This window comes from Kribbella capetownensis (assembly GCF_004331485.1).
In the GTDB taxonomy this organism is placed as follows: domain Bacteria; phylum Actinomycetota; class Actinomycetes; order Propionibacteriales; family Kribbellaceae; genus Kribbella; species Kribbella capetownensis.
Window position 1 is genome coordinate 1,857,688 of the sequence record NZ_SJKD01000001.1, and the last position, 54,232, is coordinate 1,911,919.

61 protein-coding genes, 1 tRNA gene and 2 pseudogenes (2 of these 64 running past the window's edge) are annotated in these 54,232 nt (G+C 68.8%); 34 read left to right on the plus strand and 30 right to left on the minus strand.

What is annotated here, in order from left to right; genetic code table 11:
• A protein-coding gene (locus E0H75_RS09100; RefSeq protein WP_131512724.1) for an ornithine cyclodeaminase family protein crosses the window boundary here: on the minus strand, nucleotides 1-183 show its 5' end (the start). It extends 717 nt beyond the left edge of the window; 183 of the gene's 900 nt are visible here — the first part of the coding sequence; the start codon lies at nucleotides 181-183; its stop codon lies beyond the left edge, outside the window.
• A gap of 55 nt (nucleotides 184-238) precedes the next feature.
• On the opposite strand from E0H75_RS09100, the gene E0H75_RS09105 reads away from it, so the two are divergent.
• From E0H75_RS09105 to E0H75_RS09115, 3 genes are all read left to right on the plus strand, one after another.
• Nucleotides 239-1,255 carry a dipeptidase gene (locus E0H75_RS09105; RefSeq protein WP_238162897.1) on the plus strand — a complete coding sequence of 339 codons (1,017 nt, stop codon included), beginning with the start codon at nucleotides 239-241 and terminating at the stop codon, nucleotides 1,253-1,255.
• 1 nt (nucleotide 1,256) lies between these two features.
• Nucleotides 1,257-2,606, plus strand: a complete 1,350-nt coding sequence (locus tag E0H75_RS09110; RefSeq protein WP_131512725.1) for a serine hydrolase domain-containing protein — start codon at nucleotides 1,257-1,259, stop codon at nucleotides 2,604-2,606.
• Nucleotides 2,607-2,898: 292 nt separating this feature from the next.
• Nucleotides 2,899-3,117, plus strand: coding sequence for a hypothetical protein (locus E0H75_RS09115; protein ID WP_131512726.1), 219 nt, complete (start codon nucleotides 2,899-2,901; stop codon nucleotides 3,115-3,117).
• A gap of 117 nt (nucleotides 3,118-3,234) precedes the next feature.
• Here the strand turns inward: E0H75_RS09115 and E0H75_RS44570 are convergent, their stop codons facing one another.
• From E0H75_RS44570 to E0H75_RS09135, 6 genes are all read right to left on the minus strand, one after another.
• Nucleotides 3,235-6,153, minus strand: coding sequence for a helix-turn-helix transcriptional regulator (locus E0H75_RS44570; protein WP_131512727.1), 2,919 nt, complete (start codon nucleotides 6,151-6,153; stop codon nucleotides 3,235-3,237).
• 113 nt (nucleotides 6,154-6,266) lie between these two features.
• Nucleotides 6,267-6,428: a hypothetical protein gene (locus tag E0H75_RS42965; RefSeq protein WP_165553526.1), complete on the minus strand. Its 162-nt coding sequence runs from the start codon at nucleotides 6,426-6,428 to the stop codon at nucleotides 6,267-6,269.
• Nucleotides 6,429-6,441: 13 nt separating this feature from the next.
• Entirely contained in the window at nucleotides 6,442-6,570 is a 129-nt protein-coding gene (locus E0H75_RS44575; protein WP_272948889.1) for a hypothetical protein, read from the minus strand.
• A 497-nt stretch (nucleotides 6,571-7,067) separates the two neighbouring features.
• The gene (locus E0H75_RS09125) at nucleotides 7,068-7,775 is read right to left on the minus strand and encodes a GntR family transcriptional regulator (protein WP_131512728.1); all 708 of its coding nucleotides are present in this window, start codon (nucleotides 7,773-7,775) and stop codon (nucleotides 7,068-7,070) included.
• 7 nt (nucleotides 7,776-7,782) lie between these two features.
• A complete protein-coding gene (locus E0H75_RS09130; protein ID WP_131512729.1) occupies nucleotides 7,783-8,313 on the minus strand; it encodes a cysteine hydrolase family protein in 531 nt (176 codons plus the stop codon).
• Nucleotides 8,313-9,773 (minus strand): purine-cytosine permease family protein, encoded by a 1,461-nt coding sequence (locus E0H75_RS09135; protein WP_131512730.1) that lies wholly within the window; start codon nucleotides 9,771-9,773, stop codon nucleotides 8,313-8,315. Before E0H75_RS09135 ends, E0H75_RS09130 begins: the two co-directional genes overlap by 1 nt.
• A gap of 75 nt (nucleotides 9,774-9,848) precedes the next feature.
• Between E0H75_RS09135 and E0H75_RS09140 the strand changes: the two genes are divergently transcribed.
• From E0H75_RS09140 to E0H75_RS09155, 4 genes are all read left to right on the plus strand, one after another.
• A complete protein-coding gene (locus E0H75_RS09140; protein WP_165553528.1) occupies nucleotides 9,849-10,703 on the plus strand; it encodes an alpha/beta fold hydrolase in 855 nt (284 codons plus the stop codon).
• Between the two features lie 4 nt (nucleotides 10,704-10,707).
• A complete protein-coding gene (locus E0H75_RS09145; RefSeq protein ID WP_238162898.1) occupies nucleotides 10,708-11,268 on the plus strand; it encodes an NADH-quinone oxidoreductase subunit B in 561 nt (186 codons plus the stop codon).
• Complete coding sequence (locus E0H75_RS09150) at nucleotides 11,265-12,014, plus strand: NADH-quinone oxidoreductase subunit C (RefSeq protein WP_131512732.1); 750 nt, start codon at nucleotides 11,265-11,267, stop codon at nucleotides 12,012-12,014. Before E0H75_RS09145 ends, E0H75_RS09150 begins: the two co-directional genes overlap by 4 nt.
• A 65-nt stretch (nucleotides 12,015-12,079) precedes the next feature.
• Complete coding sequence (locus E0H75_RS09155; RefSeq protein WP_238162899.1) at nucleotides 12,080-12,943, plus strand: GNAT family N-acetyltransferase; 864 nt, start codon at nucleotides 12,080-12,082, stop codon at nucleotides 12,941-12,943.
• Here the strand turns inward: E0H75_RS09155 and E0H75_RS09160 are convergent.
• Together E0H75_RS09160 and E0H75_RS09170 are read right to left on the minus strand one after the other, a co-directional pair.
• A complete protein-coding gene (locus E0H75_RS09160) occupies nucleotides 12,934-13,359 on the minus strand; it encodes a PIN domain nuclease (protein WP_131512733.1) in 426 nt (141 codons plus the stop codon). The two genes, E0H75_RS09155 and E0H75_RS09160, sit on opposite strands and share 10 nt — an antisense overlap.
• Before the next feature lie 249 nt (nucleotides 13,360-13,608).
• A complete protein-coding gene (locus E0H75_RS09170) occupies nucleotides 13,609-14,820 on the minus strand; it encodes an NAD(P)H-binding protein (protein WP_131512734.1) in 1,212 nt (403 codons plus the stop codon).
• A 61-nt stretch (nucleotides 14,821-14,881) separates the two neighbouring features.
• On the opposite strand from E0H75_RS09170, the gene E0H75_RS09175 reads away from it, so the two are divergent.
• A complete protein-coding gene (locus E0H75_RS09175; protein ID WP_131512735.1) occupies nucleotides 14,882-15,832 on the plus strand; it encodes a complex I subunit 1/NuoH family protein in 951 nt (316 codons plus the stop codon).
• On the opposite strand, the gene E0H75_RS09180 is transcribed toward E0H75_RS09175, so the two are convergent.
• The 7 genes from E0H75_RS09180 to E0H75_RS09210 all read right to left on the minus strand — a co-directional run bounded on the left by E0H75_RS09180 (nucleotide 15,825) and on the right by E0H75_RS09210 (nucleotide 22,340).
• Nucleotides 15,825-16,640, minus strand: coding sequence for an LLM class flavin-dependent oxidoreductase (locus tag E0H75_RS09180; RefSeq protein WP_131512736.1), 816 nt, complete (start codon nucleotides 16,638-16,640; stop codon nucleotides 15,825-15,827). The two genes, E0H75_RS09175 and E0H75_RS09180, sit on opposite strands and share 8 nt — an antisense overlap.
• A gap of 156 nt (nucleotides 16,641-16,796) precedes the next feature.
• A complete protein-coding gene (locus E0H75_RS09185) occupies nucleotides 16,797-17,936 on the minus strand; it encodes an NAD(P)/FAD-dependent oxidoreductase (RefSeq protein ID WP_131512737.1) in 1,140 nt (379 codons plus the stop codon).
• 66 nt (nucleotides 17,937-18,002) lie between these two features.
• Nucleotides 18,003-18,875: an RNA polymerase sigma factor SigJ gene (gene sigJ, locus E0H75_RS09190; protein WP_131512738.1), complete on the minus strand. Its 873-nt coding sequence runs from the start codon at nucleotides 18,873-18,875 to the stop codon at nucleotides 18,003-18,005.
• A 36-nt stretch (nucleotides 18,876-18,911) separates the two neighbouring features.
• Nucleotides 18,912-20,114 carry an ABC transporter permease gene (locus E0H75_RS09195; RefSeq protein ID WP_131512739.1) on the minus strand — a complete coding sequence of 401 codons (1,203 nt, stop codon included), beginning with the start codon at nucleotides 20,112-20,114 and terminating at the stop codon, nucleotides 18,912-18,914.
• Nucleotides 20,111-20,776 carry an ABC transporter ATP-binding protein gene (locus tag E0H75_RS09200; protein WP_131512740.1) on the minus strand — a complete coding sequence of 222 codons (666 nt, stop codon included), beginning with the start codon at nucleotides 20,774-20,776 and terminating at the stop codon, nucleotides 20,111-20,113. The genes E0H75_RS09195 and E0H75_RS09200 overlap by 4 nt, the downstream gene beginning before the upstream one ends.
• Entirely contained in the window at nucleotides 20,773-21,825 is a 1,053-nt protein-coding gene (locus E0H75_RS09205) for a peptidoglycan-binding protein (protein ID WP_131512741.1), read from the minus strand. Before E0H75_RS09205 ends, E0H75_RS09200 begins: the two co-directional genes overlap by 4 nt.
• On the minus strand, nucleotides 21,825-22,340 hold the full coding sequence (locus E0H75_RS09210) for a hypothetical protein (protein WP_131512742.1): 516 nt from the start codon (nucleotides 22,338-22,340) through the stop codon (nucleotides 21,825-21,827). The genes E0H75_RS09205 and E0H75_RS09210 overlap by 1 nt, the downstream gene beginning before the upstream one ends.
• Before the next feature lie 115 nt (nucleotides 22,341-22,455).
• Here E0H75_RS09210 and E0H75_RS09215 point away from each other — a divergent pair, with 115 nt between their 5' ends.
• The 6 genes and pseudogenes from E0H75_RS09215 (at nucleotide 22,456) to E0H75_RS09235 (ending at nucleotide 26,981) form a co-directional block, all read left to right on the plus strand.
• The gene (locus E0H75_RS09215) at nucleotides 22,456-23,112 is read left to right on the plus strand and encodes a response regulator transcription factor (protein ID WP_131512743.1); all 657 of its coding nucleotides are present in this window, start codon (nucleotides 22,456-22,458) and stop codon (nucleotides 23,110-23,112) included.
• A gap of 62 nt (nucleotides 23,113-23,174) precedes the next feature.
• Nucleotides 23,175-24,365, plus strand: a complete 1,191-nt coding sequence (locus E0H75_RS09220; RefSeq protein WP_238162900.1) for a sensor histidine kinase — start codon at nucleotides 23,175-23,177, stop codon at nucleotides 24,363-24,365.
• A gap of 57 nt (nucleotides 24,366-24,422) precedes the next feature.
• Nucleotides 24,423-24,470 (plus strand): annotated as a pseudogene (locus E0H75_RS44580) (hypothetical protein); the annotation flags it as partial.
• Nucleotides 24,471-24,571: 101 nt separating this feature from the next.
• A complete protein-coding gene (locus E0H75_RS09225; RefSeq protein ID WP_272948890.1) occupies nucleotides 24,572-25,342 on the plus strand; it encodes an aldo/keto reductase in 771 nt (256 codons plus the stop codon).
• Between the two features lie 75 nt (nucleotides 25,343-25,417).
• Nucleotides 25,418-25,762 (plus strand): YciI family protein, encoded by a 345-nt coding sequence (locus E0H75_RS09230; RefSeq protein WP_131512744.1) that lies wholly within the window; start codon nucleotides 25,418-25,420, stop codon nucleotides 25,760-25,762.
• A gap of 46 nt (nucleotides 25,763-25,808) precedes the next feature.
• Nucleotides 25,809-26,981, plus strand: coding sequence for an RNA polymerase sigma factor (locus tag E0H75_RS09235; RefSeq protein ID WP_475009171.1), 1,173 nt, complete (start codon nucleotides 25,809-25,811; stop codon nucleotides 26,979-26,981).
• On the opposite strand, the gene E0H75_RS09240 is transcribed toward E0H75_RS09235, so the two are convergent.
• On the minus strand, nucleotides 26,978-27,238 hold the full coding sequence (locus tag E0H75_RS09240; protein ID WP_131512746.1) for a hypothetical protein: 261 nt from the start codon (nucleotides 27,236-27,238) through the stop codon (nucleotides 26,978-26,980). The two genes, E0H75_RS09235 and E0H75_RS09240, sit on opposite strands and share 4 nt — an antisense overlap.
• Nucleotides 27,239-27,349: 111 nt before the next feature.
• Between E0H75_RS09240 and E0H75_RS09245 the strand changes: the two genes are divergently transcribed.
• The 9 genes and pseudogenes from E0H75_RS09245 to E0H75_RS09285 all read left to right on the plus strand — a co-directional run bounded on the left by E0H75_RS09245 (nucleotide 27,350) and on the right by E0H75_RS09285 (nucleotide 34,994).
• Entirely contained in the window at nucleotides 27,350-28,108 is a 759-nt protein-coding gene (locus tag E0H75_RS09245) for a methylenetetrahydrofolate reductase (RefSeq protein ID WP_131512747.1), read from the plus strand.
• Between the two features lie 28 nt (nucleotides 28,109-28,136).
• On the plus strand, nucleotides 28,137-28,424 hold the full coding sequence (locus tag E0H75_RS09250; protein WP_131512748.1) for a hypothetical protein: 288 nt from the start codon (nucleotides 28,137-28,139) through the stop codon (nucleotides 28,422-28,424).
• A 5-nt stretch (nucleotides 28,425-28,429) separates the two neighbouring features.
• The gene (locus E0H75_RS09255) at nucleotides 28,430-28,810 is read left to right on the plus strand and encodes a PIN domain-containing protein (RefSeq protein ID WP_131512749.1); all 381 of its coding nucleotides are present in this window, start codon (nucleotides 28,430-28,432) and stop codon (nucleotides 28,808-28,810) included.
• A 199-nt stretch (nucleotides 28,811-29,009) separates the two neighbouring features.
• A pseudogene (locus E0H75_RS43980) lies at nucleotides 29,010-29,237 on the plus strand (4Fe-4S binding protein); the annotation flags it as partial.
• Between the two features lie 167 nt (nucleotides 29,238-29,404).
• The gene (locus E0H75_RS09265; protein ID WP_131512751.1) at nucleotides 29,405-29,905 is read left to right on the plus strand and encodes an NADH-quinone oxidoreductase subunit J family protein; all 501 of its coding nucleotides are present in this window, start codon (nucleotides 29,405-29,407) and stop codon (nucleotides 29,903-29,905) included.
• Between the two features lies 1 nt (nucleotide 29,906).
• Nucleotides 29,907-30,260, plus strand: a complete 354-nt coding sequence (gene nuoK / locus E0H75_RS09270) for an NADH-quinone oxidoreductase subunit NuoK (RefSeq protein ID WP_131512752.1) — start codon at nucleotides 29,907-29,909, stop codon at nucleotides 30,258-30,260.
• On the plus strand, nucleotides 30,257-32,020 hold the full coding sequence (locus E0H75_RS09275; RefSeq protein WP_131512753.1) for an NADH-quinone oxidoreductase subunit 5 family protein: 1,764 nt from the start codon (nucleotides 30,257-30,259) through the stop codon (nucleotides 32,018-32,020). The genes nuoK and E0H75_RS09275 overlap by 4 nt, the downstream gene beginning before the upstream one ends.
• Nucleotides 32,017-33,546, plus strand: coding sequence for a complex I subunit 4 family protein (locus E0H75_RS09280; protein ID WP_131512754.1), 1,530 nt, complete (start codon nucleotides 32,017-32,019; stop codon nucleotides 33,544-33,546). Before E0H75_RS09275 ends, E0H75_RS09280 begins: the two co-directional genes overlap by 4 nt.
• A complete protein-coding gene (locus E0H75_RS09285) occupies nucleotides 33,543-34,994 on the plus strand; it encodes an NADH-quinone oxidoreductase subunit N (RefSeq protein ID WP_131512755.1) in 1,452 nt (483 codons plus the stop codon). Before E0H75_RS09280 ends, E0H75_RS09285 begins: the two co-directional genes overlap by 4 nt.
• Before the next feature lie 25 nt (nucleotides 34,995-35,019).
• Here E0H75_RS09285 and E0H75_RS09290 read toward each other — a convergent pair whose 3' ends face one another.
• Complete coding sequence (locus tag E0H75_RS09290; RefSeq protein ID WP_165553530.1) at nucleotides 35,020-35,871, minus strand: arylamine N-acetyltransferase family protein; 852 nt, start codon at nucleotides 35,869-35,871, stop codon at nucleotides 35,020-35,022.
• A gap of 18 nt (nucleotides 35,872-35,889) precedes the next feature.
• Here E0H75_RS09290 and E0H75_RS09295 point away from each other — a divergent pair, with 18 nt between their 5' ends.
• Together E0H75_RS09295 and E0H75_RS09300 are read left to right on the plus strand one after the other, a co-directional pair.
• Nucleotides 35,890-36,447 (plus strand): GNAT family N-acetyltransferase, encoded by a 558-nt coding sequence (locus E0H75_RS09295; RefSeq protein ID WP_165553532.1) that lies wholly within the window; start codon nucleotides 35,890-35,892, stop codon nucleotides 36,445-36,447.
• Nucleotides 36,444-37,460 carry a lactonase family protein gene (locus E0H75_RS09300; protein WP_131512758.1) on the plus strand — a complete coding sequence of 339 codons (1,017 nt, stop codon included), beginning with the start codon at nucleotides 36,444-36,446 and terminating at the stop codon, nucleotides 37,458-37,460. Before E0H75_RS09295 ends, E0H75_RS09300 begins: the two co-directional genes overlap by 4 nt.
• Nucleotides 37,461-37,475: 15 nt before the next feature.
• Here the strand turns inward: E0H75_RS09300 and E0H75_RS09305 are convergent, their stop codons facing one another.
• Complete coding sequence (locus E0H75_RS09305; protein ID WP_131512759.1) at nucleotides 37,476-38,078, minus strand: SecDF P1 head subdomain-containing protein; 603 nt, start codon at nucleotides 38,076-38,078, stop codon at nucleotides 37,476-37,478.
• An 11-nt stretch (nucleotides 38,079-38,089) separates the two neighbouring features.
• Complete coding sequence (locus E0H75_RS09310; protein WP_131512760.1) at nucleotides 38,090-39,250, minus strand: MFS transporter; 1,161 nt, start codon at nucleotides 39,248-39,250, stop codon at nucleotides 38,090-38,092.
• Between the two features lie 117 nt (nucleotides 39,251-39,367).
• Here E0H75_RS09310 and E0H75_RS09315 point away from each other — a divergent pair, with 117 nt between their 5' ends.
• Nucleotides 39,368-40,882 carry an HD domain-containing phosphohydrolase gene (locus tag E0H75_RS09315; RefSeq protein WP_131512761.1) on the plus strand — a complete coding sequence of 505 codons (1,515 nt, stop codon included), beginning with the start codon at nucleotides 39,368-39,370 and terminating at the stop codon, nucleotides 40,880-40,882.
• Here the strand turns inward: E0H75_RS09315 and E0H75_RS09320 are convergent.
• Nucleotides 40,872-41,180, minus strand: a complete 309-nt coding sequence (locus tag E0H75_RS09320; protein WP_131512762.1) for a hypothetical protein — start codon at nucleotides 41,178-41,180, stop codon at nucleotides 40,872-40,874. The genes E0H75_RS09315 and E0H75_RS09320 overlap by 11 nt on opposite strands.
• Nucleotides 41,177-42,040: a phytanoyl-CoA dioxygenase family protein gene (locus tag E0H75_RS09325; RefSeq protein WP_202872873.1), complete on the minus strand. Its 864-nt coding sequence runs from the start codon at nucleotides 42,038-42,040 to the stop codon at nucleotides 41,177-41,179. Before E0H75_RS09325 ends, E0H75_RS09320 begins: the two co-directional genes overlap by 4 nt.
• A gap of 101 nt (nucleotides 42,041-42,141) precedes the next feature.
• On the opposite strand from E0H75_RS09325, the gene E0H75_RS09330 reads away from it, so the two are divergent.
• On the plus strand, nucleotides 42,142-42,915 hold the full coding sequence (locus tag E0H75_RS09330) for a helix-turn-helix domain-containing protein (RefSeq protein WP_131512763.1): 774 nt from the start codon (nucleotides 42,142-42,144) through the stop codon (nucleotides 42,913-42,915).
• On the opposite strand, the gene E0H75_RS43985 is transcribed toward E0H75_RS09330, so the two are convergent.
• Nucleotides 42,912-43,664: a helix-turn-helix transcriptional regulator gene (locus E0H75_RS43985; protein ID WP_238162901.1), complete on the minus strand. Its 753-nt coding sequence runs from the start codon at nucleotides 43,662-43,664 to the stop codon at nucleotides 42,912-42,914. The two genes, E0H75_RS09330 and E0H75_RS43985, sit on opposite strands and share 4 nt — an antisense overlap.
• A 148-nt stretch (nucleotides 43,665-43,812) precedes the next feature.
• On the opposite strand from E0H75_RS43985, the gene E0H75_RS09340 reads away from it, so the two are divergent.
• Together E0H75_RS09340 and E0H75_RS09345 are read left to right on the plus strand one after the other, a co-directional pair.
• Nucleotides 43,813-45,048, plus strand: a complete 1,236-nt coding sequence (locus E0H75_RS09340; RefSeq protein ID WP_165553533.1) for a vanadium-dependent haloperoxidase — start codon at nucleotides 43,813-43,815, stop codon at nucleotides 45,046-45,048.
• A gap of 57 nt (nucleotides 45,049-45,105) precedes the next feature.
• The gene (locus tag E0H75_RS09345; RefSeq protein WP_131512765.1) at nucleotides 45,106-45,840 is read left to right on the plus strand and encodes a hypothetical protein; all 735 of its coding nucleotides are present in this window, start codon (nucleotides 45,106-45,108) and stop codon (nucleotides 45,838-45,840) included.
• Here E0H75_RS09345 and E0H75_RS09350 read toward each other — a convergent pair.
• Both E0H75_RS09350 and E0H75_RS09355 read right to left on the minus strand, forming a co-directional pair.
• Nucleotides 45,837-46,772, minus strand: a complete 936-nt coding sequence (locus E0H75_RS09350; protein WP_165553535.1) for a phosphotransferase enzyme family protein — start codon at nucleotides 46,770-46,772, stop codon at nucleotides 45,837-45,839. The genes E0H75_RS09345 and E0H75_RS09350 overlap by 4 nt on opposite strands.
• Nucleotides 46,773-46,859: 87 nt before the next feature.
• Nucleotides 46,860-47,351 carry a YajQ family cyclic di-GMP-binding protein gene (locus E0H75_RS09355; protein WP_131361200.1) on the minus strand — a complete coding sequence of 164 codons (492 nt, stop codon included), beginning with the start codon at nucleotides 47,349-47,351 and terminating at the stop codon, nucleotides 46,860-46,862.
• 82 nt (nucleotides 47,352-47,433) lie between these two features.
• Between E0H75_RS09355 and E0H75_RS09360 the strand changes: the two genes are divergently transcribed.
• The 4 genes from E0H75_RS09360 to E0H75_RS09375 all read left to right on the plus strand — a co-directional run bounded on the left by E0H75_RS09360 (nucleotide 47,434) and on the right by E0H75_RS09375 (nucleotide 50,109).
• Nucleotides 47,434-47,519: transfer RNA gene (locus tag E0H75_RS09360), tRNA-Tyr, on the plus strand.
• 105 nt (nucleotides 47,520-47,624) lie between these two features.
• Entirely contained in the window at nucleotides 47,625-48,368 is a 744-nt protein-coding gene (locus E0H75_RS09365; protein WP_131512767.1) for a phosphotransferase family protein, read from the plus strand.
• Between the two features lie 96 nt (nucleotides 48,369-48,464).
• Nucleotides 48,465-49,568 (plus strand): hypothetical protein, encoded by a 1,104-nt coding sequence (locus tag E0H75_RS09370; RefSeq protein WP_131512768.1) that lies wholly within the window; start codon nucleotides 48,465-48,467, stop codon nucleotides 49,566-49,568.
• A 19-nt stretch (nucleotides 49,569-49,587) separates the two neighbouring features.
• A complete protein-coding gene (locus E0H75_RS09375; RefSeq protein ID WP_131512769.1) occupies nucleotides 49,588-50,109 on the plus strand; it encodes a YciI family protein in 522 nt (173 codons plus the stop codon).
• 2 nt (nucleotides 50,110-50,111) lie between these two features.
• On the opposite strand, the gene E0H75_RS09380 is transcribed toward E0H75_RS09375, so the two are convergent.
• Nucleotides 50,112-50,786: an alpha/beta fold hydrolase gene (locus E0H75_RS09380; protein ID WP_131512770.1), complete on the minus strand. Its 675-nt coding sequence runs from the start codon at nucleotides 50,784-50,786 to the stop codon at nucleotides 50,112-50,114.
• Complete coding sequence (locus E0H75_RS09385; protein WP_131512771.1) at nucleotides 50,787-51,206, minus strand: MarR family winged helix-turn-helix transcriptional regulator; 420 nt, start codon at nucleotides 51,204-51,206, stop codon at nucleotides 50,787-50,789.
• Between the two features lie 92 nt (nucleotides 51,207-51,298).
• Here E0H75_RS09385 and E0H75_RS09390 point away from each other — a divergent pair, with 92 nt between their 5' ends.
• Nucleotides 51,299-52,186, plus strand: a complete 888-nt coding sequence (locus E0H75_RS09390; protein WP_131512772.1) for an LLM class flavin-dependent oxidoreductase — start codon at nucleotides 51,299-51,301, stop codon at nucleotides 52,184-52,186.
• A gap of 3 nt (nucleotides 52,187-52,189) precedes the next feature.
• Here the strand turns inward: E0H75_RS09390 and E0H75_RS09395 are convergent, their stop codons facing one another.
• The 3 genes in view from E0H75_RS09395 to E0H75_RS09405 are tightly spaced (at most 25 nt apart) and all read right to left on the minus strand, a layout consistent with a single transcriptional unit that may run on beyond the window.
• Nucleotides 52,190-53,074 (minus strand): aldo/keto reductase, encoded by an 885-nt coding sequence (locus tag E0H75_RS09395; protein WP_131512773.1) that lies wholly within the window; start codon nucleotides 53,072-53,074, stop codon nucleotides 52,190-52,192.
• Entirely contained in the window at nucleotides 53,071-53,766 is a 696-nt protein-coding gene (locus E0H75_RS09400) for an RraA family protein (protein ID WP_238162902.1), read from the minus strand. The genes E0H75_RS09395 and E0H75_RS09400 overlap by 4 nt, the downstream gene beginning before the upstream one ends.
• A gap of 25 nt (nucleotides 53,767-53,791) precedes the next feature.
• Nucleotides 53,792-54,232, minus strand: the 3' portion of a protein-coding gene (locus E0H75_RS09405; protein ID WP_131512775.1) for a P-loop nucleotide/nucleoside kinase family protein. Its footprint extends 108 nt past the window's final position; 441 of the gene's 549 nt are visible here — the last part of the coding sequence; its start codon lies beyond the right edge, outside the window; it ends in the stop codon at nucleotides 53,792-53,794.

Below are 54,232 nucleotides of genomic sequence, written 5' to 3' on the forward strand. Positions count from 1 at the left end.
CACCGCGCTCCCGGTCGGTGTGTGGTACGCCGACATCACCAGCACCGACCCGTCGCCGAAGATCTGCCGCGGCGGCAGCACGAAGTTCCCCGCCGCCAGTTCCCGGAACGCGTCCCGTACCGCGTCGATCGCCGTACTCATCGGAACCGCACGCCGGACGTCCTGAGCCGAAAGCACCTTCACCAGCCCGAGCATATTCTGGTCCCGCCAACCATCACATACGCGCAAGGGGGATCGAGTGAACCTGCACCGGGACGCACTGGTGGCGGATGCGCACAACGACCTGTTGATGCTGGTGGCGCGACGGCCGAAGGCGACGTGGGCGCAGTACTTCCGGGCGCGGTGGATCCCGCAGTTGCGCGAGGGCGGGATCGATGTCCAGGTCCTGCCGGTGTTCATCGACGACGAGTTCCGGCCGGAAGGCGCGTTGCGCGAGACGCTGCGGATGATCGAAGCCGCACACCGGATCGCCGAGGCCAACGCCGATGAGGTCGCGCTCTGTACGGCGCCCGGCGACATCGCGGCCGCCACCGCGGCGGGCAAGATCGCGCTGGTGCTGGCGCTCGAAGGCTGCCCACAGATCGACAACGACCTCGAACTCCTACAGACGCTACAGCGGCTCGGCGTCCGGATGGTTTCGTTCACCCACTTCGGCCGCAGCGCGCTCGGCGACGGATCGGGCGAAGACGCGGCCGGCAGCCGACTGACCCACGCCGGCGTCGAGGCGGTCGGTCTGCTCGAGGACCTCGGCGTACTGATCGACGTCTCGCACGTCGGCCGCGGCGGCGTCGAGCACATCCTCGACCTGGCGACCAAACCGCTGGTCGCGTCGCACTCCAGCGCGTTCGCCTTGCGCGACCACCACCGCAACCTGACCGACGAGCAGTTGCGCGCGATCGCGGCCATCGGCGGCGTCATCTGCGTGAACTTCTTCGCCGGATTCCTCACCACCGCGGAGAAGCCGACCGTCGAGCACCTGGCCGACCACCTCGAGTACGTCGTGAACGTCGCCGGGGCCGACCACGTCGGACTGGGCAGCGACTTCGTCGCCGAGGTGTTCGCGGAGAAGATCCCCGCCTGCGACCGGCCGATCGTGATCCAGGGGCTGGACGCCGAAGTGTTCGTCCCCGGCCTGGAGGGACCGGCCGGGATGCCGCTGGTCACCGACGCGCTCCAGCGCCGTGGGTTGTCAGAGGCAACTATTCGCAAGGTGCTCGGCCAGAACCTGGTCCGTGTTCTCTCATCGGAGGCGTGAGATGCAAAGCTGGTTGGACAACAACCTCGGTCGGCTGATCGAGAAGCACGGTGTGCCGGGCGCGTCGGTCGCGGTCTGGTCCGACGGCGAGCTGAGTACGGCGGCCGCCGGCATCCTGAGCATGAACACCGGAGTCGAGGCGACCACCGACTCGGTCTTCCAGGTCGGCTCCATCACCAAGCTGTGGACCACCACGCTGATCGCCCAGCTGGTTGTCGAGGGCAAGGTCGACCTCGATCGGCCGGTCCGCGACCACCTGCCCGAGTTCAAGCTCGGCGACGAGGCCGCGGCCGCGTCGATCACGCCGCGGCACCTGCTCACCCACACCAGCGGCTTCTCGGGTGACGCCTTCACCCCGACGTCGCGTGGCGACGACGGTGTCGAGCTGTTCATCCGCGATGTGCTGCCCGGCCTGGCCCAGGAGGTTCCGCCCGGCGCCGGGTTCTCCTACAACAACTCGGGCTTCGTCGTCCTCGGCCGGATCGCCGAGGTGCTGCGCGGCAAGCCGTATCACGAGCTGGTCCGCGAACACATCGGCGTACCGCTGGAGCTGAAGCACCTGGCAACGATCCCGGACGAGGCGCTGCTGTACCGGGCCGCGGTCGGGCACATCTCGCCGACTCCGGACGCACCGCTGGAGGCGGCCTCGCTGTGGAGCCTCGTGCATGCGATGGCGCCGGCCGGCTCGCTGCTGGCGATGAGTGCGAGCGACCTGATCACGTTCGGCCGGGCGTACCTGGACGCGACGCTGCTCGACCGAGCCATGATCGACCGCCTGTGGGAGCCGCAGGTCGAAGTACCGCGGACCGGCGGATCGGCCGAGCACCTGGGACTCGGCTGGATGATCTTCAACGAGAGCGGCCGGCCGTTCTACGGTCACGACGGCGGGACCATCGGCCAGTCCGCGTTCTTCCGACTGGTCCCCGACAAGGGCGTCGCCGTCGCCCTGCTGACCAACGGTGGCGACACCCAACCCTTGTACGACGAACTCGTCGGCCACATCCTGCGGGAAACCGCCGGGATCGAGTTGCCGGACCCACCGGTCCCGCCGGCGCAGCCGGCCCAGATCTCGGCTGACCTGGTCACCGGCCGATACCAGGGGGTGCTGACCGCGTCGACCGTCAGCGTCGAGGACGGCGAGTTCTGGGTGCTGGAGGAGGCGCTCGGTGACGAGGGGAGGGTGTTGCTGCCCGAGCCGCAGCGCACCCGGCTGGTCCCGCTCGACGACTCCCGGCTGATCGCCGCCGAGCCCGAGCGCGGTGTCCACACCGTGCTGGCGTTCCGGGATCCGGTGGACGGCCGGGCGGCGTACTTGTTCCAGGGAGGGCGGCTGACCCCGCGCAGCCGATGAGAACACTCGTTTCAAGCGGACTGCCCGGTGCATGAAGTCCGGTAGCACTGGGAAGGAGTGTCAGTGACGTGCGGCGTGGCTGGGGCCGTGGCACGCCGCGCTGTCACCGAGAGTCACCTGCCTCACCCTCACCGGGTCGTTGCCTGGTCACCCTTTGTGATTGCGGACGGCAACTATTGTGAGGGTGTACCGCGCCCTTGATAACGGATTGCGTACACCCTGTCGCCAAGTAGTCGACCTGGAGTTATGGTGATTACTCGGGGGAACGGGGTGAGTACGGGGTGGTGAGGCTATGGCGTGGCAACTGTGGGTGGCGATCGCACTCGCAGCGACCGGGCTCGTGATCCTGGTCGTGTGGCGACTGCGGCACGCTCAGCACGTCTTCGACGACATCACCCGCATCGACCGTTCCGCCGAGAGTAGCCAGTCCGATCCATCCGGTGACGAGCTCGCCCAGGCGAGGGCTCGCCGGATCCCACCGCCGTCGCCGCCACGCCGCAAGCACGGCTGACGCGACTCGGGAAGACGCCCGGTCCCCACCCGGGTTCCGCCCAAGCCGCTCACGTTCGGTGGCCCGCACAGCGCCGAACGTGAGCGGCTGTGGGACAGCCTCGGAGACTGTGGGATCTCAGTCCAGCAGCCCGTCCCGCCGCGCGACCGCGGCCGCCTCGGTGCGCGACCGGACGCCCAGCTTGCCGAGGATGTTCGACACGTGCACGCTCACGGTCTTCTCGCTGATGTACAGCTCCCGGGCCAACTGCCGGTTCGTCCGCCCGTCGGCGACCAGCTTCAGTACCTCGGTCTCTCGCGCGGTCAGCGCACCGGAACCCAGTCCCGGACCGTCGACCCCGCCGAGTTCGTCCAGCAGCGGCTTCGACCCCAGCTCCCGGCCGACCTCCGCGGCCAGCGCCGCCTGCTCGTTCGCCTCGGCCACCCGGCCCGCCGCGCGGAGCGCAGCCGACAGCCGCACCCGCGACCACGCCTGCTCGAAGACGTACCCGTACCCGAAGGCGTCCATGGTCCGTCGCCACACGGCCACGTGCTCCTCCGGTGACGGCGGATCGATCCCGGTCAGCCACCGGAGCCGCTCCCACTCCGCCTCCAGCCGCGACAGCCAGGCCAGCCCTTCGACACCTATCAACCGGCCGGGCGGCAGCCCCTTCTCCACTGTCGCCTGTCCCGTCGCGAGCAGTTCGGAGCCTCGGGCAACGAGTTCCTCGGCCGCCGACGGCTCGCTCACCGCCCGGTGGCACAGTAGTTGCAGTCCGAGCGTGGTGAACCGGATCTGCGCCATGAACCACTCGGTCTGGAACACGTCCGCCAGCAGCGCGGACACATCCGCGATCAGCTTCTCCGCCTCGGCGACCTGGTCGAGCTGGCGGTAGGCGTCCACGGCCGGCTGCAGCCCGATGATCGGCAGCATGACGTCCAGGTCCCACCACTTCCGCATCCGCTCCAGCTCTTCCGCGACCGAGGTGTCCCCGCGGCCGCTCCGGACCGCGAAGTCCACCGCACGCAGCGCCGCCGCCGATGCGGCCGGAGTCCCCGAGTCCGTCCGGGCGGTGACCGTCGCGTCGTCCCATTCGCCCAGGACGAACTGCGTCAGCGCCAGCATCCGCCGGGCGTCGAACCCGTACGCCGCCCACTGCCGGCCAAGCTCACCGGCGCGCTCCGAGGCATGGACGAGCGCTGTCTTCGCCTCCTGCAGGTCGCCCTCCTCGTAGTACGTCGAACCGAGCAGGAACCGGCTCCGCACCTCCGCCGCCGCGTCACCGGTCAACTGCGCCCGGACGGCGGCCTCCTCCAACTGCCTGGCCGCCGCGACCGGGTCACCGGCGCGGCGCCGGAGCTGGGCCAGCGTGATCCCGGCGTCGCCGGCGGCCGACTCCTGGCCGGCCTCGCGAGCGATCTCGAGCGCCTTGTGCGCCCAGCGCTCCGCCTCCATCGGGCGGCCGAGCGCGTCGGACACCCGCGCGTACAACGAGGCGACCTGGGCCTTGAAGACGGTCGACGGCTCGTCGGACACCAGCTTGAGCGCCTGGGTGACGGCTTCGTTCGCCTCCTGGTCGTGGTCGATGATCAGCGCGATGTCCGCGAGCGGCAGCAGCAACTGAGCCCGCTGCAGCTTCGGCGCGTCCGGCGGCAGATCCACGAGCGCCTTGCGGAGCATCTTGAGCGCGCGCAGGTGCTGCGAGGACAGCGTGGCCGCCAGGGCGGTGTCGACGATCAGCCAGGTCTTGTCGATGGTGTTGTCCGGCGACGCGTTCGGGAACAGTTCCAGCGCCATCTCGTAGTGCTTCAGCGCCTCCTGCGGCGCGGCGACCGTGATGGCCTCCTGCCCGGCCCGGACGCGCGCCTCGAACGCGGTGGCGAGATCGTGCGACCGGGTGGCGTGCCCGGCGAGCTCGGCCGCCGTACCTGCGACGGTCTGGTCCTTCAGCGCCTGCACGTAGGCCGCATGCTGGCGGACTCGTTCGCCCGGCAGCAGGTCGTCGTACACGGCCTCGGCCAGCAGGGCGTGCCGGAAGTAGTAGCTCGCGTTCCCCGGTACGTCGATGATGTGGGCGTCGATGAGCTCGCGCAGGGCCTGGTCGAGCTCGCGATCGGGCAGGCCGGCGACGGTGGTGAGCAGCGTGTGTGGCACTCGGCGGCCGGCGACGGCGATCACGCGGGCGACCTGCCGGGCGTCGTCGGACAGCGGATCGAGCCGGACCAGCAGCAGATCGGCCAGATCGGGTGGTACGGCGTCGCCGTCACCCATCGAGGCCGCGGCCACCAACTCCTCGGTGAAGAACGCGTTCCCACCGGCCCGGTCGAGGATCCGGCGTACCTCGGCCTCCGAGAGCGGTTTGGAGACCAGCGAGTCCAGCAATGTGCGGGACTCGTCGGAGTCCAGGGGCGCCACGTTGACGCGGCGTACGCGCGGGTTCCGGGACCACTCGGCGATCGGGCGGCGCAGCGGGTGACGGCGGTGCAGATCGTCGCTGCGGTAGGACACCACCAGGGCCAGGCGCTGTGAGGTCAGCCGGGTGATGAGGAAGCCGATCAGGTCGCGGGTGGAGTCGTCGGCCCAGTGGGTGTCCTCGATGATCACCAGCAGCGGCTCACTGGTGGACAGCGCGGTGAACGCGCCCAGGACGGCGTCGAACAGGGCGGCCCGGTCCAGCTGGCCCTCCTGGGGCACGGTCTGGGCGCCGATCAGACGGTGCGTGGGCAGAAGCCGGCCGATCGCCGGGAAGTTCGTCAGGACGCTCTCGACCAGCTCCGGCCGCTCGCCGGCCAGCCGGCCGAACATCTCGGTGAACGGCAGGTACGGCAGGCCGGCGTCGCCGAAGTCGGTGCAGTGCCCGACCAGGACGCCGAAACCGCGCTCGTGGGCCCCGGTGGCCACTTCGTCCAGCAGGCGGGTCTTCCCTACCCCCGCATCACCGGACAGCACAACGGCGCCGGCGCGGCGCGTGCGGGCGTCGTCGACGGCACTGAGGAGGGCGGCCATCTCGGTCGAGCGGCCGACGAGAGGTGTCGAGGTCCAGGGCACATCGTCCATCTTCGCCCCTGGAGCCGACACAAATCGACGGCATCCCGTCCGCTGACCCTCCCGGGCAACGAAAACGCCGTCCCTGACCGGTTCTGTCGGGTCAGGGACGGCGGTCCCGGCCGTCATGCCGCCGTAGTGGGTCGGAGGGTCCGGCGCGCGTGCCGCGGCTCGGGCTGGTGCGCCCGCTCCGCGTGCTCCCGGCGCGTCGCCGTCCGGAACTCACGCTTGGTCCGCTCCAGCTTGTAGGCGGTCTCCGCCTGGATCGTCTGAGGTGTGATGAACATGGTCTGCCTCCCTTCAGGCTTTCCGGCCGAACAGGTGGACGAGGTTCCGGCGGGCCCGGGTGTTCCGGTGCTGCCGGAAGTCGCGGCTGAGGCGCTCCCTGCGGTAGGCGACCTCCGCCTTGACCGTTTCGTTGAAGTACATGGATTCCTCCTGGTCTGGTGCCGGCTCCTGCCGACACCCCTCAATCTGCTCGTCTGAGGTGACCCCGCACATCGGAGTTCCTCCCTATCCCTGCGCCTCAGGTGGCCTTAGGCGGTCCTGGTACGGCGCAGGGGGTCCCTAGGGACCCCGGAACGACGGTGCGGCCGGCTCCCCGGAGGGAACCGGCCGCAGGGACGGACGGGGGACGGCGGGTCTCTCGCGTTCACATCGCCGGACGGGCCCGCAGTTCGGGCGCGCAGGGCTCGGCAGGCTGCACCTTGTGCTTGCGCTGGAACCAGGACGGGCGCTGGAAGTCACGCCGCAGGCGGTTCTGTCGGTAACGGACTTCGGCCTGGAGCGAGTCTGGTGAGTAGAAGAACATTGATCTCCTCCGGGAGCTTGTCGATGAGGAGAGAGTGCTCGCCTGAGGGGGAGGGCCACATCGGCACAACTCCCTATGCCCGGGCGATCCAGGCCTTACAGAGGCTTACAGAGCCTTAGAAGCCGTAACTGAGGCTCAGCTCGAAGTGTTCGGGGTCCAGCAGGCAGTCGGCCTGCTCCGCGAAGGTGTCCGCCGCGGTCCAGCTGGTCCGCTCGGTGTGCAGGAACCAGGTCCCCTCGGGCCGGCCCAGCAGTGCGGCCTCGGCATGGTTCAACGGGCGGCCGCGGAGCCGTTGCTCACAGTGGTCGAGATGCAGTCCCGCCCGGCTCAGCGTCGTACTGATCGAGCCGTTGTCGAGGCCGCGGCCGGGCAGGTCGCGCAACGACTCCAGGGCCGGGATCCGGCTGCGCTCCAAGGAGATCGGGACACCGTCCGATAGTTGCCTGACCCGCTCGATCACGATCACGTCGGGGTCGTCCAGCCCGAGCCGCCCGGCCAGGCCGGGATCCCGTTCGAGGGCGATCTTCACCGTCCGCATCCGGGTCTCCACGCCCTGCTCGGACAGCGCGTGCGTCCAGCCGAGCCGGCCGTCCAGCGGCCGCCCGTCGAACAGCACGAACGATCCCTTGCCGGTCCGGGTGGCGATCAGACCGTCGTCGGTCAGTACGGCGAGCGCGGCGCGGACCGTGTTCCGGCTGACCGAGAACCGCCGGGCCAGTTCGACCTCAGCGGGCAGCCGCGCGCCCCGGCGTACCAGGCCGGAACGGATCTCCCGGGCCAGGACAGCCGCGACGCGTTCGTGCTTCAGCTCGATCCCGGGCATCGGCGGCTCACTGGGTACTGCGGAGTTGGTCGATCGTGACGATCTCGAGCATCGGTGCGTAGAGCCGCATGATGTCGAGCGCCTTGCGGTGGTTGTCCGCGGTCGAGCCGGCACACGCCTCCTCGACCACCTGGACCTGGATCCCGGCGTCCACAGCGGCCAGCGCCGTGCTGATCACGCAACAGTCGGTCGTGACGCCGCCGAGCACCAGCCGTCCGTCCGGCGCGGCTGCCTGCGCCAGCTCCGGACCCCATTTGCCGAGGGTGGTCTTGTCCAGAGTTGCAGCGCCCTTGAACTCGTCGACGAGTTGGTAGTCGGCCGACTCCGGCGGCTGCAATGCGAACGGGAACTCCTGGTAGTACGCGACCCAGGAACCGGTTGGTTTGTCCGGCGCCACGAACCGCGTGAAGACCATGTCCGGCGCGAACAGTTCGACCAGTTGCCTGGTCGGCTCGACCACTCGCCGGAAGTCCGGGGCGGCCCAGCCGGAGGTGGGATCGGCGAAGATCCGCTGCAGGTCGATCAGCGCGAGGACCATCAGGCGACCGACTCCTGTGTGCGTACGGCGGCCGCACCCGCGAACCGCTGGACGACGAAGCCGAGCACCAGCGCGACCAGGATGCCCAGGTTCGCGAAGGCCCAGTCGCCCTCCTTGCCGCCGAGGCCGAGCGGCCCGAGCAGGTAGCCCTGCCAGGTCAGCCACGACGCCAGCGTGTTCGTGACCAGTCCCCAGCCGATGCCGGTGGCAACGACCATCGTGATCACCGGCAACCACCGGACGTCGCCGTACCGGCCGCGGACGTCGTACAGGTCGGCCTCGGCATAGTCGCGGCGGCGGGTGGCGAGGTCGGCGAGCATGATGCCGCACCAGGCCGCGATCGGGACGCCGAGCGTGATCAGGAAGCCCTGGAACTGAGCCAGGAACTCGCCGCCGTAGAAGACCACATAGATGGTGCCGGCAATCATCACGACGCCGTCGATCAACGCGGCGACGTACCGCGGTGCCGGCAGACCGATCGCCAGCAGGGACAGGCCGGACGAGTAGATGTCCAGCACCGCGCCACCCACCAGGCCGAGCACTGCCACGATCACGAACGGCACCAGGAACCAGGTCGGCAACGCCTCAGCGAGCGCACCGATCGGATCCGCAGCGATCGCGGCGCTCAGGTCCTGCGACGACCCGGCCAGCAGGAGTCCGAACACCAGCAGTACGACGGGTGCCACGGAGCCGCCGAACGTCGTCCAACCGACCACGCCGCGACTCGACGACCCACGGGGCAGGTAGCGGGAGTAGTCGGCGGCCGCGTTCACCCAGCCGAGCCCGAAGCCGGTCATCAGGAACACCAGCGCCCCGATCACCTGCTGGCTCGAACCGCTCGGCAGCGCGGACACGGTGCTCCAGTGGATCTGGTCGGCGACCAGGATCATGTAGACGACGGTGAGTACGCCGGTCACCACGGTGATGATCGTCTGCGCCCGCATGATCAGGTCGAACCCGAGCACGCCGCAGGCAACGATCAGTACGCCGACCACGATCAGCGCGATCACCTTCGTCAGGGTGCCGCCGCCCCAGCCGAGGCGTTCGAAGACGGTCGCGGTCGCCAGCGTGGCGAGGATCGTCAGCACGGTCTCCCAGCCGACCGTCAGCAGCCACGACACCACCGACGGCAGTTTGTTGCCGCGGACACCGAACGCCGCGCGGCCGAGCACCATCGTCGGCGCCGAACCGCGCTTGCCGGCCAGCGCGATCAGCCCGCAGAGCAGGAACGAGAACACCACCCCGATCAGGCCGGCGATGACGGCCTGCCAGAACGAGATCCCGAAGCCCAGCGCGAACGCGCCGTAGCTCAGACCGAGGACAGAGACGTTCGCCCCGAACCACGGCCAGAACAGCTGGCTCGGCCGGCCCTTCCGGTCCGCGTCCGCGATCACGTTCAGCCCGTTGCTCTCCACCGCGAGCGCCCGGGTCTGCTGCTGCACCTCGAGCTGGTCAGCCATAGTGACTCCCCACCCTGAATAGACCTGTTCAGTCCTGTTCAATCACGGTAGGACGGTGGGTCGGGGTGGTCAACAATGAATGCCATGCTGAGCGACGCGGTGGACGGATTCACGCTGACGTACGACCGGGCCGGTGAGGGGCCTGCTGTGGTGCTGCTGCACGGATGGCCCGGCGACCGGACCGACTACCGGCTGCTCGCGCCGATGCTGGTCGAGCGTGGTTGCGAGGTGGTGGTGCCCGATCTGCGCGGCTTCGGCGAATCGGACCGGCAGTCGGCGGATCCTGCGCAGTACGGCGTCCAAGCGCAGGGGCGGAGTGTGGTCGGGCTGATCGAAGAGCTCGGGCTGGAGCGTCCGGTGCTCGCCGGGTACGACGTCGGCAGCCGGATCGCGCAGGGGATCGCGCGGACCCGGCCTGACCTGATCGAGGGCATGGTGGTCGCGCCACCGCTGCCGGGGATCGGGAAGCGGGTGTTCTCCGAGCACGCGCAGGCGGAGTTCTGGTACCAGGCCTTCCATCGGCTGCCGGTGATCGAGGAACTGATCGACGGGAATCCCGACGCCGTCCGCTCCTATCTGCGGCACTTCTGGACGCACTGGTCCGGTCCGGGCTTCGAGCCGGAGCTGGATCAGCTGGTCGAGATCTACTCCGTGCCGGGTGCGTTCACCGCCTCGATCAACTGGTACCGGGCGGGTGCGGGCTCGGTCGCCACCTCCGCAGCCGAGTCGTCGCCGCCGTCGTACGACCGGATCGCCGTACCGACGGTGGTGCTGTGGCCGGAGTTCGATCCGCTGTTCCCGCGCGCTTGGTCCGATCGGCTCGACGACTTCTTCAGCGACGTACGGCTGCGGCCGGTGGACGGTGTCGGACACTACGCGCCGCTGGAGTACCCAGAAATCCTCGCCGAGGAGATTGTCGGACTAGGCTGACCACATGTCCCAGACCGAGCTGCCGATGCCGACCGTCAGGCCGGCTGTGGGTGCGCTGGCCAAGCTCGCGCCCGAGCCGGTCCGGTACCTGCTGAACTGGGGCCGCAAGTACTCCCTCTGGGTGTTCAACTTCGGCCTGGCCTGCTGCGCGATCGAGTTCATCGCCGCGTCGATGGGCCGGCACGACTTCATCCGGCTCGGCGTGATCCCGTTCGCGCCCGGGCCGCGGCAGGCCGACCTGATGGTCGTCTCCGGCACCGTGACGGACAAGATGGCGCCGGCGATCAAGCGTCTCTACGACCAGATGCCGGAGCCGAAGTACGTGATCTCGTTCGGCTCCTGCTCGAACTCCGGTGGCCCGTACTGGGACTCGTACTGCGTGACCAAGGGCGTTGACCAGATCATCCCGGTCGACGTGTACGTGCCGGGCTGCCCGCCGCGGCCGGAGGCGCTGCTGCAGGGCATCCTGAAGCTGCAGGAGAAGATCGCCGGCGAGAACATGCCGAGCCGGTACGACGAGCCGTCCGCGGCCGCACTGACCCGCGACCTGGTGACGCCTCAGTGAGCAGCGACGCGCTCGAGGCGCTGACCGCGGCCGGGATCGCCGCGACCCAGTCCGACAGCTTCTCGCCGACGGCGATCGACGTACCCGCGGAGTCGTGGGTCGCAGCGCATGAGGTGCTGCGGGATGCGGTCGGGTACACGTTCTTCGATTTCTTGTCGGCCGCGGACGAGCTGACGGATGGGTTCCGGGTGGTCTCGCACCTGGCGGACTTCTGGGGTGGGGCGCATGTCGAGCATCTGCTCGTGCGGACGCTGATCCCGCGGGACAAGGCTGTCCTGCCGACGCTCTCGGAGTTGTACGCCGGTGCGAACTGGCATGAGCGGGAGACGTTCGAGATGTTCGGGATCAGCTTCGAGGGCCATCCGAATCTGATTCCCTTACTGCTGCCGGATGGCTTCGAGGGCAACCCGCTGCGCAAGGAGTTCGTCCTCGCGTCCCGGGTCGCGAGGCCGTGGCCCGGCGCGAAGGAGCCAGGCGAGTCGGACCACGCTCCCGCCCACGGCGCCCCGAGCCGCCGGCGCACCCTCCCCCCAGGCGTCCCCGACCCGGAAACCTGGGGCCCACGCCCACCCGGCTCACCCGACCCAGACCCCCTGGCACCCGCCCAAGCGGCCGCCACCCCTGCCCGCCCCCGCCGAGCAGGCGCAGACCGCCGAACCCGCAAACAAGCCGAAGCTCCGCCACCGCAAGCTCCTCCCGCGGACGCCCCCTCCGCCGAGGCTCCTCCTGCGGAGCCTGAAGGGTGATTCCTACTGCGGACGAATTGGCGCGGTACACGCTTGAGCGCCAGCACCCTCTCACGCGCACCTGGGTGGACGACTCGACCCGGCTGGAAGCGTTGGCAGAAGAACATGCCAGCCTGGACCTGCTGCTCGCCCAGGATCTCGACATCGCGGCCATCCGCGCCGCGCGCTTCGCCCCAGGACAGCCCGCCGAGTCCATGCTCAACTACTGGCTACCCGTCGGCGACGACCTGCACGCGATGGTCAGCATGCGCTTCGAAGGCCTCGACCCAACCAAGCCCTTCGTAGACGCAACCCCGATGACCCGCGCGCCCCGCATCTCAGACCTCCCCGCCCTGGCCGCGGTCGCCCGCGAGACCTACGGCATCCACAACCCGCGCTACGTCCGCCTGTGGAGCGCCGACCCCACAATCGAAGGCACACAACCCGACCGCCGCTTCTTCGCCGCACCAATCAGCCAGCTACAACCTCACGACGTACCACCCGAGCTCACCCTCGTCCCGGCGAGCAGCGTCGACCACTACGACGACGCACAGCGTGCGTACGACGCTGTGGTCGCGGCCCACCCGCATCACACCGAGGAAGCGTCACTCCAGGACCGCGATGACCTCGCCGAGTCAGCCGACGAGGGCTTCCTCTTCGACATCGTGGTCGACGGCGACTGGGCTGGATACGCCGCCGGAGTCCACAAGCCCGAGGACGCGCTAGGCCTCCCCGCGTACGTCGTACGCGAAATGATCCTCGCCCCGAAGTACCGAGGCCGAGGCTACGGCCGCCACCTCTCCGCCCTCCTGGCCCAGGCCCTGCCAGACCACACCCGCATCCTGATCGGCACCATCCACTCAGCCAACCAAGGCGCCCGCACCGCCGCCCTAACCGCCGGCCGCCACGACATCGGCGGCTGGCTCCAACTCCCGCTACCTCAAGCCTGATCCAGCCGCTCCTGCCGCTGACCGGTGAGGTTGGCGATGAGTTCGAAATCCTTGTCCACATGAAGGACGATCAGTCCGGACAGTTCTGCCGTTGCCGCAATCAGAAGATCCGGAACCGACGGTGCCCGATGGTGTCCCGCAGAGGCGAGTTGGGACTGCACGACCACAGCCCGACGCTCGATCGCAGGAGAGGCGTTCTCGATCGGCATCGCCGAGATCACCGGATTCTGCAAGGCCGATCGATGCACATCCGCGGACCGGGCCGGGTAACCGACCTCGAGCAGGGTCACTGTGGCAATGTGCACCAGGCCGCGGTTGATTCGGTTCGCCCACTTGTCCCGGTTCGGACACGTGCCGAGGCGGACGAGGGCCGACTTGTCGATCAACCAGCGTCGGGATTCGGCGGTCGGGGTCACGACCAGGCCTGGTCCATGACTTCAGGGTCGCCCAGATCGCGGACCGTGTCGGAGACCGCTCCAGGTCGGCCGCCGTGACGACAGCATCCGAGCGGCCGGCCCGCTGGCTCAACTGTCGCCGAAGATATTCGCTTCTCGACAAGCCCAGGTCGCTCGCCTGTGGTCGATGACGGCGAGAACATCGTCGGGCACGTCTCGGATCAGTACGTCGCTCATCGCGCCACCGCCTGTCGCCGATATCGGACGATATCAGGGGTGTGATTGCATGTAATAGAAGACTTCCTCGCGGGTTATTTGGCCGGTGGTGACTGTGCAGAGGGAGAGTTTGATGGTTTGGGAGCGGTGGCCGGTGGTGCGGTTGCGCTCGTCGAAGGTGAAGCGGATGGCGAAGCGGTCGTCGTCGAGCAGGGGGCCGAGCACCTGGATGCCTTCGTAGTCGATGCCGGCGCTGAGGCGCTGGGCGTTCTCGAGGATGGCGTCGCCCTGGAGCGCGACCTCTTCGCCGTTGGTTTCGAGTGGCGCGATGCGGACGTAGTCGGGAGCGGTGTACGCCATGGCCACCGTGACGCGGCCGGCGCTCAGCGCATCGACGTAGCGGTTCGCGACCTCGGCTGTGGAGAGGACGCGGAACTCGTCAGCGTGCTCCCGGGCCCAGTCGGCGAACGTCAGCGCCGGACGGCCGGTGAGCTCGGCGACCGTGGTCGTGACGGGCTCGGGTTCGTCGACGAGCTTCGCCCAGTAGGTCACCGCGCTCTCCGCCAGTGACGGGTCAGCGCCCTGGTCGAGCATCACCTGCCGTGCCTGCTCGTCGGACAGTTCCTCGACGCGCATCTCCTTGCCCACAACTCGCGCAATGGTCTCCACCTGCTCCGCCTGCGTCAGCACCTCCGGCCCGGTCAGGTCGTACGCCTGCCCGATGTGCCGATCGTCCAGCAGCGTGAGTACGGCGACCGCCGCGATGTCCCGCTCGTGGATCAGCGACCGCCCGGCCTTCGGATACGGCAGCCGTACGACGTCACCGCTCCGGAAGTCCCCGGCCCACCCCTGCGCGTTGACGGCGAATCCGCCGGGCCGTAGCGCGGTCCAGTCCTTACCCGCCCGTCGGAGCAACTCCTCGACGTCGCCCCAGACACCACCGGCCGGTGCGTTCAGCGAGGACAGGTACACGACACGCCGCGGCAGCTCCGCGACGATCGCCTCCGCGCCATCCGCGCTGTACGCCGGCCACAGCAGGAACGCCGCATCCATGCCGGCCGCAGCCCGTCGTACCGCTGCCGGATCGTAGATATCGCCCTGGATCAGCTCGACGTCCGGCGGCAACGCAGCGCGGTCAGGTTTTCGGACCAGTGCGCGGACGCTCACACCCGCCGCGCGCAGTCCATCCACCACATGCCGGCCGACGCGCCCGGTCGCTCCGGTCACCAGCACGGTGCTCAGCTGAATCTGTTTCTCATCGGTCATACGACCCACCCTTTGACCTCAACGGTGGTTGAGGTCAAGTCGGACTCGATAGGGTGCGGTCATGCTGGAGTTCGTGGTGCGGGTGGTCGGCGTCCTCGTCGCCTTCCTGGTGGCGCCCCTGCTGGTCGGCCAGGCCGAGCACAAGGTGATGGCGCACATGCAGTCACGGCTCGGTCCGATGTACGCCGGCGCGTTCCACGGCTGGGCGCAACTGGTCGCGGACGGCGTCAAGTTCGTCCAGAAGGAGAGCGTGGTCCCGGCGGCCGCGGACCGGCGGGTGTTCGAATGGGCCCCGATCGTCGCGATCCTGCCGTACCTGGCCGCGCTGGCCGCGATCCCGCTGGCGCCGGGCATCGTCGGCGCGGACCTCGACTCCGGGCTGTTCTTCGTGCTCGCGGTGATGAGTATCGGCGTACTCGGATCGCTGATGGCGGGCTGGGGGAGCGGCAACAAGTACAGCCTGCTCGGCGGACTCCGGGTCGCGGCGCAGCTGATGAGCTACGAGTTGCCGTTCGTGCTGTCCGCGGCGAGCGTCGCGGTCGCGGCTGGTTCGCTGAGCCTGTCGGGGATCGCAACGGCATGGAACCCGTGGTGGCTGCTGTGGCAGCTGCCCGGTCTGGTCGTGTTCTTCATCGCCGGGTTGGCCGAGTTGCAGCGGCCGCCGTTCGACATGCCGGTCGCGGACTCCGAGGTGATCTTCGGGCCGTACACGGAGTACACCGGCCTGCGCTTCGCGATGTTCCTGCTCGCCGAGTACGCCGGCATCGTCGTACTGGCCGGGCTGACGACGGTGCTGTTCCTGGGTGGTTGGAGCGGCCCCGGGCCCGACTCGATCGGCTGGATCTGGACCATCCTGAAGGTCGCGCTGGTCTCGGTCGTCGTCATCTGGGTGCGGGTGTCGTTCCCCCGGATGCGAGCCGACCAGCTCCAAAAGCTCGCCTGGCAAGCCCTGGTCCCGATCGCCCTCCTCCAACTGGCAATCACCGGCGTCGGGGTAACCCTCTTCAACTGACAGGCGGACCGGCGGCCAGGCGGGTGTGGAGGTCTTCGGGGGAGATCTCGGAGCCGTCTTGGAACCACCAGGTGACGCCGGCCTCTTCGTACTGCGCGGCCAGGTCAGCGTCCGGGGCGCCGGCCTGGCTCGGGGACCAGATGGCGATGTCGGCGTTCGGGCGTCCGCCGGACTTCTCGAAGTCGGCGCGGATGGTGCCGAGTTCGTCGATGGTGGGGAGCCGGAAGTCGTCGGCCTCGTCCCTGATCTGCGGGAACAGGCCGTCCGCGTTGCGCGCACCTCGGACCGGACCGGTCCGTGGCCAGAAGCCGCTGGTCCAGATCGGGATCTCGCTGCGAGGGAAGCGGACGTCGGTGGCTCGGTAGTACGTGCCCTCGTGCTCGACGGGGTCGCCGGCGAGGAACTGGTGCAGCAGCTCGGCGCCTTCGTCGAGCCGCTCGGCGAGCTCTGTGCGCTTGGCGGACTCGCCGAACCGGGTGTAGTCCCAGCCCGCGCCTGTTCCGAGACCGAGGATGAGACGACCGTCCGAGAGGTCCTGCAGCGTGCTTGCCTCGAGCGCAAGCTTGGCCGGTCGCCGTCGAGGCAGCGGGACGACCATCGGTCCGATCAGGATTGTGCTGGTGGCTTCGGCGATCGCGGCGAGCGTCACCCAGGGATCCGCCACCGGCGGGTCGTACGTCGGGGAACTGAGCAGGTCCCAGACGAAGAACCCGTCCCAGCCGTGGTCCTCGGTCGCCTTGCCGAGATCGCGGAGGACCTTCGGACTGCCGTACTCACCGAACGACTTCACATAAGTGCCGTAGCGCATGGTCTCTCCAACCTGCTCCGTTCGCACCGGAATTCCTGGACCGCGTGCACACCGACAGGTAGTGCGCCGGCGAGACACCGTACACCGGCGGGCACGTGCGCCCAGGTGCACTATGAACCGCCGGGCACTACCTGTCGGGCTGCACAGCGCCCCCGGTCAGGCGGCTTCTTCGCGGGGGAAGAACGGGAGTTCTACGCTGACGCGGTCGGCGGCGGCGAGGATCTTCTCGCGGTCGTCCACCGGTGGATGGATGGCCTGGTTGATGCCCTTCTTGACCGCCGCACCGTCGGCGCCGGACGCCATGACTCGGCGGTCCCAGCCCCGCGTGAAGACTCCACCTGCGGCGCCCAGATCCAGGCACGTGACGTACGGGCCGGGAGTGAAGTCGCGCAGAGGTACGCCGAGCAGATCAGCCGCCGCGTTGTACCCGGCAACCTTGCCGAGCGGCGTCGCGTGCTGACACGCCTGCATGACCGTGTGCTCAGCGTCGAACGCCGCCGCAGCCGTATCCCCCGCGACGAACACCTCGGGAAGCGCACGCAGCCGATCGTCCACTCGCACCCGGCCCAGGTGGTCGAGCTCGTCGGAGATCTGACGGGTGAGCTCACTGGCTCGCATCCCCACCGACCAAACAACGACGTCCGCGTCGACCTTGCTGCCATCGGACAGTACGGCGTACCCGTCGCCGACCTCCGTCACCGTCGTACTGAGGCGGCGTTCGATCCGCAATTCGTCCAGCGCGGCCTCGATCTCGCGGCGCGGCCCCGGGCCGAGCTGTGCCCCGACCACAGCGGACCGGTCCACCAGCAGCACTCGGCCTCTCGAGGCCAACTCGGTCGCGGCCTCCAGGCCGACGAACCCGGCGCCGACGACCACGACGGCGTAGTCGCGCCGATCGCGCAGATGGTCGGTCAGCCGCCGGGCACCATCCAGCGTGTCGATGTCGAAGAGTCGCTCAGCGCCCGGCAACCCGTCGGGCTGAATCAGCTTGCTCCCGGCCGCGAGCACCAGGCGGTCGTAGCCGATCTCGTGGCCGTCAGCCACCACCACGCGGCGCTCGGTGTCGATCGTGCTGACCGAGGCTCGCAGGTGTTCGACGCCGATCGGCCCGAGGACCCGGCTGAGCTCCACCTTGGCCAGGTCCGGCTCCGGTTCGTACAGGCGTGGCCGCAGTACCAGGTGCTCGTTCGGTGCGATGAGGGTGATGCGCATATCCGCGTCGCCGCGTGCGAGCGCCGCTCCTGCCGCGCTCCAGACACCGGCGAAGCCGCCCCCGATGATCACAACGTGTGGCACAGTCTCGTCCTCTCTCAGCCGCACCCCGCGGATCGGGGCGTGCGGCAGGGAGACAACACAGCTGACTCAGATGTGACCGAGGTGCGCCAGCTTCTCGGGATTGACCTGCCGCCGGAACGCCGTGATCCGCCCGTCGGCGACCTCCACCGTGTCGAGCCAGACGAGCGTGCCGCCGCGGTACGTCGCCAGCGCCGGCTGTCCGTTCACCTCGATGATCCGGACCGTGTCGGGACGCCTCAGCTCGATCTGCCTGACCGTCAGCTTGGCGATCCGCTCGGGACCCGTGACCGGCTTCCGTGCGGCGGTCACCTTGCCGCCGCCGTCGGCGACGTACACAGCCCCGGGGTCCAGCAGTGCGACGAGCCCAGCCAGGTCTCCTGCGTCGGCGGCTGCCTTGAACGCCTTGAGTACACGTTCGGTCTCGATCTTGGAGGCCCGTGGCGTCTCCTCGACGGTGGCGACCCGTGCCCGCGCGCGGGAGGCGAGCTTGCGGCTGGCGGCGGGCGTCGTACCGAGCACCTCGGCGATCCGGGCGAACGGGAAGTCGAAGACGTCGTGCAGCACGAGCGCGACGCGTTCGGCGGGGGTGAGCGTCTCCATCACCACCAGCATCGCGGTGCTCACCGACTCGTCCATGAGCACCGCGGCGGCGGCGTCCGGCCCGGTCAGCAGCGGTTCGGGCAGCCAGGGCCCGACGTAGGACTCGCGCCGGACGCGCGCCGACTTCAGCACGTTGTACGACGTACGCGCGGCCAGAGTCACCAGCCAGGCGCGCAGATCGCGAACCTCGGACAGGTCGGCGGCCGCCGCACGCAACCAGACGTCCTGCGTCACGTCCTCGGCCTCCGTCACGGTGCCGAGGATCCGGTACGCCGCGCCGAAGACCGCGGGACGATGCGCTTCCCAGTCGGCCTCCGACAACGCCTTGGTCCGCTCCACCTCACCCTCCCGCCGCCTCTGTGATCGATGATCACACTAGGGCGTCGCCAGCGCCTCGGTGGGGGAGAGCCGGGAGGCGCGGATCGCTGGGTAGAGGCCGGCCAGGGCGCCGATGACCAGGGTGGCCGCGATACCGCCGACCAAGGCCCAGACGGGGATGACGGTCAGCCAGTTCTGGTACGACGCGTAGGCGGTGGTGACCGCTGATCCGAGTAACGCTCCGCCGACCCCGCCGAGTGCGGACAGGAGCAACGACTCGGTCAGGAACTGGGTCCGGATCTGACCGCGGGTAGCTCCGAGTGAGCGGCGCAGGCCGATCTCGGCCCGGCGTTCGAGCACCGAGATCACCATGATGTTCGCGACGCCGACGCCGCCGACCAGCAGCGCGACCGCGCCGAGACCGAGCAGTAGTCCGGTGAACGCCTGCCCCGCGGCCTGTTTCGCGGCCAGCGCGTCGGAGGGCCGGGAGACCTCGACCTCGTTCGGTGACTCCGGGTTGGCTGTTGCCCCGAGCACCGATCGGACCGCCTCCACCTGGGCGTCGTCCGAACGGGTGTAGATCGTCGTCGGGTGCCCGTCGAAGGACAGCGTGGTGTCCGCGGCCGGCCAGCCCATCAGGGCCGCACTGTCCAGTTCCGGCGCCAGCGCGGCCGGTTCGAGGATGCCGAGCACGGTGAACCACTTGTTGCCGATCAGCACCTGCGCATCCGGACCGGCGCGGGTGATGCCGAGCCGGTCAGCGGCCGTTGCGCCGAGCACGGTGGCGGGATACTTCCCGGTCGCCGCGTCGATCCACTTGCCACTGCGGACGGTCGCCCCGATCGTCTCGAGCAGGTTGGTACGGGCGGCGTACGCGAGGATGCCGTTGGTCTCGACGACCGGGATCTTGTTGCTGCGGTAGACGGAGGCATCGTCCACCTTGCCGACCGCCGACTCCGCCCGGACCGGTCCGATCCGGCCGACCATCCCTTCGGCGGTGAGGGGCAGTTGGGCCTCCTCTCCGGTCAGCCGGACGCCGGGCGCGACGGTCAGCAGATTGGTGCCGAGGGCATCGAGTTGGCCGTCGAGCTCGGCCCGCGAGGACGACGAGATGCCAACCACCGCGACCATCGCGGCGATCCCGATCGCGATGCCCAGCGCGGACAGGAAGGCGCGCAGCGGGCGGGTCCGCAGCCCGACCGCGCCGACCCTGACCACATCCCGCGGCCACAACCTGGCAGGTTTCAGTACGTCGCTCATGCCAGTACCTCCTCGATGATGCGACCGTCGCGCATCCGGACCTGCCGGGGTAGCGACGCGGCGATGTCCCGGTCGTGCGTGATGATCACGACCGTCGTACCGCCGGCATGGAGATCCCGCAGGAGTTGCATGACACCGGCGCCTGACGCGGAGTCCAGTGCGCCGGTCGGCTCATCAGCCAGCAGTACGGCGGGTTGACCGGCGACCGCTCGCGCCACGGCGACTCGTTGCCGCTCGCCACCGGACAGCTCATGCGGCCGGTGATCCATCCGGTGCCCGAGACCGACCCGCTCTAACGCGGCCGCGGCGCGCTTGCGGCGTTGCGCCGGCCGCAGCCCGGAGTACAGGAGCCCGTCCGCCACGTTGTCGAGTGCCCGTACGCCGGACGCCAGGTGGAACTGCTGGAAGACGAAACCGATCCGGGTCGCCCGCAACGCCGACAGACCCGTGTCGGGGAGGCGGGCGACGTCGTACCGGTCGATCCGGACCGTGCCGGTGGTCGGTCGGTCCAGGGTGCCGAGCACGTTCAGCATGGTCGACTTGCCTGACCCGGACGGGCCGACGATCGCGACCAGCTCGCCGCGATCGATCCGCAGGCTGACCCCGCCGAGCGCCGCGACGCCGCCCGCGTACACCTTGGTGACTTCGGTCAGCTCGATCACTTCGGGATCCCCACCACGGTGCCGGCCTTGATCCCCGCACCGCTGATCTCGACCTGGCCGCCGGCGAAGAGGCCTGTTTTCACCGGCTGATAGTTCGACGACTTACCGTCGGTAACTTCCACGCCGAAGCCGCCTTCGCGCAGCGCGACCAGGGCCGACACCGCAACGGTCAGGACGTTCTTCCGTTCCGAGGCGGTGAAGACCACGTCGACGGCCGCGAGCGACCAGGCCGCCACCGCCTTCTGGTTGTCGATGGCAACGATCACCTCGATCTTGGTCTCCGGGTCCTTGTCCGCGCCGTCGGCCGGGATGATCACCGTCGACACCTTCTGCACCTTGCCCGGCACGGTCGCACCGTCCGGCAGGGTGACCGAGACCTTCGCGTCCGGCTTCGCCAGCCGCTGGTCCGATGCGTCCAGCTGGACCGTGACGGCCTTTGTCGTGCCGGTGTAGGTGAGCACGGTCTGGTTCGGGCCGATCGGCGCACCTTCCTGGGCCTGCACGCTGTCGACCCGGATCCGGCTGGGTGCGAACAGGACACTGCCCAGGTCGACCACGCCGGTCTCATCCAGGCCGCGGTCCTCCTGCCAGTCCTCCACCGCCTCGGCGGTGGCGTCGGTGTACTCGTCGTCGACGGTGAAGCCCGTGTAGCCCATCGCACTGAGGTTCTGTTCGAGCTGGAGGACGTCCGGTCCTTCACTCCCGTCGGCGAGCCTCCTGTACGCCGGCAGCGCGCCGTACAGGAGTGTGGTGGGCTTGTTGTCGAGGCTGTAGACGGTCTGGCCGCGGCTGAGTTCCTGTCCGCTGTCAGGCAGTCCGGTGATCGTCCCCGCGGTCCGGTTGACCGCGCTGGACGTCGTACCGAAGCCCAGCTCGCCATCAGCGGTCTCAGTGTCCTTGAGAGTCTGCTGGGTGACCTTGGCCGTGCTGACCGGCAACGCGACAGTGGCGTGGTCCGCGGCCTGACTGGTGTCGCCGCGGTTCACCAGGAACGCGCTCGCCACGCCACCGGCGGCGAGGACGACCACAGCGGTGAGTGCTCGGCGCATCACTTACCTGCCAGGATGCTCTGGCAGGTCTCCTGCGCCTTCTTGAAGTCGGGGTCGTCGGCGACGCCAGGGCCGATCATGACGCCGCGCTGACCGGGCTTGGGGTCCGGGAACTTCTCCACACCGTTCTTCCGCATGCACTCGGCGAACTTGCGGCCGTTCTCCTCCTGCTGCGGATTCGGACCGCTCTCGCCCTGCGGGTTGTACTGCCGGCAGGCCTCCATGGCTGCGTCCACCTTCTCCCTGGTGACGCCGGAGTTCTTGTCGAACTTGAGCATCGGCCCCTTGCCAGGCTCCGGGTCGGGAACATCCAGGCCCTGCTCCCGCAGGCACTGGGTGAACTTGACCGCCATCTCGTCCCGGCTGAGGCTCGCCGGCGCGCTGCTCGGGGCAGTCGCCTGCGGCTGCCCGCCGGTGCCGGACGCGACCTGGACCTCCGGTTCGTCCGCACCGCAGCCGGTCAGCAGCAGTACGGCGGCCGCCAGCATCGCCGCGGCCAGAGTGGGCTTGCGCATCACGTCTCGTCTCCTTCGCTGGGTTCAGGCCGTCAGCCTTCGCCGTGCGCCGTTTCCGGAGGGTTTCCGCAGTCGCTAACACCGGGGAAACACCGGCGTCGGGGATCATGGGTGCGTGCGGGTGCTGGTGGTCGAGGACGAACCGTTGCTGGCGGCAGCCATCGCGGAGTGGCTGCGCGACGACTCGCATGCCGTCGACGTGACCGGAGACGGCGGTGCCGCGCTCGAGCGGTTGTCCGTGAACGAGTACGACGTACTGGTGCTGGACCGCGACATTCCCGTCGTCCATGGGGACGACGTGTGCCGGCAGCTCGTGGAATCCGGGTCGGCCACGCGGGTGCTGATGCTGACCGCCGCGGCCGCCGTCACAGATCGAGTGGAGGGGCTTGGATTGGGCGCGGACGACTATCTGACCAAGCCGTTCGCCTTCACCGAACTGGCGGCCCGGGTGCTGGCGCTGGGACGTCGGAGCCGTCCGGCCGATCCGCCGGTACTGCGGCGCGCGGGAGTGACTCTGGACCCGGCCAGGCACGAGGTGTTCCGGGACGGCCGGTACGTGCCGCTGTCGAAGAAGGAGTTCGCCGTACTCGCGGAACTCCTCCGAGCGGACGGTGCGACCGTGTCCGCCGAACAACTGCTGGAGAAGGCATGGGACGAGCACGTGGATCCGTTCACCGGAGCGGTTCGGCTGACCATCCTCAAGCTGCGCCGGAAGCTGGGGGAGCCGGGACTGGTGGAGACGGTCACCGGCGTCGGCTACCGCATCCCCTGAGGCGACTGAGCCTGCGGGGTCGCCTGACGCTGCTGTACGGCGGCCTGTTCCTGGTCGCCGGTGTGCTGCTGCTCGGGGTGACGTATGTGCTGTTCAGCCAGAACTTCGCCGGGCAGTACCGGGTACTGATCCAGGGCACCTATCTCAGACCACCGGCTGCCACGTCCACCGCCGTACCGGCGCCGCGGCCCGACCAGTTGTTCGTGCTGAACAAGGAGGGCGACGTACTAACCGGCGCGGACGCCGAACAGGTCATCAAGGCGCAGCGCGAGGAGGTCAGACAAGCCGCGATCGAGTCGCTGCTCACCCAGGGCAGCATCGCTCTGGTCGTGGTGGGCGCGCTGGCCGCGGGCCTCGGCTGGCTGGTCGCCGGCCGAGTTCTGACACCACTGCACCGCGTCACCGACACCGCCCGCCGGATCGCGGCCGCACCCGCGGCCGGGCACGGGCTGCACGAACGGATCGCGCTGCGCGGGCCGGACGACGAGGTGAAGGACCTGGCCGACGCCTTCGACACCATGGTCGAGCGGCTGGACCACTCGTTCGACGGTCAACGGCGGTTCGTCGCCAACGCCTCCCACGAGTTGCGTACGCCGCTCACTGTCGGCCGCGCCCTGGTCGAGGTTGCGATGCACCGTCGTACCGCGTCCGCCGATGTGAAGGAACTCGGCGAGAGCCTGCTGACGATCAACGCGCGGCACGAGCAACTGATCAACGGGCTGCTGATCCTCGCCGATTCCGAGAAACAACTGACCACGGTCTACCCGGTCAACCTTGGCGACATCGTCACCCACGTCGCCGGCCAACTCTCCGCCGAAGCCGCGGCCGCAGGCGTCGAAATGATCCACGGCCCGGGTGACGCCCCGACCCGCGGAGACGCCCTCCTGCTGGAGCGGCTCGTCCACAACCTGGTGGAGAACGGGATCCGTCACAACCTCCGGGCGCGGACCGACTCGGACGAGCGCTGGGTGCGTGTGGTGAGCAAGACCGAGGGCGATCACGTGGAGCTCGTCGTGACCAACACTGGGCCGGACATCCCGCCGTACGAGGTGGAATCGCTCTTCAAACCCTTCTACCGCCTGGGCGCCGAACGCCTGGTCGCGGGTAAGGGCTCCGGTCTGGGCCTGTCCATCGTCCGCTCGGTCGCCGAGGCTCACGGCGGCACAGTCGTGGCAACTCCCCGCCCGACCGGCGGTCTGGAAATCCGCGTCACCCTTGACATGGAGCGTGCTCCAGAAGGCAGTCTCGGGTAGATGATCAACCGAACCATTGGCAATCGCCGGTCCGTCAGCGCGTTGTGTCTCGGCGCCATGAACTTCGGCAGTTCGACGGATCCCGAGACAGCGATCGCGATCCTCGACCGGTTCGTCGAAGCCGGCGGGACGTTCATCGACACGTCCAACAACTACAACAGTGGACCGGCAACGGTGGTGAGAGTGAGGAGCTGCTGGGCCGCTGGATGCGTTCGCGCGGCAACCGCGACCAGCTCTTCATCGCTACGAAGTGCGGCGCCCGGACGACCGTGCCAGGCGACCCGGACGACAAGCATTGGGAAGGGCTCGGCGCGTCAGTCATCGACTCCGCTGTCAAGAGCAGTCTCGAGCGGCTGGGCACCGACCGCATCGATCTGTACTACGCGCACATGGACAACCGATCCACTCCGCTCGAAGAGACCGTAGGCGCCTTCGGCCGACTCGCCGCCGACGGCGTTGTCGACCTGGTCGGCTGCAGCAACACCACCAGTTGGAGGCTGGACCGTGCGCGCCAACTGGCCGCCGGCCAAGGCGTGGAACCCTACTCGGTCATTCAGCAGCACTACACCTATCTCTGGCCCAGCCCGCTCGCGCAGACCGGCGTCGAACGTCTCGGCACTCCCCACTTGCCCCACGCAGGAGTCGAGCACTTCGACTACCTCAACGAGCACCCAGACGTCACCCTGGTCGCCTACGCGTCCCTCCTGGCCGGCTCTTATGCCCACCTGGACCGCCCCTTCCCCGCCGAGCGCGGTTATGCCCATCCGACGGCGTACGCCCGCTTCGAGGTACTTCGCCAGGTAGCCAACGAACTCGGCGCCACTCCCAACCAAGTAGTCCTGGCCTGGATGCTCCACCACGACGCACCAGTCGTCCCCCTCTTCGGAGCCTCCTCCCTGACCCAACTGGACGAAGCCCTCGATGCGGTGAACCTCACCTTGGACGCCGGCCTGATGGACCGCCTCAACAACGCCTGACGCGGGTGTCGTTGCCTGTCGATCCGGGCTGAGCCTGTTCGTGTAGGGGTGACAGGAACTTACGAGGAGGCCGAGATGAACCAGTACCTGCTCAGCATCTATCAGCCGGATGGACCGCCGCCGGAGCCGGAGGTTCTGGACCCGATCATGCGGGAGTTGGGGGAGTTGAACGAGGAGATGCAGGCCGCGGGGGTCTGGGTGTTTGCGGCCGGGTTGCATCCGCCGGAGACTGCGACTGTGCTGAAGGTGTCCGGTGACGACGTGCTCGTGACGGACGGGCCGTTCACCGAGGGGAAAGAGCACCTGGGTGGGTTCACCGTGATCGAGGTCGAGGATCTGGATGCGGCGTTGGGGTGGGCGCGGCGGTTGGCTCGGGTGTTGAGTCCGCTGTCGATCGAGGTGCGGCCCTTTGCCGGCTGACACCGGACCCCGACGACCCGCCGCCACGCCTGAGCGGATTGCCCGTGTGTTCAGGGCTGAGCACGGGCGGGCGGTTGCGGTGCTGGCTCGGGTGTTCGGGGACCTGGGGATCGCGGAGGACGCCGTACAGGATGCGTTTGCGGCAGCCGTCGAGAAGTGGGCGGACAGCGGCGTACCGCCCAGTCCGGCGGGGTGGATCATCACGACGGCGCGGAACCGGGCGATCGATCGGCTGCGGCGGGAGTCGGTACGCGAGGACAAGCAGGCGCAGGCGGCGTTGCTGCATGCGCAGGAGGAACCGGTGGAGGAGGGCGTTGTGCACGACGACCGCCTCCGGCTGATCTTCACCTGCTGCCACCCGGCGCTCGCGCTCAACGTGCGGGTCGCGTTGACGCTGCGGATGCTCGGCGGGCTCACCACAGCCGAGATCGCCCGCGCGTTCCTGGTGCCGGAGTCGACGATGGCGCAGCGCCTGGTCCGCGCCAAGGCGAAGATCCGCGCGGCCGGCATTCCGTATCGCGTCCCGTACGAGGCCGACCTGCCCGAGCGCGTCCGCGGCGTACTCGCCGTTGTCTACCTGATCTTCAACGAGGGGTACGCCGCTTCGTCCGGCGAGACTCTCGTCCGCGACGAACTGTCCGCGGAGGCGATCCGGCTCGGCCGCGTGCTGGTCGACCTGATGCCTGACGAACCCGACGCCGTCGGTCTGCTCGCGCTGATGCTCCTCCAGCAATCCCGCCGTTTGGCGCGGGTGGGGTCGGACGGTTCCATGGTTCTGCTGGCAGACCAGGATCGCGACCGCTGGGACCGCGAGCTGATCGCGGAGGGCCAGGAGCTCGTACGCCGCTGCCTCCGCCGGAACCAGCCTGGTCCTTATCAACTGCAAGCCGCCATCAACGCCGTGCACTCGGATGCTGCTGCCGCGGCCGACACGGACTGGCCGCAGATCCTGCAGCTCTACAACCACCTGCTCACGCTCACCCCGACCCCGATCGTCGCGCTCAACCGCGCCGTAGCGGTCGCCGAGGTCGAAGGCCCAGCCGCCGCCCTCATCCTGATCGACGACCTCGATCTGAGCTCCTACTACCTCTTCCACGCCATCCGCGCCGACGTCCTCACCCGCCTCGACCGCCCCGACGAAGCTCGCACGGCCTACGAGGCTGCCCTCAACCTCACCTCCAACGAAGCCGAACAGGCGTTCCTGCGTACCCGCATCTAACGGAGCCGGTACTTGCGCTTCTCGCGTTGGTTGTGGGTGTCGCGACGTCGGCTGGCGGGCCGGGTGATGCGGATCGCGAGCGCGCCGAGGGCTCCGACGATCGCGCCGAAGACGGCCGCGATAGGACTCATGAAGATCGCGGAATCAGTCCACTCGTCATGATTCGGCCCAGTCGCGAACCACGAGAACGCCACATTGGCAAACACCATCACCAGAGCACCAACCACCGCGCCGGCCAGTACCTGAGAGCGCCCCATCTCACGAGCGTAAGTACCGCACCGGAATGCCGAAACCCGACCGGGCGCGCCGCGAACGTCCCGGCCCGCCGAGCACCCCGCCGGCCCCGGGATTGTTAGTAGGGTTTGGGGGTGCGGGGATTCGAGGTGGTGTGTGAGGTGGAGCCGCCGACGCGGCCGGATCTGAAGCGGGTTCGGCACCAGATCGGGGTGATGAGTCCGATCGCGGACGCGTTTCTGATCCCGGACAATCACATCGGGCGGGCGACCGTGTCGAGTGTGGCGGTGGCGAACGAGGTACAGGCGATGGGGTCGCGTGGGATCGCCTGCCTGAACTCGCGCGACCGGAACCTGCTCGGGTTTCGCCGGGATCTGCTGACGGCGGCGGCGTACGGCGTTGAGCAGTTCCTGTTCGTGCACGGAGACGACCCGGCCGAGGGTGCGCGGACCAGTCAATTGACGGTTCGCACCATGATCGAGCAGGCGCGCGAGACGTCGTACCCGGGCTGCAATCCGTTCCAGGTCGGGGCGGCGACGCGGCTGCGGGCGGTGCCGAGGTGGAAGGCCGAGGCGGACTTCCTGTACGTGCAGGTCAGCTACGAGCTCGACGAACTGCTGCGCTGGCGAGACAGCGTCAGCCTCGACATCCCGGTGTACGCCGGGGTGATGGTGCTCGCCAGCGCCAAGATGGCCCACAACCTGGCCGCACTCCCGCAACTCACGATCCCCGACACGCTGATCGAGGCAGTCGAGCGCGACCAGGACGCCGGCGTCGACCACGCCTGCGAACTGATCCTGAGCATCCGCGACAGCGGCGCGTTCGACGGCGTACACCTCATCCCCGTCAGCCGCTACCGCCAGGTCGCAGCCCGCCTCGAACGCGAACTCTGACCACCCCGATGTGTGTATAGTTAGGCGCATGCCCCGCATGCAGATCTACCTGCCCGACGACCTTTACGCGGAGGTCAAGCGGCGCAAGCTCCGGGCCTCGGAGCTCGCTCAGCAGGCACTGCGCGCCGAGATCCGCCGGCAGGAGTTGGGCGATGCGGCTGACGAGTACCTGCAGGAGCTGATGGCAGAGGTTGGCGAGCCGACGCCGCAGGAGCTTGCCCGGGCCGAGGACTTCGTCGCCCAGATCAAGGCTCACAAGGCCAAGTCGGATGAGCCCGAGACGCCCGCCGGTCAGTCCGGCAAGCAGGCGAGCTGATCGCCGTGTACGTGCTGGACAGCGGAGCGATCACGATGCTGGCCGAGCGATCGACCAGGGCAGCGGCCATCCTCGCCGTACTGAGGGTCGAGGACGAGTGGCCCCCGGTGGTTCCGTCGGCGGTCCTGGTCGAATGCCTGATCGGCAAGCCGGATCTGGATGCCCGGACGAATCAGTTCCTGAAGACCTGTGACGTCGAGCCCCGGCTGGCCGAAGGACAGGCTCGCCGTGCGGCGAAGCTGCGCACCGCCGCCGGCCGTGGATCCGCTGTCGATGCCATTGTCGTCGCCATGGCGGAGCCGGGCGGGACTGTCGTGACGGGTGACACGGCGGACATCTCTGCGCTCGCAGCCAACGCGATCGGTGTCGAGACGCTGACCATCTGACCGCGGGGTCGCACCGTACGGGGCCTGGACCGACTAGTGTCCTGCTTGCAAGGGCGGTACTGACGGAGGAGGAGGCGTGGGTGTTCCTGGCAAGGGGTTGATCGAGGGGCTGAAGGTCACCGCGAAGACGCTGGCCCGTCGGTCCGTCACCGAGCAGTACCCGGATGTCCAGCCGGAGCTGCCGCCGCGCAGTCGCGGGGTGATCGCGCTGCTGGAGGAGAACTGCACCTCCTGCATGCTGTGCGCCCGCGAGTGCCCGAGCTGGTGCATCTACATCGACCCGCACACCGAGACCGCACCGTCGGTCGGTGAGCAGGCCCGGGAGCGCAGCCGGAACGTGCTGGACCGGTTCGCGATCGACTTCAGCCTGTGCATGTACTGCGGGATCTGCATCGAGGCCTGCCCGTTCGACGCGCTGTTCTGGTCGCCGGAATTCGAGTACGCCGAGACCGACATCCGCAACCTGACCCACGAGAAGGAGCGGCTCCGCGACTGGATGTGGACGGTCCCCGCGCCGCAGCCGATCGACCCCGGCCCGACCGTCACCGAGGCAGTAGGTCACGAAGCAGGGAGTTCGGAAGCAGGGAGCGAGGAGTGACCACTGCTCTCTTCGCCGTCGCCGGCGCGGTGGCGGTCGTTGCCGCTGTCCTCGTGGTGACCTCCCGCCGGATCGTGCACGCCGCACTCTGGCTGGTCGTCGCCCTCGGCGCGGTCGCCGGCTGCTTCGGCGCGCTGCATGCCGAGTTCGTCGCCCTGGTCCAGATCCTCGTGTACGTCGGAGCGATCGTCGTACTCGTGCTGTTCGCGCTGATGCTGACCCGCGCACCGACGAATCCGCTGCCCAACCTGACCACCGGCCGCAGCCCGTTCGCCGCCGTGGTCGCCGGCGTCCTGGCCGTGCTGCTCGGCACCGGTGTTGTAATTGCCTTTGGCAACGAGAAGGTCGACCCCGTGCCGGCCGGATCCGCCACCGACGTGGGTACGGCGATCTTCAAGACCTGGGTGCTGCCGTTCGAGGTGCTGTCGGTGCTGTTGCTGGCGGCCCTGATCGGTGCCATCGCCCTGTCCCAGCGCAAGAAGGCGAAGGAGGACTGACGTGCCGCTGATCCTCCCGCTGCTGCTCGCCGTCGTCCTGTTCTGCATCGGGGTGTACGGCGTCCTGGCCCGGCGCAACGCGATCACCCTGCTGATGTCGTTCGAACTGATGCTCAACGCGGTGAACCTGAACCTCATCGCGTTCGATGCCTGGCGCGTCGACGGCCTGGCCACCGGCCAGACGCTGGCGGTCTTCGTGATCACGCTGGCCGCGGCCGAGATCGGCCTCGGGCTCGCGATCGTCCTGCTGCTGTTCCGCGGCCACGGCCACGTCGACGCCGACGCGGCCCGCGACCTGGCCGAGCAAGAGCGGCAGGAGACGCCGGAGCTGCAGGAGAAGGGTGCGGCGACGTGATCGCAACCGCCTGGCGGGTGGCCGGCGTCGGCTTCTCCCTGCTCGTCGTCCTCGCCGCGGGCCTGCTGTACGGCGTCTCGCCGGACCAAGCCGCGTTCCTCAACTCGTCCGTCGGCGACCTCACCATCGGCTTCGCGGTCCGCACCGATGACCTGACGGTGCTGATGCTCGCGGTCGTCGGTGTGATCGCGACCTGCGTCCAGGTCTACTCACTCGGCTACCTGCACCAACGCGCGGCGTCGTACCACGCGCTCGTCACGCTGTTCACCGCGGCGATGGTGACCGTCGTGATCTCGGACAGCCTGTTCTTCCTGCTGATCGGGTGGGAGGTGATGGGCGCCTGCTCGTACCTGCTGATCGGTCACTACTGGGAGCGTCGCGACGCCCGCTCCGGCGCGATCAAGGCGTTCCTGATGACCCGGCTCGGCGATGTCGGGTTCCTGTTCGGCATCTTCGTCCTCGGCCTCGGCGCCGGCACGTTCCGGATCTCCGAGCTCGACCCGGCGGCGATCTCGCCCGGCCTACTGACCGGCGGGACCCTGCTGCTCCTGGTCGGCGTGGTCGGCAAGTCGGCCCAGGTCCCGTTGCAGACCTGGCTCCCGGACGCGATGCCCGGCCCGAGTCCGGTCAGCGCGCTGATCCACGCGGCCACGATGGTTGCCGCCGGCGTCTTCCTGATCGCCCGTCTGTACGACGTGTTCTCCGCGTCCCAGACCACGATGACCGTGCTGGCTGTGGTGGCCTGCGTGACCATGCTGTTCGCCGCGCTGTGTGCGATGGCCGCGGTCGAAGTCAAGCGGGTGCTCGCCTGGTCGACCGTGAGCCAACTGGCGATCATGTTCTCGGCTCTGTCCCTGGGTACGACGGCCGGTCGGCATGCAGCGTTGTTCCACTTGGTCACGCACGCGGCGTTCAAGGGGTTGCTGTTCCTCTGCGCCGGTGTGCTGCTGCACCAGGTCGGCAGTGCGGCGTTCGTGGTGCTGCGGCGCTACACCCGGCGCGGCCGGCTGCGGAAGGCGCTGCGGGTCACGTTCGTGACGATGACGATCGGTCTCGCGTCCCTGGCCGGCGTGCCGGGGTTCGCCGGGTTCTTCTCCAAGGACACGGTGATCGAGGCGGCCTGGCATCACGCGCGGGACGGTTCGGTCGTTGGATGGATCGTGCTGGTATCGGTTTGTCTGACTGCGGCGTTCACCGCGTTCTACTGCATGCGGATGTGGCTGTGGGTGTTCTTCCGGACGCCCGCCCTCGCCGGGGCGCTCGGTGCCTTCGAGGACGAGAACGCGACGGCAGACCTCGACGAGCCCGATACGTCCAAGCTGCGCGACGCCCCGTGGGTGATGCTCGCGCCGTTGGTGCTGCTCGCGTTCGCCGCGATCGCGCTCGGGTACGTCGACGGCGTCCACCTGGACTGGGTCATCGCCTCGGTGTCGACCGTCCTCGTACTGCTTGGCGCGTTGCCGGCGTACTCCTTGTGGTCGCGGGGCGCGGATCCGCGGCCGGTCCTGCTCGAGCGTGAGTTCGGCGTCGGCACGGCGTACCACGTGATGTTCGTGGTGCCGGTGCAACTGCTGGCGAAGCTGACGGTCGCGGGGGATCGGGACGTGATCGGGGGCTACGTGCGGGGGGCCGGGCGCGCGGGAACGCTGGCGTCGCAGGGGTTCCGGAAGCTGCAGACCGGGAACGTGCAGACCTATCTGACCGCGGCTGTTGTCGGGGTGGTCGCGCTGGCGGTCCTCGCTGGGGTGATCGGCTCGTGAGCGCGATCCTGCTGGGGATCCTGGCCCTGCCCATCCTCGCCGCACTCGCGTTGTGGGCGATCCCGGCCTCGATCGGTGACCGGCTGGCGGCGATGTACGGCTCGGTGATCTCGGGGCTCGTACTGATCGGGTCGCTGCTGCTCTGGCCGCGCAGCGAAGGCTGGTTCGCGTACGTACCGTCGCAGGACCAGTTGCTGCGTGAGGGCAGCCGGCCGCTGCAGGCCGTGACGGACGTGCCCTGGATCCCTGCGCTCGGCGTGCGGTTCCACGTCGCGGTGGACTCGATCTCGATGCCGCTGATCGTGCTGACCGCGCTGCTCACCTTCGTGTGCTGCCTGTACTCGTTGAAGATCACGCCGCGGATCGGCCGGACCCGGTCGCTGATCGCGCTGCTGCTGGTGATCGAGGCCGGCGTGATCGGCGCCTTCTCGTCGATGGACCTGGTGCTGTTCTTCGTCTGCTTCGAGATCGTGCTGATCCCGATGTGGCTGGTCATCGACATCTGGGGCGACGACCACGACCCGGTCGGACGGAAGCGGGCGGCGAACACCTTCGTGCTGATGACGGTGCTCGGGTCGGCGCTGATGCTGCTCGGGTTCCTGCTGGTCTACCGGCAGGCTGGGACGTTCGACCTCGTCCAGTTGACCAACTCGCCGGTGCTCGGCGGACACGGTGTTCCGTTGGCCGCGGCGCTCCTGATCGCGGTCGGCCTGGCGGTGAAGGTGCCGCTGTGGCCGCTGCACATCTGGCTGCCGGACGCGCACGCGAAGGCGCCGACGGTCGGGTCGGTCCTGCTGGCGGGCGTGCTGCTGAAGCTGGGGACGTACGGCCTGATCCGGATCCTGGTCCCGGTCTTGCCGGACGCGACTGCGACGATGGCGCCGTACTTGGCCGGCTTCGCGACCGTGGCGATCATCGCCGGGTCGCTCGCGTGTCTGGCGCAGACCGACGTGAAGCGGCTGATCGCGTACTCGAGCGTCGGGCACATGGGGTTCATCGTGCTCGGCATCTCCACGCTGTCGCAGGCCGGTCTGCACGGCGCGCTGTTCGCGAACATCGCGCACGGGATCATCACCGGTCTGCTGTTCTTCCTGGCCGGCGCGATCAAGGACCGGCACGACACCAGCGATCTACGCACGATCGGGCGCGCCCTCTACGCTCGGTTGCCGCGGATCGGTGGGTTGCTGACCTTCGCCAGCCTGGCGTCGCTCGGGTTGCCCGGGCTGGCCGGGTTCTGGGGCGAGATGCTGGTCCTGCTCGGCGCCTACCGCCCGGCCGACTCGTTGCCTCGCACAACCTACTTGGTCTTCATGGTGATCGCCGGCCTGGGCACGGTGCTGACCGCGGCGTACTTCCTGCGGCTAGTGCGCAACCTGTGCCAGGGTGACCCGGCCGAGAATCCGGCGTCGGCGTTCGCGGTCGACCTGAGCCGGATCGAGCTGATCACGTGGGCGCCGCTGATCACGCTGACCGTGCTGCTCGGGGTCTGGCCCGGGCTCCTTCTGCACCAGTGGGGGACCCTGTGACCCTGACCTGGACCGATTGGCAGGCCATCGCCGTACCGCTCGTGCTCGCGGTCGGTGCGGTCGCCGTGCTGCTGATCGACAGCTTCTGGCGCAGCGCATCGGTGCAACTGCGGCACACGGTGGTCACGCTGCTGACCGTGGCCCTGATTCTGTTCGGGCTCGTGTTCGTCTGGGCTCAGCGGGACGACTTCAAGCCCGCGTTCTGCCGTCCCGCGGTGGAAGGGCCGGCCGAGTGCAGCCTGGTGTTCGAGCCGTTGACCGCCGGGTTGTGGGCGGTGTTGCTGATCGGCGCCCTCGGCGTCGTCGGATTGTCGGCGTACCGGTTGCTGTCGGCGGACGTCCCGGTCGGTGAGTACCACTTCCTGCTGCTCAGCGCGCTGGTTGGTGCGACTGTGCTGGCCGGTGCGCGGGATCTCGCGACGGTCGTGATCGGGCTCGAGGTCGTGTCGCTGCCGAGCTTCGCGATGGTCGCCCTGCGCCGGGATCGACGCGGGTCCGAGGGCGCGCTGAAGGCGTTCCTGGTCTCGGTGCTGTCCACCGCGGTGATGCTGTTCGGCATCTCCTACTTGTACGGCGTGACCGGCTCGCTGTACCTGTCCACCATCGCTAACCGGTTGAGCGGCCTCGATCCGGAGCTGCGCCGGGTCGCCTTCGCGGCCGGGCTGTTCGTGATCGTCGGGTTCGGGTTCAAGATCGCGGCCGTGCCGTTCCACGGCTGGTTGCCCGACACGTACGTCGGTGCGCCGGTCGAGGTGACCGCCTTCCTCGCAGTGGTGTCGAAGTCGGCCGGTGTCGCCGGTCTGCTCGTGCTGGTGACGTCCGGTGTCGCGCCGAGCGGCTCGGAACTGCGGACCGTGGTCGCGATCCTGGCCGCGCTGACGATGACGGTCGGCAACCTGGCCGCGCTGCGTCAGCAGGAGGCGGTGCGGCTGCTCGCGTGGTCGTCGATCGGTCAGGTCGGCTTCCTGCTCGCGCCGCTCGCGGTCGGTGATGCGCAGGCGGTGGTCGGGTATCTGGCGGCGTACGTGGTCGTCACGGTCGGCGCGTTCGGAGCTGTCGCGGTCGTCCAGCGGCACCGTCCGGGCGGGCTGCTGACCGACTACCGCGGTATGGTGCGCTCCGAGCCGGGCCTGGCCGGCGCGTTGATCTTCTTCCTGGTCGTGCTGGCGGGTCTGCCACCGGGTCTCGCCGGCCTGTTCACGAAGTTCGCCGCGTTCCAGGCGGTCATCGACGCGCACCTCGGCTGGCTCGCGATCGTGATGGCGATCAACGTGATGATCGGCCTGGCCGTCTACCTGCGCTGGGTCGCCGAACTCTTCCGCCTGCCCGCCGAGGATCCCTTCTCGGTCGACATCGAGTCCCCGGCCGTCGCCATGATCTCCCTGTGCGCCGCCACCGCCGCCGTCCTCTCCATCCTTCCCAGCACCCTGTTCTCCCTGGCCATCTGACCCCTTCCTGCCATCATCGTGATCGTCACGACGCGCGGGATTTCGCCAGGAAGTCCTCATACTGCGACCAGACCCGGCGCCAGAGTTGGTCACGGTCGGCCTGGGTGTAGTGGGGGAGCGGGAGGAGGAACACATCCGCCAGTACGGCGAAGTAGTCGGTCGGGTTCTCGATGATGGTGGTGTCGATCCTGTCGGGGTACGTCTCGGAGAAGCCGAGAGAGCGCAGTACGACGACTGACGACGGCTTGCGGCGGAACGCGGAGGCCAGCCGGCGGAACGCGGAGTCCGGGTTGGTCGACAGGTTCGCGTGCTGGGCGGCGAAGGCGTCCAGGCCGACCGTGGCGGACTCGAAGTCCATGCCGATCAGGTTGGCCCGCGGGTCGTGGTCCAGCCGCCAGCCATCGACCTTCTCGGACCGACGCAGCCGCAGCTGGAACGGCTCCTGATACGCGCTGCCCTCCTCCAGCGGCAGCGGATGCACCAGGGCCTCGCCGAGGCCGGCATCGGCCATCCAGACCTGGTCCGGATCCTCGACCAGTCCGCTCACCGTGAGCACCATGTGGCTGGCGTCGACGTCGCCCGCGCGGGTCGGAGTCTCCGCGCCGCCACGGTGCATCTGCACGCGGTAGCCGAGCTCGGTGAGCAGGAGGGCCAAGGTCCCGTTCAGCTGGAAGCAGTACCCACCGGTCTCCCGCGCGATGATCCGCTTCGCCGACTCCTCCGGCTCCAGCGGTCCACCCGGGGCGAGCTGGAACTGCACGGATTCGTACGGCACCTGGCCGACGAACGCCTCATGCAGGCGCGACAAACCCTCCAGCCGCGGCGGTCCGTCGTACTCGCTGAGTCCGATTCGCTGGAGGAACGCCTGGGTGTCCATCCGCATAGGCTAGGTCACGTGATCGACGTACTCGCCCCGGCCGAAGCCGTTGACGCCGCCCCCGAGCTGGCCGAGGTTTTCGTCTCCGCCTTCGGCGCACCGGGGTACGACGAGGACCGGGCCGACGCCGAGCGGTTCGCCACCGAGCAGCTTCCGGTGCACGCCGAACGGGACGATTTCAAACTCGTTGCCGCCCGCTCGGACGGCAGGATCGTCGGGTTCGCGTACGGGTTCACCGGGCAGCGCGGCCAGTGGTGGCCGGACCGGGTCGCGGCCGTGGTGCCGGCGGAGCTTGCAGAGGAGTGGATCGGCGGTCACTTCGAGGTCGTGGAGCTCGCCGTCGCAGTCGGGGCGCAGCGCCAAGGGCTCGGGACGGCCTTGATGGACGCGCTGATGACCGGTCTCCCGCATCGGAAGGCTCTCCTCTCGACGTACGTTGATGATCGCCCGGCGCCGCGGCTGTACCAGCGGATGGGCTGGCAGTTGCTCGTCCCCGATCTGGGCTGGGGGTCGGCGCTCTACGGATTGGACAGGACGATGCCGGCGGCAGCGGGACCTGGCAGGGTAGGGGCATGACTTCTGAGCGGATCTATGTCGGGAGCTACACCAGTCAGCCGGGCGGTGGGGACGGCATCGGGTTCGGGCCGCTGGAGGCGATCGCGCTCGCCGTGACGACCGCGGATCCGTCTTTCCTGGTCAGGTCCGCCGACGGCCGGTTCCTCTACGCGACCAGCGAAGGCGCGCAGGGTCACGTCAGCGCGTTCGCGATCCAGCCCGACGGTGGGCTCGAGTTGCGCAACGAGCAGCCGACCGAGGGCAAGGACCCCTGCCACCTGGAGATCGACCCGTCCGGGCGCTATCTGCTGACCGCCAACTACACCTCGGGCTCGCTCGCAATCCACCCGATCAATGCCGATGGCTCGCTTGGTACGGCGTCCCAGTTCCTGCAGCGTGAGGGCAGCGGGCCGAACAAGGAGCGCCAGGAGGGTCCGCATGCCCACCAGGTCGTGTTCGACCCGTCCGGGACGTACACGTTCGACGTTGACCTCGGTTCGGACACCGTCTACACGTCCACACTGACTGCGGACGGACAGCTGGAGGAGGTCGATCGGCTCCGCATCCGCCCGGGCGCCGGTCCGCGGCATCTGGTCTTCCACCCGCGCGCCGGGGCGGCGTACGTGATCAACGAGCTCGACTCGACGCTAACCGTCTGCAGCTACTCCGACGGCAAGTTGCAGATCGTGCAGACCGCGTCGACGCGGCCGGCTGACTCGCCGGGCGAGAACTTCCCGGCCGAGCTGCTGATCTCCGCCGACGGGCGCTTCCTGTACGGCTCGAACCGCGGCGACAACACCATCGCGGTGTTCGCGATCGCTACCGACGGGCTGTCGGTCGAGCTGGTGCAGACGATCGGGTCCGGCGGGGACTGGCCGCGACACCTTGCCTTCAGCAACGACGGGAGCCAGTTGTACGCCGCGAACGAGCAGTCGGACACGATCGCGACGTTCGCGATCGACGGCGACGGCAAGCTGACCGCCGACGGCCCCGGAATCAGCTGGCCGAAGCCGGTCTGCATCCTCCCGGTCTGACGCACTGCGGCCGGGTCAGCCGGTGATGTCGGCGGCTAGTTTCTCGGCGTCCTGCTGGGTGAAGTTGCCGGCGATCTGGACTTTGCCGGCGGTGATCGGCGCGCTGACGACCGGCGCGCTCACCACCTTGTCGCCGACCACGATCGCGAGCTGGTTGCGCGGCGGTTCGCCCGCAGCCAGCTTGGTCGTGAGCGCTCCGAACAGCTTGGCGCCCTCCGTATCCAAGGTCAGCTGGACGACCCAGTCCGGTCCGGGCTGGCCCTGGGCGGCCTCCACCTCGGACACCCGACTACCGTCGAGCTCGACCTTGCCAAGCGTGTAACGAGTCCCGTCCCCGCCGCAACGAGTGTCCTCCGCCTGCGGACCACTCGACTGCCCGTTGCACGCCTGCGGGTCAGCAGACAAAACCGACCGGAACTGCACCGAATCCGCAGCAGCCGGCTTACTCCCGGCGGCGGCCGTCGGCTTGTCATCACGTCCGCGCAGGAGCAGCGCCGTCGCAGTCGCCAGCACCGCGACCAGCACCAGACCGAGAACAGTCACCAGCACTACCGGCCCCCGGCTCCGCTTCGGTGGTACGCCGTACTGCGGCGGAGGGTAGGGAGTCTGCTGCGCCATGACACGCGATGCTACGGCTTCCGGGGCGCAACGACGGTGGCCAACGCAAGGCCCGCGCCGGCGAGAAGCGCCGCGGCCAGGAACCCGGTGCCGCGCCCGGACGCGGCGGCGACCAGCCCGAAGCTGGCCGGACCGAGTCCCGCGGCCAGGTCGATGCTCATGCTGACGGTCCCCATCACCGCGCCGTGTTCGACCGCCGGTGCTCGTTGCAGCGCGAGCATCATGATCGCAGGTGTGCCGAGCGCGACACCGACGCCCAGCAGCACCGTGCCACTGACCAGCCCGGGCACCGTTCGCCAGCCGCCCATGACCAGCAGCCCGATTGTGGCGCACAGCAACGAGATTCGGACGCTCCGGCGGGCACCCAACCGGTCGGGGATGCGAGCCCCGACGCTCCGGATCAGTACGACGATCCCGGCGAAGCCGCCGAGCAGGAAGCCGGCATTCGGCAGACCGAGGTCGAACGCGTAGAGCGGCACGAAGGCGAGGAACCCCGCCATCCCCCACACCAACGCGAGCGGCAGGAAGGCAGGTACGACGGGCGCCCGCGGGATGAGCCGGACAGCCTCGGCCCGTGTTCCAACAGTCGGCGCGCGAGTGTCGCCGACCCGCAGGGCGAGCAGTACGCCGACGCCGGCCGAGCCCGCCGCGACCATCCAGACCGTGGTGAATCCCGCAGTGTTGATGAGTACTTCACCGATCGCCGGGCCGATCGCGAGCCCGGCGTACAGGGAGAGGGAGAACAGGCTGATCGCCTCGCCGCGGCGTTCGGGCGGCGCCAGGTCACTCATCGCGGTGACGGCGCCGACGAAGAAGAAGGCGTCGCCGATGCCGGTGAGCAGCCGGAGCGCTGCGAGTGCGCCGAGCGAGTCGGTCACGCCGTACGCGGCGACCGAGCAGGCGAAGATGATGCCGCCGCCGACCATCGCGATCGACCGGCCGCGCCGATCCACCAGTCGTCCGGCCCAGGGACGCAGGACCAGGGCGGACAGGCTGAACGCCGCCACGACCAGGCCGACCGCGATGTTACCGCCGGTAAGTTCGCCGGCGACATACCGAGGCACGGCCGGCACGAGGATCCCTTCGGCGAGGAAGTAGGCCAGCCCGGCCGCGCCGAGGACGACGAACTGCGGGGTGACGAGTCGAGGGGCGGCGGAAGTCGCTGTACTCATGGCATCTCCTCCTGTCAGGCCCACAATGGGCCTGCGGGCTCCAGCGGAGCATCGGTAGATCTGCCCATCTCCGAGCGGATGGGGAGGTGTACTCCGAGGGGACCGGGGAGGTGCGCCATGGCGGAGGACGATCTGCGACTCGCTGAGCTCCTCTGCGCGCTGTCGGTCACTCTCGACCTCGCGATGGCGCAGGCCCCGGAGAAGTCGATCCGCAGTTGCCTGGTCGCCACCCGGCTTGCGGACAGGCTCGCCGTCGACGACCAGCGCACGGTCTACTACGCGACACTGCTGCGCCATCTCGGCTGCACTGCGACAACACATGAAGAGGCACACCGGATGGGTCCGCGCGCCGGTGAACTCCGTCCGCTCGCCGAGCGCACCGACGTCGCCAACCGCCGCGAGTCGCTCACAGTCCTTCGACAGATCGGCCAAGGCGCAGGCATCCGCCGCCTCCAGTACGTCGCCCGCACCCTCACCGCCGGGGAGGACGACATCCTGCTGGCGATCTGCGAGGTCGGCAGCATGCTCGCCGACCGCTTGGGGCTCGGCCCGTCCGTGGCCGAAGCGCTCTACCAGAACCTGGAACGCTGGGACGGCACCGGTACGCCGAGGGGACTGGCCGGCGCCGAGATCCACATCGCCACCCGGATCGCGGAGGTCGCGACCCAGGCCGTCATCTTCCACAGTCTGGGCGAGCCGGTCCAGGCAACGCTCACGCGGCGCCAGGGCACCTGGCTCGACCCGGAGGTGGTTGCCGCGTACGACGACTCCCTGCTGGCCGACCTCGCCGAGATCGACGTGTGGCAAGAGACTCTGGACACCGAGCCACGCCCCTGGTCACTCATCCGGCCGGACCGGCTGGACGACGTGGCCCGGACCTTCGCCTACTTCGTCGACCTCAAATCGCCGTACCTGTTCGGTCACTCGACCGGAGTGGCGACGCTGGCCGACGAGGCTGCGCGGCTGCTGCATCTGGACGACGCCGACCGGGCAACCCTGCGACGGGCAGCACTCCTGCACGACCTCGGGCGGGTCGCCGTACCGACGAGTGTCTGGGAGCGGCCTGGTGAGTTGCGCCGCGCCGACTGGGAGCAGGTGCGCCTGCACCCGTACCGGTCCGAGCGGATCCTCGCGCGCTCCGCAGTACTCGAGCCGGTCGCGGCACTGGCCGCTCTCCACCACGAGAGGATCGACGGCACCGGCTATCCACGCCAGGTCAAGGGCAGCGAGTTGTCGACAGCGGCGCGGATCCTCGCTGCGGCCGATTGCTATCAGGCACTGACCCAGGACCGGCCACACCGGGCCGCGCACTCACCGGAGAGAGCTGCGGAGATCGTCCTGGCCGAGGCAGCGGCCGGCAGGCTGGATGCCGACTGTGTGAAGGCCGTACTCGGAGCGGCCGGGCACCAGGTGCCCGGCCGCGTGAGCCGCCCGGCCGGCCTCACCGAGCGGGAGGTCGACGTACTGCGTCTGCTCGCACGTGGCTCGTCCAATGCAGAAATCGCGCGCGAGCTGGTGGTGTCACGCCGTACCGCTGAGCATCACGTCCAGCACATCTACGCCAAGCTCGGCGTGTCCACCCGAGCCGGTGCCGCGCTGTTCGCGATGCAGCACGGCCTGTTCACACCGTGACGAGCTTCTCGAAGAAGAACTCGTGCTTGAGGAACGAGACGTCGTACTCGTGTCCCGGGAACGGCGGCAGGAGCTGGGCCGCCTGGAAGAGACGCCAGCCGTCCTTCAGCGCGTCCAGACCGGTCGCGTACGGCGGGACGTCGCTGTCACCCGTGGTCGGGTGGGTCGCACCGGTTCCGTCGTACGTCGACCAGCCGACCACGCGGGCGTCCAGCGCGGAGGACGCCAGGTAGAGGACCAGGACCTGCTGGCGGACCGTCTGCTGACCGGTCTCGGCGGGGGCAGCGGTGGCGGTCATGCCATCTCCTTCTTCGTGGCGTGCGGGTTCAGGCTTCGCTGCGCGACCACCCGTTGCGGGCGGTTCGACACCCGCGTGACCCAGAACTCCGGGTCGAAAGTGTCGTCGCCGGTGAGCGCCTGCCACAGCTTGATCCGGTTGTACTTCTCCAGCCGGCCGGTGGCGTTCTCGTACCAGGGGAACGACTGGTCCAGCTCGCGCGCGACCTCGGGGTCGTACAGGTCCTCGAGGTTCCACAGCCGGACCTGACGGACGGTCGGGTTGAACCGGATCTTGAACATGTACCGGTCGATGGAGCTGTCGTTCTTGCGGCCGCCGTGCCAGATGCCGTGGTGCAGTAACTGCACTGTGCCGGCCGGGCAGACCAGGCGGGTCTGGCCGAGCAGGTTCTGGTAGCGGCCGGTGTCGGACTCGTTGGTCCGGCGCAGATGGCTGCCGGGCACGCTGAGCGTGCCGCCCATCTCCAGCGTCACGTCCTGCGGGTAGTACATCAGCTGGACGTCGAACGCGTCCGGGCGGACGTCGATGATCGCGTCACCGTGCAGGTTCTGCGCCTCACCCTCGTTCGCCTTGCGGATGTGTACGGCGTGGTGGTCGACGGTCGGCTCCGGCCCGACCAGGCTGTGGATCGCACCGGCGACCTCCGGCAGCTGCACCAGGCGCTGGACGAACTCGCTGTCCACGAACGCCTCCGACAGCGGGGTGCCGTACGGGACGCCGGGGATGCCGGCTTTCAGGACCTCGAGCGCCTGCTGGTTCATCTCGTCGGGAACGACGGCGTCCATCCGGAACGACCCGGTGGCCACGAAGTGCGCCATCTGAACCGAGGTGAGCAGGTTCTTCTGATGCGGGTGGGGCATGAGACTCCCTCTCGGGGGTAGTGGTAACTACTCCACCAGGTTAGATTCTTTCCACGTTGCAACGCGTTGGTTGTGTTCACCACTGGTGGTAATTTCTCACCATGATCGAGCTGCACCTGGCCGAGCCGCCGGAGGTGGTGAACGTCGGCGTCGGGATCCACGGGGTGCGCAGCCTGCGGGACGTGTTCCGGCTGCCGGACCTGTGGCAGTTGCATCTGTACTCGTACTCCGCCGATCTCACCGTCGCGGGTACGACGTACTCCGTGGCGCCCGGATACGTGTCGCTGACGCCGGCCGGGTCGCAGGTGCGGTTCGACTACCGGGGACGGTCCGAGCACCTGTACGCCCACTTCCGGCCGGTCGTGGCGGGCGAGCCGTCGTACCTCCCCGTCGTACAGGACGCGGGCGCCGCCGCGCCGATGCTGTCCGACCTGCTGCGCTGGGCCGTCGAGGCGTCGCCGTCAGGATCGTCGCGGACGACGGCCGAGGTGTGGACCGCGTTGTGGCGCATCGTCGACCTGACCGCTGCGACCACCGAGGGCGATTCCCGCCACCCGGCCGTCGCCACCGCCATCGCCTACATCGAGGCCAACCTCGCCCAGCCGCTCACAGTCCCCGCCCTCGCCCGCCTGGCCGGCGTCTCGCACAACCATCTGACGCGCCTGTTCCAGGCCGAGACCGGGCAGACCGTCATCGCCTACATCCGCCGCCGTCGGATGGGTCGCGCCCGACACCTTCTGGTCTCCTCGACCCTGTCGATCCCGGCCGTCGCTGCCTCGGTGGGCATCCCCGATCTCCAGGCTTTCAACAAGACGTGCCGCCGCGAACTCGGCGGCTCTCCTCGCACCGTGCGTACGGCGGGACCGACCGGCTAGGCGGAGTGGGTGCCGGGAAAGGCCGTCGCGACCGCCGCCGTCCGGCTGGTCACGCCGAGGCGCTCGTAGATGTTCTCCAGATGCTTGCGAACGGTGCCCTCGGCAACAAATAGCCGATGCGCGATCTGAGTGTTGCTGTGCCCGTCGGCGACCAGGCGGAGTAGCTGCAGCTGACGGCTGGTCAGGTCCGGTACGCCGGCCCGGCGGCGTTCGTGGGCGTGGCCGATCTCGACGATGTGCGGCCGGAGCATCGTGAGCAGCAGCCGTTCGCGTTCGGTGAAGTCGCGGCCGGAGGCGCGGAACAGCAGCAGTCGGCGGTCTTCCGCACCGCGGACGGGCAACGGGACGGTCATCTCATGGCGGATGCCGCAGAGGCGGAACCACTCGCCGACGATCGAGTTCCCCAGCTTGCGCCCGGGCAGGTAGTCCGAGACCTTCCAGACGGTGTCGTAGTCGCCGGTGCGCTGCGGCCGGCTGCACGCCTCGCCTTCCCAGTACGACCGCCAGAACAGATCCTCCCAGTCGTGGTCGAGCTCGACGGTGTCGCCGGTCGCCTCCTCGAGCCCGACGATCTCGCGTTCCAGCGGGCGGCTGCGCTGGAACGTGATGTCCTCGGCGGGGATCAGGTCGGTCAGTGCGCGCAGCAGACCGCGCGGGAAGTACTCCTCGGGGTCGGCCTCCCGACCTCGTTCGACGACGTCCAGCAGTTGGCGCAGGTCTCGTTCGGTGACGGTCAGCTGGCTCCCCATGACGTACCCCTCCCCTCCCGTCAGGCTAGGCCTGGTCCGGCGGTTTGCGAATACGTCGAACGTCGTATGGCCGCAGACGGTCCGGCGCGGTGATGGTGGCGGTGGTGGGGGCGGCGTCGTGTCGTTCCGTTGTTCGAGGGGGAACGTCATGAGGTCGCTGTCTCGTCCGGCCACGCTGTTGATCGTCGGGGCGCTGGCGCTCACCGGCGCGGGGTTGTCGCCGATGCCATCGGTGGCGTCTGCTTCAGCGAGCGCCTCGCCAGTGCTCGACTGGAGCCGGATTGCCACCCAGACGATCGTGGCCGGGCGGCCACCGGCCAGTTCGGAGGTGCTGCTGGGGATCGTGCACATCGCGATCGCCGACACCGTGGCCGGACTGGGACAAGGGCAGCCGTTCCGGTTCGCCGTACGACCAGATCGGAAGGCGTCTGCCGCGGCTGCGGTCGCCACCGCGACGTACGACGTACTCCGGGCTCGAGTGCCCGCGTCCGGGCTGGACGGGACGTACGCCGACTACCTGGCTGGTGTGCCGGACGGGGGCGCGAAGACTCGCGGGATCACGCTGGGCCGGACTGTGGCGGCCGCCGTACTCGCGTGGCGCGCGGGAGACGGTCTGGACAACACAGTGCCCTACAAGCAGCCCCCGCTAGGGCCGGGAGTGTGGGAGCCGACAGCTCCGACCCCTCCCGTCGACATCGTCCTCACGCAGGTCCGCCCGTTGGCTTTGCGCTACCGAGCGCAGTTCCGGCCCGGTGGTCCGGACCCTCTGACAGGCAAGCGCTACGCGCGTGACGTTGCCGAGGTGGCTTCACTCGGCCGCAAGGACAGTACGACGCGCACCGCCAAGCAGAGCGAGTCGGCGATGTTCTGGTCGGAGCAGACCGCTCAGCAGTGGAGCCGAGCCTTGCTACAGCTGGCAACTGATCGGCACCTCTCTCTGGGAGCCGCGGCGCAGATGCTCGCACTGGTGCACGTGTCTGCCGGTGACTCGGTGATCGCGTGCTGGGACGCCAAGTTCCACTACCTGTCCTGGCGACCGGTGCACGCCATCCAGCGCGCGGACACGGACGGCAACCCGCGTACGCAGGCTGACCCGACCTGGCAGTCCCTGCTGAACGTCAACCACCCCGAGTACCCGTCCGGGCATGCCTGCTTCACCGCCGGCGCGGCCGGTGCGCTGCGGGCGTTCTTCCACACCAGCAACCTGCGTGTGGTGATGAGCAGCGTGGTCACCAACACCACTCGCGTGTACCCGGACCTGTCCGCCGTACGCAGCGACGTACGCGAAGCCCGCATCGTCTCCGGACTGCACTTCCGCCACTCCATGAACGACGGCGACATCCTGGGCACCCAGGTCGCCAGGTGGATCGCTGCCCGGCACTGATGCGGTGGCCGGTCTAATGCGTGGTCGGTGCCCTGTCTGCGGTCTAGCGTTCTGCACATGTATGAGCTGATCCCGGTCGCCCAGGCACCGCAGTACGACGAGGAAGCCGAGCAGCGCTTCGCGGAGGAGTGGCCGGAGTTCATCTTCCACGACCTGGAGGTGCGCAAGTACATCGATCGGCGGCAGGAGTACTTCCCGGAGTGGGAGTTCTATCTGGTGTCCGACGACGAGCGGCTGATCGCGGGGTGCTGGGGTGTGCCGCTCGTGTGGGACGGGACCGTCGAGGGTCTTCCTGGTGGGTTCACGGATTCTCTGGTTCGCTCGGTGGTCGGGTACGAGGAGGGCGTCGTACCGAACACCTTCGTGCTGATGGCGGCCGCCGTACGCTCCGACGAACAGGGCCGCGGCCACGCCGGCCGGGTCATCACCTCCGTCCGCGACCGGGCGGTGGCCGGCGGCCTCGCCCAGGTGATCGCCCCGGTCCGCCCGACGCTGAAGTCGAGCTATCCACTGACCCCCATCGAAACCTTCATGACCTGGACCCGCGAAGACGGCCTCCCGCTGGACCCCTGGCTCCGCACCCACGTCCGCCTGGGCGCTCGCCTGCTGGCCCCCGCCACGGCATCCCAAACCATGACCGGCACCGTCGCCGACTGGGAGAAGTGGACCAAAATGCCCTTCCCCTCCTCAGGCACCTACACAATCCCCGCCGGCCTGACCACCCTCGACATCAACCACTCCACCGACCAGGGCCTCTACAAAGAACCCAACGTCTGGCTCCGCCACGCCTAGCTCATCGCGAGGGCGGCGAGGCCTTTGCTGAGGATGCCTTTGGTTACTTGGAGGGCGTAGGCGTTGTCGGGGCCGGTGATGGCTTGGTCGGCCCAGCCGAAGACGTCCTCGAAGGCTCGGACGTGGCGGTAGTAGCGGACCGCGTCGTCGTCGATGGTGTGTGGGCCATAGCCGGTGAGGAAGGCGTCGAGGTGTTCGGGGCGGGTGGGGCCGACGTCACCCATGCCGCCGAGCATGAACATCAGGTCCTGTTCACGCGGCGCGAGGATCACGTCGTCCCAGTCGATCAAGTGCAACTGATCGTCGACGAGAACGTTGCCGAGGTGCGGGTCGCCATGGCAGATCACCCGGGGACCAGCCGGCTCCGGCGGCCGCGCGGTCAGCAGGTGCGTGATCGTGTCCTCGTACTCCTTCCAGACCGCCCCCAACTCCTCCTCGACCTCGTTCTCCGGCGCCTGCGTGGCGAGCCGTGTCAGCAGCTTCTCGGCGATCGCCGGGACCCGCGCGTCGATGTGACTGTGCTTGGGCAACGCATCCCGCAGCCTGAGTGGCGGCTCCGAGTCATGCACCCGCCGGAGGAGAACGCCGTACGCCGTCCACTGCTCGGTGGTCAGCCCGATCTCGGCCGCGCGCACGCCGTTGATCCACGGCGTGATCGTGAGCCGCTTCTTGGCGTGCACGCTCCACAGGCCGCTGTCCGTCGTACGGATCATCTCCGGCACACCCGGCAGCCCGCTGTCCGCCAGGAACGCCGCCACCTGGTGGCCGGTGTTCGTGCCGGCGCCGCTCCACTTGACGGCGTACGTGTTGGTCGCCGTACTCGCCTTCCACACCTGCGCGGCGATGTCGGCCCCGTGGGCCACCGGTGAGAGTTCCACCACATCCAGCCCGAAGTCCTCGGCCAACCACCGCCGCATCAATGTGTCACCCACGCCCGCCAGCATGCCCGCCAACCACCCGCCCAAGCGACCCGATTACCAGGCATCCGCCTGCCCACGGGTACGACGTACGCGGAGATCTCAGCGGTAGTTGACGAACTGGACGGCGAAGTCGAGGTCCTGGCCCTTGATCAGCGCCTGGACCGACTGCAGGTCGTCGCGGCTCTTGCTGGAGACCCGCAGTTCCTCGCCCTGGATCTGCGCCTTGACGCCCTTCGGGCCCTCGTCGCGGATCAGCTTGGACAGCTTCTTCGCGTTCTCCTGAGTGATGCCGGCGCTGATCGAGGCGTTGATCTTGTAGATCTTCCCGGACAGCTTCGGCTCGTCGGTCTCGAGGCCCTTGAGCGAGATCTGCCGCTTGACGAGCTTGTCCTTGAACACGTCCAGTACGGCGTTCACCCGCTCCTCGGTGTTCGCCTGCATGTCGATCGCCTCACCGGACAACTTGATCCCAGCGTCCACGTTCTTGAAGTCGAACCGCTGGCTGATCTCCTTCGCCGCCTGGTTCACGGCGTTGTCCACCTCCTGACGGTCGACCTTGTTCACGATGTCGAAGGAGGACTCCGAAGCCATGGGCACATCCTTTCCGATTTGCTGTCAGGGGCACTGTCTGTTGTATCGTCTCCCACGCTGGTTCACGAACCGGCACCACCCTGGCGGGTTGCCCGAGCGGCCAAAGGGAGCAGACTGTAAATCTGTCGGCGTATGCCTACGCAGGTTCGAACCCTGCACCCGCCACCAGCACGAAAAACAGCCCCTGACCTGCGGAGACGTGGTCGGGGGCTGGTTCGTTGTGGGGCGGTAAATCTGGAGACTTTCGGGGGTCGGGTCGGGAGAATGGCCGGCGTGGATGAGGTTGAGGTTGTTGTTGCTCACAGTGAGCGGGCGACGCTGCGGGTGGGGGACGTGTTTCTGAAGGTTGATGGTGATCAGACGCGTCTGGACGTCGAGGTCGAGGCGATGGGGTTGGCGCCGGTTCCGACTCCGGAGGTGTTGTGGCGGAGGCCGCCTGTACTGGCGCTTGCAGCGGTCTCGGGGACGGCGCTCGGCGTTCTTGGGGAGCCGTCGAGTGCGTCGGCGGAGGCGTGGGCTGCGGCGGGTGCCGCCGTACGGACGTTGCACGACGCGTCGCTGCCGCCGTGGCGTAGTCAGGGCATCGACGAGATCGCGGCGCACCTCGACGGCGAATGCGAGTGGCTCGTCGCGAACGGCGTCCTGCCCGCCGACCTGGTCAGGCGGAACCGCGAGATTGCCGAGGTTGCGCTCCGGCCGTGGAAACCGGTGTTCACGCACGGGGACCTGCAGATCACCCACGTGTTCGTCGATGGTGACGAGGTCACGGGTGTGATCGACTGGTCCGAGGCGAGCCAGGGCGATGCGATGTTCGACCTCGCCATTCTGACGCTCGGGCACGAGGAGCGCCTTGCCGACCTCCTCGCCGGCTACGGCACCGACGTCGACCTCGACGTGATCCGCGCGTGGTGGTCGTTGCGAAGCCTGGGGGCGTCCCGCTGGCTGATCGAGCACGGCTTCGACCCAGCCTCGCCAGGCTGCGAGTTCGAGGTGCTCAGATCCCAGATGTCAGGCTGATGCCCGCCGCATACCCCGGCATGCCCGCGGGAATAGGGGTGGGTCAGGCTGGAGTTGGCTGTTACGTCGGAGTGTGAGCGCGAGAGAGAGCAGGCGATGAAGCCCACTGAGTTCGTGAAGGTGAACGGTCAGTTCTGGGGGGAGCACCTCAAGGGGGTGGGGGAGCATCTGGCCGGGAGTCACCGGAACGAGCTGCCGGGGCCGTTGCTGTTTCCGCGGATGATGGTACTGACGGAGACGCCGGACTGGAACATTCTCGAGCTGGTCGGGGTGAGCCGGGAGTACCGGTCGCTGGACGTACGGCGGCGGAAGGCGGCGAGCGTCGAGGAGTACTTCGGACTCGGCGACGGCGCGGCTGTGGTCGCATTGCCCGGCGAGAACCTGTTCAAGGACGCCACCGTCGCGACCGAGGTCGGCCGGCGGGAGCTGGTGGATCGGTTCCCGGGTGCGGACAAGATGCTCGGCAACGAGTTCGTCGGGCCGGGTGAGCAGCTCCTGCAGTTCGCGCCGGGCAACTACTCGCTGTTCGACCGGGTCCTGCTCGTGCACACCGTCGGCGCGTCGATCCGGGTCCACTGGACGTTCTTCGCGCTCGCGATCCACCGGTCCGAGCCGGCCGACAAGTATCTCGCCTTCCTGCGGAACTACGCGCAGGCCGCGGACCACCTCGACCCGATCGGCACCCTGAGCGTGCCGGTGGGCGATCTGGATCTGAAGGGTTCCCCGTTCGCCAGCACGTACCTCGGACACGGCCTGCCGGATTCGACCGTCGACCGGTTCCTCCAGGACAACGAGAGCATCCTGCTGTCGGCGTTCGACGCGACCCGGCTGATCCGCCGGCCGTTCCTCGAGCGGCAGGAGGACGGCGACGCGCTGCAGCCGGACTTCATCCTCGAGACCGCGGACGGCAACCACATCGTTGGCGACCTCGGCCTCCCGCTGCTGGAGGGCAAGAAGCACCACCGCACGACGTCGGTGCAGGACGGCGCGGCCGCCCTCGCCCGGTACGCGGACTACTTCACGTCCCCCGAGCACCGTGCCTTCGCGCAGACGAAGTACGGCGTCGAGATCAGCGACCCGCGCAAGCTGCTGGTGATCGGCACCCAGGACACGGTCAGCCCGGCCGACGTGACCGACGCCGCCATCGAGATCGTCGACTACGACTCCATCCTCCGACTCCACCTGGCCGCGAACTCCTGACCGGCTAGGGTCCGGTCCCGTGGAGTACTTCGTGTACGGACGGGACCGGGTCGGTGGGTACGACGTCAAGGTGAGCCTCAACGAGGAGCACTGGGCGTTCATGGATCGGTACGCCGAGGAGCTCGTCGCCCGTGGTCCGACGCTCACCGCGGACGGCGAGGAAACGACCGGCAGCCTGCACATCGTCGATCTCCCGGACGATGACGCCGTCAACACCTTCGCGTACGACGAGCCGTACTACCGCGCCGGTGCCTTCGACTCGATCCAGCTCCACCGTTTCCGCAAGCACGTCGGCACCACCATGTGGGACTTCGCGAACGCCGTCGAGGGCTACAACCGCTACCTCGTCATCACCCAGGACGAGCCGCAGCCGCTCACCTCACCGCACCTCATCATGTACGGCGACCTCCTCAGCCTCGACGCGGGCAAACACCTGGGCCGTGCCGCGCTCGTCGAAGCTCCCGAGCCACAAGCCGCCGCAGCGCTCGTCGAGGCACCCGACGCCGAAGTCCTCCCGTGGGAGTTCGGCGGCCGCCGCTGACCTCACCACCTGTCGGGCAGGTGATCCACCACCGCCTCGACGATCAGCCGGCCATCCGTCGTGTCCACGCCCAGCGAGGACGCCGCGTGGTCGAGTCCCTCGAACTCCAAACACACGTAGCCGATGCCGCGGAGCACCGGCTTCAGGCGTCGTACCCGGTTGATCGCCTTGTCCGCAGTCCCGGCGTACACGATCTTGGTGCCGTTGAAGCATCTGAGCTCGTGGTGCCAGTCGTGGGATCGGTACGCGCGCCAGAACTCCAACGCCGGCCGGCGTAGGCGAGGCTCCCGCTCCATCCGGCGCATGTCGCCGTCGGTCGGGAAGCCAATCGGCGCGACCCCGCCCATGACCAGACCCGCCGCGCGGCTCGTCGACCGCGCGACCATCGCCGCCATGCAGGCCGGCTGGGAGAACCCCCACACCGCGAACCGGTCGATGCCCTCGTGGTCGAGCACCGCCAGCACCTGCTCGCCGATGCTCCCGAAGTCGTACTCCGCCGGCCGCTCACTCGCGCCGAACCCGACCGGATGCACCTGCACCACCCGGAACCGGTCAGCGAGCCAGTCGGCCGGCCGAAAGTCCCGCGGCCGCCGGTTGTTCCGGATCAGTACGACGGCCGGCCCGTCACCACTGACCTCGTAGGCGATCCGAGCCCCAGCGCGGACGACCTCGGCCACTCAGGCCTCGGCGACGATCTTCTGGAGGGTTGTCGCGAGGGTACGACGGTCGGCCGCGGTCAGGCCCGTGGTCATCGCGTCGATGCGCTCGGTGAAGCCGTTGTGGGCGTCGTGCGCCAGCGCGAGGCCGGAAGTGGTCAGCTCGATCTGGCAGGCGCGACGGTCGGTGGGATTGGGGATCCGGCTGACCAGGTCGCGGCGTTCGAGGCGGTCGACCATGCTGGTCAGGCTGGAGCGTTCGATGCTGAGGATGCGGCTGAGCTCGGTCATCCCGAGCGGGCCGCCGAGCAGAACGCACAGCAGGTGCGCCTGCTGCGGGGTGAGGCCGAGCGGCCGGCTGGTCTCGGCGTACAGGTCCTGCAGCACGTGCATCGTCTGGACCAGCGCACCGGCCAGGTCCGCGTCGCGCGTTGTCGCCATGTCCTCATGGTAGTCCGGTCAGCAAACAGTTTGCAGACCTCATAGTTCGTAGCATTACTATTTAGGCCTACGAACTATAAGGAGACCTCATCATGACCCCCAAGTTCGGCTACGGCTCCCCGGCCGGCGTCCACGACGTGACCGCCCTGCTGCGCCTGGCCGCGCAGGCCGACCGGGACGGGCTGGATCATGTCTCGGTCTCGGACCACCCGTACGTCGCCGACCTCCTCGACGGCTACGCGACGATCGGCGTACTCCTCGGCCGCACCCAGCATCTGTCCGCGTTCGTCAACGTCACCAACCTCCCGCTACGCCCGGCCCCGGTGCTCGCGCGTACGGCGACCTCCCTGGCCGCACTGTCCGACGGGCGGTTCATCCTCGGCCTCGGTGCGGGCGGTGCGTGGGACCGGATCACCACGATGGGTGTACCGGGAATGCGCCCCGCCGAAGCGGTCGAAGCCTTCGAGGAGGCGATGCAACTCCTCCACGCGATGTCCGACGGCGGCCGACCCGCTCCGACCAAGCACTACCCGATCGGTCAGCTCGAGCCGGCCAACGTTCCCGCGCCGCTCATCTGGACCGGATCGAACGGCCCGAAGTCGCTCGCCGCGACAGGCCGGCAGGCGGACGGCTGGATCCCGGGCCGTGCCGCGGACTGGCTGAGCGACCGCTACCGCTGGTCCCGACCGATCATCGACGAGGCCGCGCTGTCGGTCGGCCGCAAGCCGTCCGACGTCGCCACGATCTACAACTTCCCTGGTGCGCTCACCGCCTTGCCGGCGCGCCGTACCCGCGATGACGAAGGCCGCTGGATCGGCGGTTCCCCCGCGCAGTGGATCGAGGAACTCGCCGGGGCGATCCTCGAGCACGGCGCTGCCGGGTTCACGTTGTTCCCGCGAGGCGTCGACGCCTATGACGTCCAGGTCGCGAGGTGGGCGCAGGAGGTAGTCCCTGCAGTCCGGGCTGCGATCAGCTCGTAAGCATCAGCCCAGCGTGGCCAGCTCCGCCGGCGACAACCGGATGGCGCCGGCGGCGACGTTCTCCTCGAGTTGGGCGGGATTGCCGGTGCCCGGGATCGCCAGGACGTTCGCACCTTGGTGCAGAGTCCATGCGAGGCGGATCTGTTGAGGTGAGACGCCGTGCTGGGCGGCGATCGCCTCGACAGCAGACGAGTCCTCGGGCGTCGCGTCGCTCTCACGCTTCGGGCCGGCGATCGCGAAGAACGGGACGTATGCGATGTCCCGCTCCGCGCACAGCCGGATCAGCGCGTCCTCTTCACGGCGCAGGTCGACGGCATAGCTGTTCTGCACGCACACCACCGGCGCGATCGCGAGCGCCTCGTCCAGGTGGTCGGCGCGCACGTTCGATATCCCGAGCTGCCGGATCAGCCCGGCGTCCCGCAGGTCCGCGAGCGCCCCGAACCGCTCGGCGATCGAGTCGGCGCCCGGCTTCTTCATGATGCGCAGGTTCACCACGTCGAGGTGGTCGAGACCGAGCTGGCGCAGGTTCGTCTCGACCTGCGTCCGCAACTCGGCCGCGGTCGTCGCGTGGTAGAAACCACGCTCAGGGTCCTCGCCCGGCCCGACCTTGGTCGTGATCACGAGCTCATCGGGGTACGGCGCCAACGCCTCACGGATCCGCTCGTTGGCATAGCGCACTTCGCCGTCGCCGACCCTCAGCGTCCCGCCCGGCGAACGGTAGAACGCAGCCGTGTCGATGTGGTTGACGCCGAGCTCGACCGCCCGTCGCAGGACCCGGATCGCCACGTGACGATCGGGGTTCGGGGTGATCCGCATGGCGCCGAAGCCCATCCGGTTGACGGTGACGTCGCCCAGCTTCCACGTGCCTGCGGCATCCGCGGTACTCATTCCTCGATCGCTCCTCGAACTGCGCGTAGATGTTGCCGGAAAGTCAGTGAAGGATCAGCCGCCCGCGCCGTCAGGTACTCCGCGAACCGCACCTGCTCCCGCAACGACCGTCCGGCCCGGATCTCGGCCGCTTGCCGATGCTCGGTATCGCGTATCGACTCGGCCAGCCCGGTCACCTCGTCGACCCGATCGGCCGGCACGAAGACCACACCGTCCTCATCACCCAGTACGACGTCGTCCCGGTTCACCGACCAGTCACCGATAGTTGCCGTGGACAACGCATCGTCGGGTTGCGGATCGAGCCGCAACGGCCCGGTCGGCATCGCGCCGAGACTGAACACCGGCAGTCCGATCGCCGTGATGTCGACCGTGTCGCGATGCAGTCCCCAGATCACGATCCCGGCGAGTCCGGCGGCCTTGGCCTCGAGCGCGACCAGGTCGCCCACGCACGCCTCGTCCCGCCGTCCGCCGTTGTCCACAACCAGTACGTCGCCGTCCTCGGCCGACTCCAACGCCTCCAAGAAGACGTCGACACTGCCCACGTGCTGCGCCGGCAACACGCGCCCAGCCACTCGGCCTCCGACCACAGCCGTCAGCGACGCGGTCCGCACCGGCACGCCGGCCCGAAGACACGCGTCCGCGACATGCGCTGTCGTCAACCCTTCGAACAGCATCCCCCAGGCCCCTCTCAATCGACTCCCTGAAGACCTTAGCTCGTCACTCGGACAAGAACGCGATGATCTTCGAGAGCGACGGATTGTAGGTCTCGCTCGAGGTGTCGACCGTCAGCGCCGGAACGGGCAGATCGACCGCCTGGAAGGCGTTGTGGGTCCGCAGTCGCGCGTCCGCGCTGATCTGCGCGTCCTCGTGTGCGGTCCGTTTCGGGTCGGTCGCCGTACGCGCGGTGATGCGGGCCAGCGCGACGTCGGCGGGGACCGTGCAGTGGATGATCCGAAGGTCGGCGCGGTTGAGCAGCGGGCTCAGGCCGGGACTCCAGATCCGGTCCTGGAACGCGGCTTCGGCGACGATCGTCGTACCGCGGCCGACCAGCAGCCCGATCACGTCGAAGAAGGTGGACAGCGTCCGCATCGTCAGTGGATCACCGGGACCGGGTACGAACCCGGGCGTCGCGTGCGCCATTCCCTCCTTGATCTCGTC

Excerpts from the sequence above, each read along its gene's own strand:
- E0H75_RS09110 (WP_131512725.1), top strand. The coding sequence starts at position 1,257 with ATGCAAAGCTGGTTGGACAACAACCTCGGTCGGCTGATCGAGAAGCAC.
- E0H75_RS09115 (WP_131512726.1), top strand. The coding sequence starts at position 2,899 with ATGGCGTGGCAACTGTGGGTGGCGATCGCACTCGCAGCGACCGGGCTC.
- E0H75_RS44570 (WP_131512727.1), bottom strand. The coding sequence starts at position 6,153 with ATGGACGATGTGCCCTGGACCTCGACACCTCTCGTCGGCCGCTCGACC.
- E0H75_RS42965 (WP_165553526.1), bottom strand. The coding sequence starts at position 6,428 with ATGTTCATCACACCTCAGACGATCCAGGCGGAGACCGCCTACAAGCTG.
- E0H75_RS44575 (WP_272948889.1), bottom strand. The coding sequence starts at position 6,570 with ATGTACTTCAACGAAACGGTCAAGGCGGAGGTCGCCTACCGCAGGGAG.
- E0H75_RS09125 (WP_131512728.1), bottom strand. The coding sequence starts at position 7,775 with ATGCCCGGGATCGAGCTGAAGCACGAACGCGTCGCGGCTGTCCTGGCC.
- E0H75_RS09130 (WP_131512729.1), bottom strand. The coding sequence starts at position 8,313 with ATGGTCCTCGCGCTGATCGACCTGCAGCGGATCTTCGCCGATCCCACC.
- E0H75_RS09135 (WP_131512730.1), bottom strand. The coding sequence starts at position 9,773 with ATGGCTGACCAGCTCGAGGTGCAGCAGCAGACCCGGGCGCTCGCGGTG.
- E0H75_RS09140 (WP_165553528.1), top strand. The coding sequence starts at position 9,849 with ATGAATGCCATGCTGAGCGACGCGGTGGACGGATTCACGCTGACGTAC.
- E0H75_RS09145 (WP_238162898.1), top strand. The coding sequence starts at position 10,708 with ATGTCCCAGACCGAGCTGCCGATGCCGACCGTCAGGCCGGCTGTGGGT.
- E0H75_RS09170 (WP_131512734.1), bottom strand. The coding sequence starts at position 14,820 with ATGACCGATGAGAAACAGATTCAGCTGAGCACCGTGCTGGTGACCGGA.
- E0H75_RS09175 (WP_131512735.1), top strand. The coding sequence starts at position 14,882 with ATGCTGGAGTTCGTGGTGCGGGTGGTCGGCGTCCTCGTCGCCTTCCTG.
- E0H75_RS09180 (WP_131512736.1), bottom strand. The coding sequence starts at position 16,640 with ATGCGCTACGGCACTTATGTGAAGTCGTTCGGTGAGTACGGCAGTCCG.
- E0H75_RS09195 (WP_131512739.1), bottom strand. The coding sequence starts at position 20,114 with ATGAGCGACGTACTGAAACCTGCCAGGTTGTGGCCGCGGGATGTGGTC.
- E0H75_RS09205 (WP_131512741.1), bottom strand. The coding sequence starts at position 21,825 with ATGCGCCGAGCACTCACCGCTGTGGTCGTCCTCGCCGCCGGTGGCGTG.
- E0H75_RS09210 (WP_131512742.1), bottom strand. The coding sequence starts at position 22,340 with ATGCGCAAGCCCACTCTGGCCGCGGCGATGCTGGCGGCCGCCGTACTG.
- E0H75_RS09225 (WP_272948890.1), top strand. The coding sequence starts at position 24,572 with ATGCGTTCGCGCGGCAACCGCGACCAGCTCTTCATCGCTACGAAGTGC.
- E0H75_RS09230 (WP_131512744.1), top strand. The coding sequence starts at position 25,418 with ATGAACCAGTACCTGCTCAGCATCTATCAGCCGGATGGACCGCCGCCG.
- E0H75_RS09240 (WP_131512746.1), bottom strand. The coding sequence starts at position 27,238 with ATGGGGCGCTCTCAGGTACTGGCCGGCGCGGTGGTTGGTGCTCTGGTG.
- E0H75_RS09250 (WP_131512748.1), top strand. The coding sequence starts at position 28,137 with ATGCCCCGCATGCAGATCTACCTGCCCGACGACCTTTACGCGGAGGTC.
- E0H75_RS09290 (WP_165553530.1), bottom strand. The coding sequence starts at position 35,871 with ATGGACACCCAGGCGTTCCTCCAGCGAATCGGACTCAGCGAGTACGAC.
- E0H75_RS09300 (WP_131512758.1), top strand. The coding sequence starts at position 36,444 with ATGACTTCTGAGCGGATCTATGTCGGGAGCTACACCAGTCAGCCGGGC.
- E0H75_RS09305 (WP_131512759.1), bottom strand. The coding sequence starts at position 38,078 with ATGGCGCAGCAGACTCCCTACCCTCCGCCGCAGTACGGCGTACCACCG.
- E0H75_RS09310 (WP_131512760.1), bottom strand. The coding sequence starts at position 39,250 with ATGAGTACAGCGACTTCCGCCGCCCCTCGACTCGTCACCCCGCAGTTC.
- E0H75_RS09315 (WP_131512761.1), top strand. The coding sequence starts at position 39,368 with ATGGCGGAGGACGATCTGCGACTCGCTGAGCTCCTCTGCGCGCTGTCG.
- E0H75_RS09320 (WP_131512762.1), bottom strand. The coding sequence starts at position 41,180 with ATGACCGCCACCGCTGCCCCCGCCGAGACCGGTCAGCAGACGGTCCGC.
- E0H75_RS09325 (WP_202872873.1), bottom strand. The coding sequence starts at position 42,040 with ATGCCCCACCCGCATCAGAAGAACCTGCTCACCTCGGTTCAGATGGCG.
- E0H75_RS09330 (WP_131512763.1), top strand. The coding sequence starts at position 42,142 with ATGATCGAGCTGCACCTGGCCGAGCCGCCGGAGGTGGTGAACGTCGGC.
- E0H75_RS43985 (WP_238162901.1), bottom strand. The coding sequence starts at position 43,664 with ATGGGGAGCCAGCTGACCGTCACCGAACGAGACCTGCGCCAACTGCTG.
- E0H75_RS09340 (WP_165553533.1), top strand. The coding sequence starts at position 43,813 with ATGAGGTCGCTGTCTCGTCCGGCCACGCTGTTGATCGTCGGGGCGCTG.
- E0H75_RS09345 (WP_131512765.1), top strand. The coding sequence starts at position 45,106 with ATGTATGAGCTGATCCCGGTCGCCCAGGCACCGCAGTACGACGAGGAA.
- E0H75_RS09355 (WP_131361200.1), bottom strand. The coding sequence starts at position 47,351 with ATGGCTTCGGAGTCCTCCTTCGACATCGTGAACAAGGTCGACCGTCAG.
- E0H75_RS09370 (WP_131512768.1), top strand. The coding sequence starts at position 48,465 with ATGAAGCCCACTGAGTTCGTGAAGGTGAACGGTCAGTTCTGGGGGGAG.
- E0H75_RS09385 (WP_131512771.1), bottom strand. The coding sequence starts at position 51,206 with ATGGCGACAACGCGCGACGCGGACCTGGCCGGTGCGCTGGTCCAGACG.
- E0H75_RS09390 (WP_131512772.1), top strand. The coding sequence starts at position 51,299 with ATGACCCCCAAGTTCGGCTACGGCTCCCCGGCCGGCGTCCACGACGTG.
- E0H75_RS09395 (WP_131512773.1), bottom strand. The coding sequence starts at position 53,074 with ATGAGTACCGCGGATGCCGCAGGCACGTGGAAGCTGGGCGACGTCACC.